The sequence below is a fragment of the Cyanobacterium sp. HL-69 genome (assembly GCA_002813895.1).
In the GTDB taxonomy this organism is placed as follows: domain Bacteria; phylum Cyanobacteriota; class Cyanobacteriia; order Cyanobacteriales; family Cyanobacteriaceae; genus Cyanobacterium.
Map to the genome: position 1 here is coordinate 403,701 of CP024912.1, position 57,671 is coordinate 461,371.

Sequence of the window (57,671 nt, forward strand, 5' to 3'; positions counted from 1 at the left end):
CTGAGTTCGGATTAAATTGATTGAGTGAGGAAAAAAAATTTTACAAAAAGAGTAGGCTTGTTGAACTCATGAGAGTGTGTATTCCGTCCACAAAGAATGTTGGGACAAAAATTAACTGATGAATGATAATAATAATATTCCCATGCACTTTTGCTCCTTAAATCTCAAGTAATCTAATTGCATAGAAGCTTCTAACAACAAAAACTTAGGTTAGTTAGTTATCAAAAGCTCATTAATAATGCCTCTTTTATTTCCTTTACTATTAATCATTCTGGTAGCAGGAATTCGGTAAATATTAAAACCTTGATAAAGTTCATCAAAAAAATTATCGTTAGGATTTTCATTTTTTGGATCAGAATTACTGAGCATTAAGTCAACAGAATAGTTATTATTTAATTGTTTATAAAAGTTAGCTAATCTTTTTTGTTCGTTATCATCAAACATCATTTTAGAATAAGAGTTAAAGTTAGAAGTCTCATTTAAAGGACGATAGGGTGGATCAAAATATATAAAAGAATTATTTTTAATATGCTGAATAATTTGCGAATAGTCAGCAATTTTAATATCTGTATTTTGTAGAATAATCGATACATTCAGAAGGTTATTTTTATCAACAATATTGGGATTTTTATATTTTCCATGGGGAACATTAAAACCTCCTTTTTTGTTAGTCCTAAATAACCCATTAAAACACGTTTTGTTTAAAAAGATTAATAATGCAGATCTTTTAATCCATGCTTCAGAAAAGTCTATATAATTAAAGTCTATTCTTTCTAAGTTATAAATATCTCTTTTTAGGTAGAAAAATTGTTTTCTTTGTTCTACATTTAATGATTTATATTCTTCAGATAATTCGGTTAATTGTTCTATTAATTGATCAACTGATTTTTGAATTGTTTTATAAACTATAACTATTTCTGGATTTATGTCTGATAAATGACTTTGTTTAATATTATAGTTTTGTACTAAATCAAAAAAAACTGCACCACCACCAATAAAGGGTTCTATATAATTAAACTGTTCACCTTTTAATAAGGATTTGGGGTAATATTGTCTAAAAGTTTCTAGGAGTTGACTTTTTCCCCCTGCCCATTTTAAAAAAGGTTTTGCTTTATTATTATCTTTTATTTTTATTAATTTCATTCAATATTAAGAGAGCTTTTTCAGAGTTTATTTTATACTAGAATTGGATAAAAAATGACAATACAAGTCACCCATAATTAGGGGATTTTGGGGCAAAAAACGACCTTTTTTGTTATTAACAAGGGGCTTAAGCCCCTTGCCTTTATGTTTTCAGTAAGCCCCTTGGCTTGGGCTTTTAATAGATCTCTTGCCTTGATGTTTCAATAAGAAGGGAATTTGATTACATATTTTGACAAATTATTTAACCTTATAATTGATTATAAGATGGATAAATTTGGATAAAATATATCAGTAATTTTGATTGTCATTGAGAAGACGTTGAATAAATATTCTGTGGATGAGTTTAGGAAGGTTGGTAATGCTATTATTCAAACGGCTAGTTTTCTTAATAGTAAAGGATGGACTCCTGCGACGAGTAGTAATTTTTCCCATGTGATGAGTAATAATTTGTGTGCCATTACGGTATCGGGAAAGCATAAGAGTAGATTAACCCTTGATGATATTATGGTGGTGGATTTTGATGGTGTACCTGTGGATGATAAAAAACCATCGGCAGAAACTTTGTTACACACTACTTTATATAAATGGGATGAAAAAATTACTTCTATACTTCATACTCATTCTGTAAATAGTACGATATTGAGTAGATTGATAGATAAACCTTACTGGGAAATAGAAGGCTATGAATTGCAAAAAGCTTTTACAGGAATTAACACCCATGAAAGTTGCATCACTATTCCCATTTTTGACAATAGCCAAGATATTCCTACCCTCGCCCAAGAAGTGATTGAGTATTTAGATAAGGGTAATCCCTGTTGGGCTTATCTCATTCGGGGACATGGGGTTTATACTTGGGGTAAGGATATGGACAGCGCCCTTAGACACTTAGAAGCGATAGAATATTTAATGGAGTGTGAATTGGAAATGATTAAGATAACAGGAAAAAGATGACTAGCTTAAAAATATTTGACGAAAATAACCCTACAGCGCCAATTTTTGATAGCCACGAAGTTACTAATCACAGGGAGAAAATAGATAAAATCGTTCACCATCTCAACCAAGTGGGGGTAAATTTTGAACAGTGGCAAACTGACGATAAGATTCAGTTAGGGGCTACCCAAGAGGAAGTTTTGAAAGCCTATGATAGCGATGTGCAAAGGTTGATAAATGAGGCTGGTTATCAGGCGGTAGATGTGGTTAGTTTAACCAGTGATAATCCTAATAAAAATGTTTTTAGGGAGAAATTTTTGAACGAGCATACCCACAGTGAGGATGAAGTGCGCTTTTTTGTGGCGGGGGAAGGTTTATTTAGTTTGCACCTTGATAATAAGGTATTTGAGGTTTTATGCACTAGGGGAGATTTGATTAGTGTACCAGCAAATACTCCCCATTGGTTTGACATGGGGCCAAATCCTAATTTTGTAGCTATTCGTCTGTTTAATAATCCTGAAGGGTGGGTGGCTAATTTTACAGGGGCAGATATTGCTTCAAAATTTTCTCGTCTTGAAAATTAACTGTTGATTTTTTATGATTAAAGCAATTTTAACTGATATTGAGGGAACTACAAGTTCTATTTCTTTTGTTAAAGATGTCTTGTTTCCCTATGCTTATCAAGAAATGGAAAATTTTCTTGTTCAACATTTTAATAATGATTTTGTTTATAAACAGGCTAAAATGGTTTGTGAATTGGAGGGGTTAAAAGATGGTTGTCAACCCCGTCAAATTGCTGAAATTTTGAGGGAATGGATTAAGTGCGATCGCAAATTAGCCCCATTAAAAGAATTACAAGGAATGATATGGGAAAAGGGCTATAAAAATGGTGATTACCAAGCCCATATCTATGAAGATGCTTATGAAAAATTAAAACACTGGCATCGACAAAATATCCCTATCTATATATATTCATCTGGCTCAGTGTATGCTCAAAAACTATTTTTTGGCTACTCAAATTATGGTAACTTACTAAACTTATTCTCTGGTTTTTTTGATACCAATGTAGGCTATAAACAAGAAGTAGATTCTTATAATTTAATAGCAGAAAAAATGGAGTTTAAGCCAGAAGAAATATTATTTTTGTCAGACATAGAAGACGAAATAATATCAGCAGATAAAGCAGGAATGAAAACGATTTGGATAATCAGAGATGAGCAACAATTACCAGAAAATAAACCCTACAAAATAGTTAGAAATTTTCATGAAATTAGTTTTTAGTGAAAAAATACAAGGTATCAAACCATGATTAGACAAATCTTGCCCCTTGCCCTAACCCTAACTACCCTCGTAGGTATTTCCGCCCAAGCCCAAATTCTACCATCCCCCATCAATCAAAATTCCCGTGTACCATGGTCAGAAGTAGTGGAAGATCCCTTTGATGGTAACATTGTCTATGACAAAGATTTTGGCTCTAATCATGCCACCGTCAGCAGTTGGGCAAAGGATTCTATTCGCCTCAGCTACTTTAGGCGAGAGCAAGAAATAACCTCCTATCGTAACGTCAGGCGCACTCGAAAAGTATGGCGAAAAGATAGATATATAGAAGAAGTATATTGGGAAACAGAACCTGTTTATCGTAGTTATTGGGTGAGTAATACTCCCAAACAAATTCTATTTTCCATTAATGGGGTAGTGTATAGATATGATGGACAGAGAGTTTCTGATGAGTTAGCCAGTGCGCTCGCCAATGCCCCAGAAGGTAATATGAGAATACGCCTAGTGTGGGAAGACCAACGTACCCAAGATGTTATGATTGGTGGAGGTACAGTCAGGGCATGGCAACAAATTTTTATGTAGCTTAGAGGAAAATAAATTTAATCGTCAATACTGCAATTAGGGCGATTATTAATAAATCTATCAGCAACTCCAAACCAATCCCCAACTATCTCCCTTTCCTCACTCGAATTAATAACCCTATCAATCAACTCCTTCCAATCAGGATCATTTTCTGGCAAAATTAAACCATACCTTTCGCAAGTAACAGGAGTTTCAGGTAATAAAATAAAATCTCTTGTTAAAGACATACTCAAAGAAGTAGCCGCCCCCAAAAGAAGAATACCATCATCAGCAAAAGCATCTATCCTGTCATTTTCTACTGCCCTAACCCCTAAAGCACTACCATTCGCCCCTCGATATAAACTAATTTGGGCTTGGGGGAATCTTTGTCTAACATATTCCTCCGTTGTCGTATCGCCTAAAACTCCAATTCTTATATCCTCAATGGCTGTATCATCAATTAATTGTCTCGCCTTATCCCTTGCTACCAAAAATTGAGTACCTGTCACAAAAAAAGGTTGAGAAAAGGACACCTGATAATTTTCTACTTCTCGGATAGTATTTGCACCACATTCCAAGTCAACAATGCCATCCTGTACAATTTGAAAACGATTACTTAAATTAGAGCTAAAAATATGAGTGGTAATAATATTACGATTTAAACTTTGCTTTAACTCCTTTTTAATTAGATTAACTAAATCTAAGCAAATCCCCTGCAACTCTCCATTATTATCCCTATAACTAAGGGGAATTTCATTGGGATTAATACCAATTCTTAACAAACCCTTTGATTCTATTCTTTCTAATACCGTATCCGCCCTCACAGAAGAATTAACAAACAAATTAATTCCTGAAAGAAGACTAATAGTTAAGACTTTGATCAGTTTTTTCCCTATCATTTATATCAGTAAAGCAAAGATTTCACTATAACTATAGTCCATCTTATTTGATTTTTAGTTCTGAACAACATAGCTTTATAAAGGCATTGCTAAATTTTGCCATAAAAAAATCCCCTCTCCCGTAGGAGAAGGGTTGATGATGAAAATTTTAAAAAGTTAACAACGAAACCTTTTATTAATCGTTAATCTTTAAATCCTGATTCATTGCCACTTTTTCCACTACATCAGGAGAATTGACAAACTTATTACCAAAACGAGGATTAGTAACGGCAACCTGCTGATAAGATTCCGTAACATGGGCATTTATTGCTACAGTTTTGACATCATATAACTGAGTCGCCAACTTAGGATATAAACCCACCCCAATGATGAGGATAAGGAAAGAAGCGGCAATAAAAATCTCTCTGGGTTTAGCATCTTCATATTTTGCATTCATGGGCAAAATACAATCATTACCAAAACAAACAGGCTCATCATTATCTTCGTCAGAGTTAATTATATTAGTAGGTACTCCTAAATTACACATCAAAGTTTGGTCTGAGCTATAAAATAGTTGTCTTAACATGGAGAGTAGGTAAATAGGAGTTAAAATTAAACCCACAGCACTTAGGAGGATGGTTACGGTGCGGAAAGTTGAGCCGTAAATATCACTATTGCTATAACCCACAAATACTGCTAATTCACTGACAAAACCACTCATCCCGGGTAGGGCAAGGGATGCCATGGCACCTGCGGTGAAGAGGGCAAAAACTTTGGGCATTACTTTTCCGATATTACCCATTTCGTCTAAGTACATGGTCTTAGTGCGATCGTATGTTACCCCAGCGAGGAAGAATAGTAAAGCGGCAATTAGTCCATGGGATAACATTTGTAACATTGCCCCACTAATACCTAAGTCAGTAAACGAGGCGATACCAATCAAGACAAATCCCATGTGAGATACGGAGGAGTAAGCTAGACGGCGTTTCATGTTGGTTTGTCCAAAGGAAGCGAAAGCACCATAGACAATGTTTACTACTCCTAGGATAACAAGGAGAGGAGCATAATAAACATGGGCTTCGGAAAGTAAACCGAGGTTTAGACGAATTAAGCCATAACCACCCATTTTTAATAGTACCCCTGCCAAAATCATTGATACGGGGGAAGATGCTTCTCCATGGGCATCTGGTAGCCATGTATGGAGGGGGAAAACGGCCAATTTTACGCCGAAGGCAACTAATAAACCACCGTAAAGAAGTAATTCTAGGCTGAGAGGATAGTCTTTAATGCCTAGTTGCACCATATCAAAGGTGATTTCTCCTCCACCGTATAATGCCATGCCCAATCCTGCGATGAGAATGAAGATGGATGCAAGGGCGGTATAGAGTAGAAATTTGGTAGCAGCGTAGCGACGTTTTTTACCACCCCAAATGGAGACGAGGAGATATACTGGAACTAATTCTAGTTCCCACATGATAAAGAGTAATAATATATCTTGGGCTACAAATACGCCGATTTGGGCGGAATAAAGTAATAATAATAAAAAATAAAATAGTTTTGGTTTACGATCTACTTGCCAAGCGGAAAAAATAGCTAGGGTGCTTACAAATCCTGCTAATAAGACTAGGGGCATGGATAAACCATCTACGGACACAGCCCAATTTAACCCGATATTGGGTATCCAGCTATAACTTTCGACTAATTGTAAGTTGGGGTTGTTGATGTAGTAGTGTTGCCAAAAAACGTAACACATTAAAACGAAGTCTGCTATGCCTACTCCTAACGCATACCATCGAAGGGCTTTGCTTTTCTTATCGGGAATGAGGGGTATGGGTAAGGCTGCGATTAGGGGCAGGGCTATAATTGCGGTGAGCCAAGGAAATTGATCCGCTATCATATACACTTTTTCTATATTTTCTTGAGTGGATAAACTATATCATAGTTTTGTTACGTTTTGTAAAATCTTGTAAAAAGTTTTTTTTCTTTTCTTTGAAGATGACTAATTATCAAGTTTTTTAGAGTTTTTGTTATCGGTTTTCCGTAAGTCGTAGAGAGATATTCTGAACTAAAATAGTAGTTATAGTAATAATATTTAGGTTCTAAAAACAAAATATATGGCTACAAGTAGTAATTTTCGTGGGGCTATTAAAAACGCCCAAAATAAAGCCTTAGTAGGCCCTAACGTCATCCCCAATGCGTTACCATACTTGGGTGGTGGCTTAGTTTTAACCGCTGTGGGTACTTATGGGGGTTTGGGTGTAATTCGCTCTAATCCTGGTATTTTTATGACCACTTTTTTTGTGGCTTTGGTGGCTGAATTGGTCTTATTTTTCGTGGTGAGAGGCATTGCGGAGAGGGCTAACAATTCTACTGCTTTACCTTTGTTGGCGGTGTACAGTCTTTTGTCTGGTTATACTCTCAGTGGTCTAGTTTTCGTTGCTTTGGGTACTGATGGGGTAGGAATTAATGGCGTTGCGATCGCAGCTTTGGGTTGTGGTGTAACGTTCATTGCAGCCCGAAATATTGGCTCTAACCTATCAGAAGAGGATGGTTTAGCCCTCACAAAAACTGTATCTATGGCCATGATTGGTTTGGTGGTGGTATTGGTAGGACAGTTAATTTTTAGCCTCTTTGGAGTATATACTCCTAGTTGGCTAGAGGTAGGAATTTCTGGTTTTGGAGTATTTCTTTTTGCGGGGGTTTCTGTGGTAGATTTTTACATTTTACCCCGTACTTACAGAGATGAGCAGTATCTTAGCGCTGCTTTATCGATGTATTTAACCTACATTAACTTGTTTATATTTATCCTTAGATTACTTATTGCCATCAACGGCCGTGACTAATCATTCATTCCTCTAAAGATTTTTTTTCATACTAATCATAAAACCCTTAAAGTCTTTATTTGAAGAGTTTGAGGGTTTTTTATTGCAGTAATTTATAGTTATTAATTTTCAGTATTATTTTTGATTTATTCTCTTAATAAATATCAAATTAAGATGAACATTAACCGAACATCCTTAGAGGGATTACCGTTCTATTAATATGTTTTTATTTTTAGAAAAGTATCGTAACATAGTAATAGCAATATTAAATATTATTTTTAATAATCGTCTTCCTAAAACAAGCGATTTAAATTATTCACTCAATCAAGGAGACATCTCAATACATGAACAACAATAATATTAGAGTGGGAAACTTATTTGGAATTCCCTTTTATATCAACCCCTCATGGTTTTTTATCTTAGGTTTAATGACTCTTACCTATGGGGGGCAATTGGCGTTTACCACACAACTTCCTGGGATAATTCCTTGGTTAGTAGGTTTATTCGCTTCCTTGTTACTTTTTGCCTCCGTATTAGCCCATGAATTAGGTCATAGTTTTGTGGCAATTTCTCAGGGTATTGAAGTCAAATCTATTACATTATTTATCTTTGGGGGTTTAGCATCCCTAGAAAGAGAATCTAAATCTCCAGGAGAAGCCTTTGCCGTTGCGATCGCAGGACCCCTTGTAAGTATAATATTATTTGCTATCTTTACCGTTATTCAAACAACTACTCCCCTGCCTCTAGCCCTATCCTTGGTAGTATCCTTACTAGCTTACATCAACCTCATCTTGGCATTATTCAACATGATTCCTGGCTTACCCCTCGATGGTGGTAACGTACTAAAAGCAATCGTGTGGAAAATTACAGGAAATCCCCAAAAAGGAGTTATCTTTGCTGGACGTTTTGGACAGTTTTTCGGTTGGACAGCGGTTATCATCGGTGCTTTAGGTACACTAAACGTTTTACCCTTTGGTAACTTTTGGACAGTTTTAATCGGTTGGTTTTTACTACAAAATGCAGGAAATGCAGCCCAGTCAGCCCAATTAGAAGATAAATTAAACCACTTCAGCGCCGCAGAAGCCGTCACCGAAGAAAGCCCTATAGTAAAACAAGATATAACCCTCAGAGAATTTGCTAATAACTATATTATCGGGAAACAACCTTGGCGCAAATTTCTTGTTACCGACGAAGAAAGTATCTTGGTAGGAGTGTTAGAAGTAGAAGACTTAAAAAGTATTTCCACCCATCTTTGGGGTGAAACCACAGTGAAAGAGTTAATGAAATCCTATGAAGACGTCAAAACCGTCAGCGATACAGAAACCCTTCTCGAAGTAGTTAAAATGCTCGAACTACAAAAAGAATCCGAATTAGCCGTCGTAAAAGAAGATGGTACCCTATTAGGATTAGTAGAGAAAAAAGGAATCACCCAACTGTTACAATCTCGGAGAGAACAACAAGTTTCTCAAAAACAACCACAAGCGGTGGAATCTTCTTTCCAAAAGTCTAGCAGTAGTGAGTAATCCCAAGGGAAAACAAAATTAATTAGTTTTCCCCATCCCCCTCCATAAGGAGGAGGGATTTTTTGTAGAAAAAAAAGCTAAAACTACTCCTCTTCATCCTCTTGTAATAGCTTTTCACACAAACTTTTTAGCCTCATTCGGGGAATATAAGGCCATCCGCCCATTTCTTCCATATGACGTACCAAAAGATAGAGACGATGGCGATTAGTAGGTAACGCAGGGGACAAAAAATTGTCATTAACGCCACGATGGGTTGCTTCTAACTCTCTTAAAACGTGTAATATTTTTAGGCAGTCTCCCTCACAGCTTTCTGCCAATTCTGTTATTTGCTTGTTAATTGATTCTATTTTGTCTTGTAGTTCGTGATGTTTTAGTTCTTGATTTTCCATTCCTGTTAATATGATTATCCCACTGTCAATGATAATCAGTTGAGCTTAGATTTATCTAGTTTTTTTGAAAATATTTGAGTAGAGTTAATTTTTAAAAGCCCAGATTTCGGTAAACACCCCACAAGTTCGTTACAAAACGTTATATTCTAAAGGAATAGAAATAATAATATCTTCAATCATAAAAAGTATAGTTAGGTATAAAAATGCGAGTAATTTTGATGACAGGGAAAGGTGGAGTTGGAAAAACCTCCGTTGCTGCCGCCACTGGTTTAAGGTGCGCTGAATTAGGACATAAAACGTTAGTACTAAGTACAGATCCAGCCCATTCCCTAGCAGACAGTTTTGATCTAGAATTAGGTCATGAACCCAAAAAAGTGAAAGAAAATCTTTGGGGTGCCGAATTAGATGCTCTCATGGAGTTAGAAGGTAATTGGGGTGCAGTCAAAAAATATATTACCGAAGTTTTACAGGCAAGAGGCTTGGATGGGGTACAGGCAGAAGAATTAGCTATCTTACCAGGGATGGATGAAATTTTTGGCTTGGTAAGGATGAAACGCCATTATGATGAAGGGGAATTTGATGTTTTAATCATTGATTCTGCACCCACTGGCACCGCCCTCAGACTCCTTAGTCTTCCTGAAGTGGGGGGATGGTACATGAGAAGGTTTTATAAACCTTTACAGAGTATGTCAGCCACTTTAAGACCTTTATTTGAGCCTTTCTTTAAGCCTATTACAGGTTTTTCTTTGCCCACCAATGAGGTAATGGATGCCCCCTATGAGTTTTATCAGCAAATAGAGGCGCTGGAAAAAGTATTGACGGATAATACTCAAACCTCTGTACGGTTAGTGACGAATCCTGAAAAAATGGTTATTAAGGAGTCTTTGAGAGCCCATGCTTATCTTAGTCTTTATGGTGTTTCTGTGGATTTAGTAATAGCTAATAGAATTATACCTGATCAAGTGGATGATCCTTTTTTCCAAAAATGGAAAGAAAATCAATCGGTTTATAAAGAGGAAATCCATGAAAATTTCCATCCTCTACCAGTGAAGGAGGTGCCTTTATTCTCTGAGGAGATGTGCGGTTTAGAGGCGTTAGAGCGTTTGAAGGATACTTTATATAAAGATGAGGATCCTAGTCAGGTGTATTATGAAGAAAATACGATTAGGGTGATTCAAGAGGATTCTAATTATAGTTTGGAGTTGTATTTACCTGGTATTCCCAAAGATCAAATTAAGCTCAATAAAACAGGGGATGAGTTGAATGTGAGAATTGGTAATCACCGTCGTAATTTGGTATTACCTCAAGCCTTGGCTGCTTTACAACCTTCGGGGGCAAAAATTGAGGATGATTATCTGAAAATTAAGTTTGCTAGTGCTTCTTAAGAGTTAAAGGTATCTGAGAATTGAGTTTTTGGTGGGTATTTATTGCCCACCTTATTTTTTTTTAATAGCGAATTCTAGGATCAATATAAGCATTGATGATGTCAATGGCTATACTGGCTATAACTACAATAATGCCGAAAAATACCATAATTCCTTGTACGGTGGGATAGTCTCTTTGGGATATGGCCTCATATAGTCTGTTGCCTAAACCAGGCCAAGAAAAGGTTACTTCTGTTAACACAGCCCCTCCGAGTAGGGCAGCAAAGGTTAAACCCATGACGGTGATAACGGGAATGAGGGCGTTTTTAAAGGCATGGGCAAAAAGAATACGACTTTTGGGAATACCTCTGGCCCTAGCGGCTTCTACATAGTCTGATTGAAGGGTTTTTTTGAGGTTTACTCTGACTATCCTTTCAAAAATGCCACTGATTAAGATGCCGAGGGTAAGGGAGGGCAGCGCTACGTAGTGGAGGGCTGTAAAAAATTGACCAACATTAAGGGTTAGAAGACTGTCTAAGACGTATAAGCCTGTTATTTTTGTGGGGGTTGTCATGCCTACGGGGAAGCGGGTGCCGAGGGGAAACCATTTTAGTTGTACGGAAAAGACAATTTGCATTACCATACCCATCCAAAACAAAGGCAAGGCGTAGGTGATGATGCCGAATAGTCTCCCCGCCACATCAAAAATAGTATTGGGTTTTGAGGCGGAAATTAGTCCTATTCCCACTCCAAGGGCTATCGCCACTACCATGGCAAACAAGGATAATTCAACGGTGGCAGGAAAATATTGACCAATAACTTCCTTTACTTCCAAGCCACGGCTGGTAATGGAAGAACCTAAATCAAAGCGCAATAACTGCCCTAAATAAGTAAGATATTGTACCCACAAAGGCTGATTTAAGCCCATTTGTTCTCTTAGTGCTTGTTTGGCTGATTCTGGCGCTCTACCACCCAAGATAGCATCGGCTGGGTCTCCGGGGGTAGCTCTTAGCAACAAAAAAACGATTGTTACAATAGTCCACAACATTAATGGAGCGAGTAAAATACGGGCAACTATATAATACTGTAAAGACTTGGAACGGGACATGGGTTAATATTTTATTGTCAAAACCTTTGAAATATATCTTACAGTATGCTTTGCTTAACAGATCTCTTCGAGAATATTAACTATTAAAACTTTTTTTCTGTTGGTAATATTTGATGAGGAAAGAAGCACCAATCCAAACTCCCACAATGAGTAAACCCAATAAACCAAACTTAGCGATTAATGATACTAATTCGGGTAAGGGAACAATTCTACCCACAAAGTAAGAAAGGGTAACAATCACTGATGCCCAAACCGTTGCCCCTGTAAAGTTGAAAAATAAAAATTTACCGTAATTCATCTCGGTAATTCCTGCAATGGGACCGGCAAAAATTCTTAATAAGGTAACAAAACGCCCGAAAAATATCGCTTTTCCAGCATTCTCATTAAATTTATGCTTGGCGATCGCCAATTGTGTCTCTTCAAGACGAAAAATTCTGGCAAACTTCACAAAAAGTGACCATCCCCCAATCCTGCCCAACCAATAACCACAGTTATCACCGATAACGGCACCGAGAATGGCACTAAATAAAACCCACCAATAATTTAACTCACCGCTACCTGCTAAAAATCCTCCGATTACGGTGATAGTTTCTCCAGGTAAAGGAATACCAGTATTTTCTAGGGCAATACCTACAAAAACTGCCCAGTAACCATATTCTTGAGCTAATTCCTGCATTTGCTCTAATGAGAAAAATTCCATAATGATAAGACTTTTTGATTACTTGACAGATACATAACTTAATTAATCTTAACTCAATGAGAGGGCTTTTAGGGCAAGAAAAACACCCTGATTACTTGATTTACCTTGAATCAGTGCCACGGGATAAGATAGTTATTTTTTCTCAGGAATCGATGTACACATAAAATCAATGATTTCACCATAACGATTTAAATCAGTGGATGAAGGTAAGTTAAAATAATTTAATTCACCACCGATTCTCGTTGCCATGGAGTGAATGGTATGAGTGGGGCGATATTTCATCACCTGTTGGGCAAAGTTAATAATTGCCTCGGCACACATTTTGGGTTGATGATTTTCTTCAAGGATTTTTTTACCTTCTATGCCCATTAGAGCAAATTTTTCGGGATTATTTAAAAAATCATTTAAATGGTGAGTTAAATCTTCTAATTCATGGTTTGGGCGTACAAAAGCCACGGCGTTGGAGTCTAAACTGCCATACCATTCTGTTTGGGATGCTATACTAGGCAAGCTATAACTCCAGAGGTGTAGTTGACTGGCAGAGGCTTCTCCCATGGAAGGATAACGCAGATTGATGGCAAGATTGGCATTATTTAAGGCGTGGTGTAATTCATCGTCACTGACAAAACCATGAAGAGTAATAATATTTTCGAGTCCTAATTCTTGAATTTGGCTAAAGATATAGTCTTCATCCCACATTTCACCGTAAATATGAAGGCGAAATTGCTCTCGACGGGGAAGCATGGCAAGGGCTTTAAATACGGAGTTTAAACAACGATTTTGCCCCATAAAGCCAAACATGATTATTTGATAGGGAGTTTGACTTTTTCGACGATTAATTTGCCCTAGGTTATCGGCAAGGTAAGGTAAGGGAGTGTATCCCGTCATCCAGTGATTTTCTTGGCTCAGTTGTTGATAGGATTCTCTATTATGGGTCATAAGGGCGATCGCACTTTCAAGGGCAAGGGGAGTCATGGGGTATTTATCTGCCATGGTTGCCATGGAAACAAAACCATCTAAAAATTTTTGGGCATTTTCTAATCCTTCTTCCCCATAAAGCTTAAAAACTTGATTAAGATAATTTTTTTTATCGTCTGATAACATATAGAAAAAATCTTGTAATTTGTAATCATGAAGAATTACTAAACCAGGAGATTTTTTACTAATTTGCCAAATATCGCCATGAAAAAGATGATTATTTCCTAACTGATAAATATTCAAATCTGCCTGATTAATTTCATACCAAGAAATATTATGGGGTTGATAATATCTAATGGACATATAATCATTTAACTCACTCTGCCAAGAATCTTGACTTGTCCAGACAGTAACTTTTACAAACTCTTGTAATAAAGGAACTATTTTACAGGTATATTTACCAATTTCTGTTTTGGCAGGGGGCAGGGGAGAAAACCAATTTATTTTCATAGTATTAAAAATGAGAATAATTAAATTATCTTTACTTTTAAATAGGGCATTTTATAGTTTAGATAATTTTTTTTAGAAAAACTTATTGTAGAAACACAATATATTAAAAAAACTAACAATTAGTTAATTTATTAACAACATTAGTCCAAGTAATATCTAATTCTTGATAATGTTTTCGTGCATTTTTGCCCAAGTGAGAAGCTAAACGATGATTTTCCCATAATTGATCCATTGCCCTAGCTAGAGCAAAAGAATCTGGTTTTGTAACAACCCCTGTTTCTTGATCTGTGATAAATTCTAAAGGGCCTCCAGAGTCGGTACAGGTGATAATAGGCTTAGATGATAACATCCCCTCTAAGGTTACATAACCATAGTCTTCATCGAGGGGAGGATAAATAACCCCCATAGATTCGGCATAGTATTTGATTTTTTCAGCTTCGGAAATTTGACCCACAAAAATCGCTCTATGGGTAATGTCTAATTTTTCGGCAATTTGTTTTAATTCATTTTCATATAGTCCGTTATCAGATGAACCTGCAAACACTACTTTGACAGGATTACGGGTTTTGGAGATCGCCTCTAGGACTAAATGTTGTCTTTTTACCAAATTTAAACGACTAGGGAAAAAGAAGTAACCTTGAGCCTCCTCACAGGTAAAAGTATCAGCATTTTTAGGAGGATGATAAAGGGGAATAGAATCAAGCCCATTAAACTTTTTCAATCGGTTTGCCACATTTTGGGAATTACTAAAAATTTGACGACATTCCCCCAAAGCCTTTGTATCCCCATTAATAATCGTTTCTCGAAACTGCACCGCATCGGAATTATGTACCAAACCACCAAATTTTTGTTCCCAAAGATCATATACATCCCTATGTTGATGCAATAACCAAGCTACCTGATTAGGATGACTGTTAAAATAAGCAGGAAACTTGAGAGGAATAATCAAATCAATATTTCTGCCCGAAAAAGTAGAAAAATCAAGAAGACGAAATATAAACATTAAATCTAACATTCGCTGGGGAGGATGAGCTTCAAAAGGAAGGGCAACTATTTCCGCACTATGTCCATGATTTCGTAAGGCTTGAACTAATGACTCGGCATGAATTTCCGCCCCTCCTCGGATAAAAGGTACTTGAACAGTGGTAACTAATATGTCCATCTAATCTGATTATTATTTATCTTGTCGGCTAAACTGAGCATCAATATTACCATTATCTTTGATTAAGGGGAGTTGTTAATTCTCTGACTCGGTAAAAAGTTTCTAAGCTATGGCGATCGCCCACAAAACGCCAGTGCCAAGGTTCATAACTGATACCCTGTAAGTTATCTCTGGGAAAAGAAAGCTCAAAACTGTAACGAGAAGCATTAGCCTCTAACCATCTATAAGCGGCAGTATTTTCAAAACTTTCTTGTAAATTGGTACTAGGGTTATTACCATCGCCAATATCCACCGCATAGCCCGTATGATGCTCACTATGGCCTGGAGGAGCGCTCACTTCTGCTCTTTTTCTTGCGTCCTGATTTCTTTGCTCTTTTAGTTCAAAAAATAAATATTCTTGGTCAGAAATGGATCTAAATCCTGAAATGGGGTTGAGAATAATTCCTTGGTTTCGAGCATCCCTAACCATGGCATTAAATCTCTCAGCGGCTGCTTGTCTCAATTGAATGCCACCATCAGTATTAATAGCTCTTAACTCTGATTGAGGGGCTTCTTCATAGGCTATATGCCCGAGGATATTTTCGGGAATGGTTACTTCTTCTATTTCTTCTTGTGGAGGTTGAATTTCTGTTTCTTGAACCACTACAGGCTCTGAACTAGGGTTATTTGTAATACCATTGATAAAGAAAGAAATTATGGTCACTAACAATATACCCCCCATAAACCAGATTATATATTTCTGGACTAAAGGGCGATCGCCCGAAAAAACTTTTTTATTACCCTTAGAATTAGAACTGGTATCTCTTAGGGCGGTAGGGATTTCATCCATAAACCTAATAACCTTTGATTTTCTTACCTATTGTATCGATTATTTGGCAAATCTTGATTACTAAACATAATGCTATACTCAAAAACAAGAAAACACACCTTTAAATCTTGATACTCATTTGTCTAATCCAAACTCAGATTCCCCCCTAGATATTGACGAGCAAAACTGGGTAGATGAAATAGATGACTCTACCGACAGTGCTTTTACCTATAGCCCCTATCAACCGCCCCAAAAAAACTACAACGTCAGTCCCAAAACCATCGCCTTAGTAGAAAGTGCCTTTTTAGCTAGTACCGCTAGTTTAATTTGGTTAATTGATTACTACTTCCGCCTAGGCCCATTTTTGAGGATGCTATACCCGTTACCCATCGCCCTTGTTTATATGAGAAGGGGCAGACGGGCATCAATCATGACAACCATCGTCTCAGGTTTATTACTAAGTATTTTAATGGGTCCCCCTCGCAGCATCGTTTATATAATTCCCTATGGTTTAATGGGTATTCAGCTAGGGGGAATGTGGCGAAATGGTTCTAATTGGCACCTCTCTTTACTTACAGGGTCAATTATCGGTAGTTTTGGCTTTTTCTTTCGTTTTTGGCTTTTTTCCATCCTACTAGGGGAAGATTTATGGATTTATGTTATTAATCAGATTACAGGGTTAGCCGATTGGATGTTCTTACAACTAGGTATTCTTTCTCAACCAAGCCCCCTCATAATTCAGTTACTTATTCTACTGGTGGTATTTGTTAACAATCTCATTTATTGTTTTACCGTCCATCTCGTCGCATTATTAATGTTGGATAGACTGAAAAACCCCATTCCTCGCCCTCCCCAGTGGCTCAAGGTTATTTTGGATTATGAATAAGGATTATATCTGGCAAAAATGCAAAGAAATATTGTTATGTAGGTTGAATTTTATGGATCAAAGCAACCTACTCTTTTTTCAAATCTTATCTAAAGACTGTAGCCATTATTTCTTAAAAAAGTTTCTAAATTAGTAATAAAATCATTACTAAAATAACCCGTGGCGGTATTATCAATTTCCATACGTCTTTGTATCAAGGATTTTGCGCTGTCATATTCCCCCAACAAACTTTTTACCCCTGCATAGGCCGCCATATAGCCAAAATATTCCACATTTTCCTCACCGCTACGCTCAATTACCGTATTCCATAAACTCTCGGCTTGTTGTCTCAGATGACTAGGATTTTGTTGGGTAACATCTTCTAATCCCGTAGGAGTAAAACTCATAATCCTTCTGGGTGCAGCGGAGGCGGCCCCTGAGCTAAATTGATAGCCAAATCTGCCATCAAAGGCAACGGCTTCGAGGATTCCATTGTTATTGATGTCTTCAAAGTTGAAACAAGCGTTAAAGCCGTGGGGGTTTTGTCTATCTACCTCGGAAACATTAAGGTTAGTGGCATTGATTCTAATGGCACCAGAGGGGATATTCTCATCGAAAACTACCATGTTGTTAACGGTACAGTTGTTAAAACCATTGCCGTAGGTGACGTAGTCAATTAGTAGGGAAGGTTTTTCTTGATTATAGAAGGGTAAAAGACTAACGGTAATGCTGGTAGAAATGCCAATAAATTCGTCAATGGCAACAGTGTGGTTTCTACCTTGGTTGTCCAATACTTCGATACGGGAGTTATTTTTATTATTTCCCACATCAAATTTTAGTTGATAAGTGCCAGAATCATGGGTAATTTCTTCTTCAAATTGACAACCATTCGCACCGCTAGGAAAAACACTAAAGAGTGATTTGTCATGGGTGTTGTCGGTTACGGTGCATTCTTCTATGTCACGATATTCTGGGGACTGTGCTAGGGTGGATTTCCCGAAAAGCAGAAGGGCAAGAAGGTTATAAAATAGTATTTGTGAGCATAAAGTTATAGATTTGTGCATGGTCAATGGTTTTTTATGGTTGGACAAAATCTCTTTTTTTACTTGTCATAATAATTTCGGGTAAGATTAGAAAGTAAATAAAATTATTATAGGAATTTTAATAGTTAGGAAAAAATTATGTCTAGTGTAAGTTATTTAATTGTTAATACGGTTGTTAATTTTATTCAATTATATTTGGTGCTAATTTTCGTCCGTATTTTATTAAGTTGGTTTCAAACTGCCGAATGGGCAGGGAAAGTTATTTCTTTTTTAGCACCAATTACAGATCCTTATCTTAATATTTTTCGTTCAGTGATACCCCCCTTGGGAGGCATTGATTTTTCAGCTATTTTGGCTATTTTTGTTTTACAGTTAATTCCTGGACTTTTAACTTCTTTGGTTCGCACTGGCGGTGGTTTTTAGTTTAGAAGGAAGGATAAACGCTACTGGAAAATCCTGTGGCTTTAAACTGTTTTAATTTAAGGGGAGTGGGTTGATTTGAGGGAACACTGATTCTAAGTTCAAAGTCGCTCACTCCAGGGGGTACTTCTGGTAATGCCCCTAAACGAGTTCTATTTTGTAAGGCTGGTTCGTTATTTGCGTCGTATATTCTCCCAAATACATCAGCATCATAGAGGGTTTTTCCTGATGTGTTGTTGGTTTTTCCTGTAACAAGATAACAGGTGGCTGGTAAGGCACTACCCCCACTGGTGACGCTTCCTTCTCCTACTCCTTCGGGACAGTCTTTGTAACCAATGTCGGTGATTTTTATTTGGATTAGGGCTTGGGCTGGCCTAGGGGCGATCGCACTTATGCCTAAACAAAAGATAGTAACAGTTAAGATAATAAAAAGTTTTTTGAACATAAAATATTTTTAAATGAAAATTAAGATCCATTTCATGATAACTCTAGTTAGGAAGTAGCGACATTTCGTTAAATTTTCAAATCTAATAAGCCATCTTCTTTTAATTTAGGGTTAAAACGCACTTCAAATTTTACACCCCGTTCATCCAATTGATTTTTAATAATTTCCTCATATCTACGGGCTACTTTTTTGAGCAGTTTAATTTTTCCCAATTCATCCAATGAATTATACTGCTGTTTATCGTCATCATTCATGGTTGTCTTTGTGTCAATGGGTTGAGTCCATAAACCTTCGTCTTCCCCATTACCTGACGGTGTCGAGCCATTTTCCTCTAGCCACTTTTGTTTAATTTCTTCGAGGATACTACGACTAGGACGCTCAATTACATGATATTTCAACCAATAACATTTATCAGGTTGTCTAATTAAATGTTGTTTGAGACTCAATAATAAATTACGAGAATAGCCAATATATTCTAGTTTTTTGTAATAATTGAAAATAGCATACAAGCCTATTTTTCCCGTTAATTTATCATTTATATCTCCATTATCATTCAAATAAGAAATATATGGTAAGTTACTTAATACAATTTGTTCTATGTTATTAATCATTTTAAAAGTTTAATAAAAAATCAGCTTTTAGTTTAATCAAATAAAAACCAAAAACTGATTTATGGTGACAAGAAATATTACTTATTTATTTGCGAAGCAATATCTTTAAAAAGTTTAAGACTACCGCCGGGGCGACGACGAGCTTGGGGAACATCATTACTGATATATTGCCCTGCAAAGTTGGTATTTTCTGCGGGGGTACTATTATCAGGATTAGGGGTACTATAATTTTTAATAGCTTTTACCCATTCAGGTTGATCGCTGTAGCTGTTTACAGAGGTTTTGGGGGCAGATGGTGCTGATTTTTTAGCTTGATCTTGGGTAGTTTCGGGAGCTTTTTCCGAAGACTCCACAACAGGGGTTTCGGGAGCTTGATCTTTTACTTCTACTTCTAAAAAGTATTTAGGTTGACCTTTTTTTTTGGACAAAATCTTTTTTAATACCATGATTGCGTGGGATATATTTTGTTAAAAATTGATGATTTATTCTCTATGTAAGGAGGTTTTTCCCTATACCTAAAAATATATCAGAATATGTCACACTCTACAATTTAATAATGATATTGATTCTTTACTTTCTTTGGAGTTGAGCTATTTTGGACTATGAGTAATTATACGCATATATTTTTAATAAAAGTTATGGTTGATTTAAGTTTGAGGGCAGAATCTAATTGACAATAAATCAGAGGTAATTGATAATAAACAGGGAGTATAAAAGGGGCAAATTAGGAGTTATCTTTAATGAGTTTTGGTGATGAGGTCAAAATTGTATTGGTTGAACCTGCCGGAGAGCGTAATATTGGTTCTATTGCACGGGTTATGAAAAATATGGGTTTAACTTATTTGGTGTTGGTAAATCCTCAGGGTGACCATTTGTCCGAAGATGCTCAGGTTATGGCGGTTCATGCTACGGATATTTTAGAGAAGGCTTTGGTGGTGGAATCTTTGCCCGATGCTCTCAAGGATTGCCAAAGGGCGATCGCCACTACTGCCCGTCCGAGGGGAATCCCTACCAAGTTAGAAACTCCGAGGGAAGCGTTGCCATGGTTAATGGAAAAAAATATATCCTCTGCTCTAATTTTTGGTCCTGAAGATAGAGGATTGAGTAACCAAGAATTGAGCCATGCCCAGCGTTTTATTTGTATTCCTAGTAACCCAGCATATCCCTCCCTCAACCTTGCCCAAGCCGTGGGTGTGTGTGCCTATGAACTGTATCAACACTACCATGAACAAGCTAACCCCCAAGAGGTGGAAGACACCCCAGAAATGGCTTCCCTGGAGGCGATCGAAGGATATTATCAACACCTAGAATCTGTTTTACTAAAAATCAACTATCTCTATCCCCACACAGCACCCACCAAAATGGAAAAATTTCGCCGCCTGATAAATCGAACCAAACTACAACCCCAAGAAGTAGCTATGCTTAGGGGAATATTACGCCAAGCCGAATGGGCTATCAAGGAGCGTCCCGAAAATTGAGGAAAAAAAAACCGACAGCGATGTCGGTAAAATCTTTGTTGTCATATAATCTTGAGGAAACCTTTGTAACGATTATCCAAGTCGTCTTTAGATTTCTTTACATTTAATTGTAACAAAAAGTACATATTTTGCCAATGTAGTTGTCATCGTTCCCTCAAAATTGTTCAGCATAAACAAAAAAATACTCATTAAAAAAGGGCTTTAGCCCTTATAAAATAAAACGATTACCCACACAAAATAGATTTTATCAGCCCAAAAACATTTAAAAGGTTAACCCATATTATTTTCTGGGTCTAAAGTTACGGGGGTAGGGGGAGTAGAAACTAGATTTTCTTTGGTTTTAACATTTCTAGATCTATTAACGGTCAAAGACTTATCGTCAGGGCTGACTATTCCTCCAGAAATTAGAACCTTAAAAGCATCTTCGATGGATATAGGAATAGTTTTAACCTCATCCTCTGGGGCGATGACATACCAGCCAGAAGTAGGATTAGGAGTAGTAGGTACAAATACACTAAGCATAGTTTTCGGAAAATTGCCCTGAATAACTGTACTTACTTTTCCTGTGACAAATCCCATGGTCCATAATCCTTTTCGGGGATATTCAACCAATACGACTCGGCGAAATTTCGTTTGGGAATCTTGAAATAAAGTTTCCAGAATTTGCTTCAAAGTTTTGTAAACTGAACCAGCTAAAGGAATAGCTTGAAGAATTCTCTCCCCTACGTCAAGTAACCATCGTCCCGCAATATTACGAGCCATCAAGCCGATAATCATGATAAACACTAGGGGGACGGTTAAACCGACGGCAAAATTGAGGAAGTTGGTTAAAAGGGGATTGAATCCGTCAAAAGGGTTAATTTGCTTCGGTATTCTGGTAAGAAATTTAATCGCCCAGTTAGCCATTAGATAGCTCAACCAGATGGTGGTGGCTAGGGGAATGACCACTAATAGACCAGCGATTAAATCATTTTTTAAGTCTTGTTTTATGCGTTCTAACACAAACTACCTACTTATTTTTTGAGGGTTATTTATAAATGATGGTATGAATCCATTATTGATCTTCCATTATCCACTTTTGCTTATTTAGTGTCAACTAGAGGGCTTTCTAGGACTTCCATACATAGAGTTTTTAATCCCTAGCCAACCGAGAACAATATAACCCACTGATAACATAAAACTGTTTATTCCTGTGCGTAGGGTTTGTCTGAGGGCTTGGGTTTGCGCTCTTTGTTTTTCTTGTCTTTGTAAGTCTCTTAGTTCGGTTTGTAAACGGGTTCTGGTTTCTTCTAGTCTAGCTTCTAAGTCGCTAGGGCTTTGGGATAATGTTAGTAATTCTTGGAGTTGATCTCTTTGGGAGGTGATGGCTTGTAATTCTTCTGGGTTTAGTTGTCTTCCTTGAATGTTGCCGCCGCTATCGATAACTTGGTTTCTTTGTTCAATTTCTGATTGGATTTGTTGGGGGTTACGGGCGATCGCATCTAACTGCTCAATAAAACCCTGAATTTCTTCTTCTTGGGCAGAAGCTCTTTGATCAATTTCTTGAATAAACTGGGCGCTAACATTACTAATATTGCTCAAATGAATAGGTACTAAAAGCAAGAAAAGTAAGCCCAAAAGACTAGAAATAATAAATACAGGTAATCTAACCGCCTTTGAAGGGGGAGCAGAATTAGGGGTATTATCAGTTATCCACCATCCGAGTACCAATAAACTAACCGCCAAGAGGGGTACAACCCCCCGATCAACAATGGTATTCGTAAAATCGATCTGCCAGTTCCTATTTGACAATTGAAGGGGGATAGCAAGAAATAAATAGTCAATCAAAGCAGAGACTAAGATAATAACCCCCACTAACTTCAGTGCCAAAGAGGTAAAAGTTGTAGTAATTTTCATAAAATTTTACGTAAGTATTTTTTAAATTAGCTAATATTATCATGGCAGAGCATGAACTGCCATGGCAGAAAAATTAAAGATATTCCCAGGAGAATATAGTTTTTGTGATTACATCAGTAACCTAACAGAAACTAATTTTAAAGTAAGGGATTTCGTCCAATTTGGAGTATTTCCTTAAAATATTGATGTGAAAGCCGTAAACTTCTCCATGGTAAAAAAATCATCAAAAAAAAGAATAATCTTTGATATATTTGCTAGTATTAGTAAGTTCAATTTTAATCGAGAATAGATGTATGTTAGCTCCTGATAGACCTTCTCCACGAAAACCATTGAGTTCTATTAAACAGAGGAATTATGTGAGTTCTCAATCGGTGACTTATTCTAGGGAAAATACAGTAAGCACGAAAAAGATTAAAAGTCGGAAAAGGTCAGATATTAAACCCGTTGTCATTACGCCGAAAAAAGTTGAAGTTCCTTTTTGGTTAAAGTGTTTTAACTTTGTGACCCATACATCCAGCGGGTTCTCGATTATCACCGTCATCGGTTGTTTTGTGGTTTATGGTTTAACAGTATCAGCCCCTAGTGAATGGACAAAAAAATATGGCAATTTACAAGAGTTGCAAAAAAGAGAAAGACAACTTATTTTTAATAATGAAGTTTTGAAAAATCAGTTAGCCGAAGAAGCGAATGAAGCAAATTCGGGGTTAGTCACTCCAGATTTAAGTCAATCTCCTGTTTTTTTACCTCAAACTGATGTCGAACCTTTGCCAAAAGAAGAGCCTGTGATTTCTTCTCCTAAAAAGATTGAACCTATTTTTCCCATCGCCTATTAATTTTTTTGTATGGTGTAATGAAGTTTTTGAAGCCTAATTTTTTAAATGCCCTTGATTCTCCTACTTTCAGAAAAAAAAACTCTCGCCGAGTTAAGTCTCACAAGGTCAAGAGAGGAAATTTCACTCTGAGAAAGTCATGGGGAAGCGTCGTCCGAATTATTTTGGTTTGGCTTGTGTTAATCATGGGCATGGTGGGCATTGGCTATCGGCTTTATCATTTGCAAATAGTTAAGGGTCAAGAATATTTTGATAGGGCAGAAGGTCAACAAAAGACCAATTTAAGACGTTATATTCCCAGACGTTCTATTATCGACTCTGATGGTCGTGTAATCGCCTCGGATCAACTGGTTTATGATGTGTATGCCCATCGATTATTGTTGGAGAAAGATATTAATAGTGTTGCCCGAGATTTAGCACAGATTATTCCTGAGTTAGATGTGAATGGTTTAGTGCAAAGAATTAATGCCCAAGAAACAGGGGTAATAGTTGCTCGTAATTTAACGGAAAATCAGGCTGATCGAGTCAGGGGTTTGGGTATAATCGGAGTTGATTTGGACCAACGTTATAGTCGTTTTTATCCTCAGGATGATTTATGGGCTGATGTGGTCGGTTATGTGGATATGGATCATAATGGTCAGGCGGGGATAGAGCATAGCCAAGGAGATTTATTGCAAAGGGATTTATCTTCTCCTGAGGTTCGGGGAATGCTTCAGGTTAGGAGGAATGCCCTAGGCTCAATTATCCCTGCCAGTTTACCAGATAAGGCGACTGAGTTGGACGATCTCAGTGTTAAGTTGACGGTGGATTCTCGTTTGCAAAGGGCTGTACGCGATCGCCTTCGGGTACAAATGGATCAATTTAAGGCAAAAAAAGGAGCGGTAATTGTTTTGGATGCTCAAACGGGGGGAATATTAGCCCTTGCCTGTGAGCCTACTTATAATCCGAATAATTATTCTGCTTATGATTTTGCTTTGTTTAAAAATTGGTCTGTTACGGATACCTATGAACCTGGTTCAACCTTTAAACCTATCAATGTGGCGATCGCCCTTGATGAGGAAGTTATTAACCCTGATTCCTATGTATCGGATCCCGCCCAAGTAATGGTGGATGGGTGGCCCATTGCCAATGCTTCACGGACAGGGCTAGGTAGGGTAACGATTACCAAAGCCTTGGATGTTTCGAGTAATACTGCCATGATTGATATTATGCGTCGCATTCCTCGCTCTCGTTATTTTGAGAGGTTGGAGGAGTTGGGTATCAATGAGCGCATGGGCTTAGATTTGCCTTTTGAGGGGGTCGGTTTTCTCAAATCAGAGGAAGTTTTTACCGCCCGAGATATTGAAATGGCAGTATCTTCTTTTGGTCAGGGTTTATCCCTCACACCGATGAAACTGGTACAAATACAAGGGGCGATCGCCAATGGTGGTAAATTGATCACTCCCCATGTAGTAGAAGGTTTAGTGGATTCTAACGGTCAAATTCAAGTTTATCCAGACATAGAAGAAACGCAAGTATTTAAAGAAAGTTCTGCCGATGCCGTGGTGAAAATGATGGAATCAGTGGTAAAAAATGGTACCGGTGCCGCTGCTCAAATAGAAGGTTACAATATTGGCGGAAAAACAGGAACCGCCCAAAAACACGATGGTAGAGGACGATATTCTACCACCGCGCGTATTACTAGCTTTGTCAGTATTTTACCCACCGACAACCCCCGTTATGTAGTCCTTGCCGTCATAGATGAGCCCCAAGGGGACAGTCTTTTTGGCTCTACTGTGGCAGCTCCCATCGTCAAAGATGTAATGAAATCCTTGATCCGCATTAAGGGAATACCTCCTAGTAACTAGGGTATTTTTTCCCTCTTAAAGGTTCATCCACTGGGTGATAACGGGAGGCACAGGTAAAAGAATAAAAACCAGTAGCAGTAAAGACACTAACCCCAAAAAGTCCCTAGTATTATCCAACTCCGTAACATCATTGAGGGCAGGTTGATCGGCGATGGGCATAAAAATCAAAATGATTGCCCACAACAAAAATTCAGGACGAATAAAAGCAAGGAGAATGACCAATAAACGGGCAAATTGCCCGATCGCCACGGCTTTTCCTTGCCCAAACATGGCATGGACGATATGCCCCCCGTCCAGTTGTCCCACAGGCATCAGATTCAGGGCAGTCACGATCAAACCAATATAACCAGCCACCGCCGCTGGATGTAACGCTACGGCATCTCCAGTCCCCAATTCAGAGCCAAAAATTATTTTACTAATTATGGCAAAAATCATCGAAAAGCGGGGGTCTAGGGCAGTAAAGTCGAGCATACTAGCATTTTCTGCCATGGGTACCACCCTAGAAAAAATCAAACCCCAAACTAACACGGGAATAGTCACTAGAAATCCGCCCACAGGGCCTGCTAAAGCGACATCAAATACAGCTTTACGGTTTGGCATGGGAGATTTAATGGAGATAAATGCCCCAAAAGTACCGAGGAAAAAGGGCAAGGGGATAAAGTACGGTAGAGTAGTTTTGATACGATGAAAAACGGCAAAAAGATAATGGCTTAATTCATGTACTCCCAAAATACCTAGTAAACAAAGACTGTAGGGTAGTCCTTGGAATACTAAACTAAAGTTATTTTCTAATTCTTCCACGGTAACGCCACTTATTTCTGCCCCAATGATGGTGGTAGTAACTAAGGTTAACAGTAAAAGGGCGATCGCAGTTAGGGGTTTAGTTAATTTTTCAGGGGCTTGTTTACTCTTGTTTTCCTCAGAATACGGATTCGGCACGAGGGCAAAAAAAGGTTTTCCCTGCATCGTTTCCTGAAAAACCACCAAAAATCGATCCTGAAATACCCTTTCTAAATTCTTCTTTACCGTAGGATAAGCCTTTTCTGGTTCAGTGCGCAACTTGCCCACACAGACGATAGCTTGGGGTAGATAGTCAATTTTTTGTAGATAATAAACCCCCCAAGGGAAACAATCTTTGAGGGCTTTTTCCTCCTCCGCATTAATAGGGCGTTTAACATTCTTTTTACTCAGAAAAGGTAAATTATCGGGATTAAAGTCTGGGGAATCTTGTTTAGTCATAAAATTGAGAGGTTGTGATAGCTGAGAATCCTTCTTTTCTTTTTCTTCTTTGTGCTTCGGCTTTCCTTTTTGAATTAACCAAATGTAGATAATGGGGGAAATAATCAGAGGTACATAAATTAATAAAGCAGGGGGGTTACTTTCTCCTGGGTTTAATAATTGCCATATCAACCAGATAAAACTAGGAATCATCAGGGCAAACCACAACAACAAAGGAGGGGTATTTGTTATCTTAGTTACGGTGCGATTGATGACAAAGTAAACAAAAATACTTAATAATAGAAAAAGAACGATTGATTCCATTTTTTACCTACAGTAACGAGTCTATCCTGATTGTTTAGGATACCTCTATATAACTACAATATGGGATTGACAATCACCACATCCAGAGGACTATTTAACCTATAAAGATGACCCCTATTCATAATTCTACAGAAAAAAACCAGCAAACGGAGAAAATCTCAACTCCCAAAGCACCCAAATTGATTTTAGAAAATATCTGGGCTTTTCCACCGAATCGAGATATTTTGGGGGGTACATCTTATTTGATAACTAGCACCACTGGAAATATTCTCATCGATTCCCCCCCTTGGCATCCCGAAACCATTGATTTTTGTAATCAACAAGGAGGAGTAAAATATTTATTTATCACCAACCGAGATGGTATTAGTAAGCATATTGGTAAAATAAAACAGGAGTTTGATTGTCAGCTAATTTCCCAAGAGCAAGAAGTTTATTTATTACCCCACTTAGATGCTCTTTCTTTTGGCGATGAATATGAGTTAAGCCCTGATTGTAAATTAATTTGGACATCGGGTTATTCTCCTGGTTCATCTTGTTTATACTATCAAGGTAATGAAGGGGTATTATTTACAGGAAGACATTTATTACCGACCAAAGATGGTAAGGTTGCCCCCCTGAAATTGAAAAAAACCTTCCATTGGCGCCGACAACAACTCAACGCAAAAACCATTATGGAAAAAGTGCAACCTTTAACCTACATCTGCCCGGGGGCTAGTACGGGTTATTTGAGAGGACGAGGTTATGTTATAGTCTAGGGGGAAAGTTAGATTAAGAAAATCACCCCTAATTAATTCTTGATGCCCCAGAAGAAGCGGTGAGATGGGCATAGCAGGTGGATCTTTCGTTAGTAAATTCTTACTGTGCGATCGCCTTTTCTGACTTAACTATCATCAACGCAGCGACAAGGGCGACAAAAAATGATGTAAATTTGAGCAGATTGGTTTTATGTTCTTCTTGGAAGTTTTCTGAGCATATTAAATAATAATCTAATTCTTGTGAAGGAAACTAAAATTGTTTATTTTCTCTTAACTATTACTTCTCCAATTAAGGTAAGATCAAGGGATAGTGCTTTTCAATAATTGATATTTAATAGAATAGATGCAACTTTTTGAGCAGAAAAAAGAGAATAATAAAGAGGAAGAGTCAAGCTCAATAAAAGACGAGAAAGGCTCTATGCAAACAGTTAGTAAACATGGCTTTATTAGTGTTTTAAAAAACAGCGATTTTTTAACCTTATGGCTAGGTCAAGTTTTTTCCCAATTAGCAGATAAAATATACCTAGTTTTAATGATTGCAATTATTAGTAATGATTTTCATCGAGACGGTGAAGCTATTAGTAGTTGGGTATCTGGCATTATGATTGCCTTTACTATTCCAGCAATTTTATTTGGTTCATTAGCAGGGGTATATGTAGATCGTTGGTCAAAAAAACTGGTTTTGGTTATATCTAATTTAGGTCGAGGATTATTAGTTTTTATAATTCCTTTTTTTGTTTATCAAGAAACTTTAGGAGTAGGTTGGTTTAATTTACCGTGGGAATTTTGGTTGCTATTATCCATCACCTTTCTTGTTTCTACTTTAACTCAGTTTTTTGCCCCCGCTGAACAATCTTCTATACCTTTAATTGTGAGAAGGGGTAATTTATTGGCTGCCAATTCTCTTTATACCACTACCATGATGGTAATGTTAATCATTGGTTTTGCCATCGGTAATCCTTTGTTAGAGTTGGTAACTACCTTATGTAATAATTTTTCTTTTAACTACGGAAGGGAGTTGTTAGTAGGGGGAGGATACACCATGGCGGGTTTAATACTTATAGTAGTCAATACGAAAGAAAGGGAACAGGATAAACAAACCCAAGAAAATCACATTTTTGAAGACATAAAAGATGGTTTAATTTATCTACAAAAAAATCATCGGGTGCGCAACGCTTTATTTCAATTGATAATTCTTTTTTCTATTTTCGCTGCCCTAGCAGTATTAGCAGTAAGTGTAGCGGAGGAAATTCCTGGCATTGAAGCCGAGGAGTTTGGTTATTTACTAGCCGCGGCAGGGGTTGGCATTGCCGTAGGGGCTGCTTTTGTTACTCAGCAGGGAAAATCTATCAGTCATGGAAGACTCAGTTTTTATGGCTCTATGGGAATGGCGATCGCCCTTATGGGGCTATCATTTTCTACAGGTAGTCTGGTCTGGGCTTTACTAATGATAGCTATTGTGGGAGGATTTGCTGCCCTTGTAGGAGTGCCAATGCAAACTACCATCCAAGCGGAAACCCCCCCAGATATGCGCGGAAAAGTATTTGGTTTACAAAATAATGCCGTTAATATTGCCCTTTCTTTACCCCTCGCCCTCGCGGGAATTGCTGAGACATTATTAGGTTTGCAAGGAGTTTTGATAATCTTAGCATTATCTTCCGTGGGAGGAGGGGTGTTAACATCTTTTCTCACCCTCAGAAAATAACTAAGCCAAAATCCCTAAACGGGGAACTAAAAATTAAACAAATCAATCATAATTAACAACTGGGACATTACCTTTTTTAGCATTAGCATAGTTAAAATCATGGGGCAACTTGTAATAAATTCATAAATCATGCCCCTTTGTATAGATGGGATTATTGTTTAAAATTATCCCTCGTAAAATTACCTTGTCACTATCAACCCTCTTGAAGCCAATAAAATAAATACTATTATTTTTTATCAATTATGATCAATAAAAAAATTAACAGTTTATCAAAAATTAAATTATCAACCAGTAAAATTGTTTTAATGGTAGGTTTAAGCACCTTCGGTATTCTTGCAGGATTAACCCCCGAATATAATACCCAGTCTAATACTATTAAAATCAGTAATCAAGCCCTAGCTCAAAACTTCTCCGATGCCGAATTAAGCCGATATGCCCAAGCCGCCGTAGATATTGAGAGATTGAGACGCTCTACCTTTGCTAATATTGAAAGCATCGTCGGACAACAAAGAAGTAGTCAATTAGCCTGTCATCAAAAAGATACTATTAATGATTTACCTAGCAATGCCCGTACATTGATGAATGATTTTTGTCAAAATTCCGAGGTGATTGTTAGACGTAATGGATTAAGTATGAATCAGTTTAACCAAATAACCCAACAGGTTAGACAAGATGATGAGTTGAGAAGTCGTTTAAGGGATATTACCCGTCAATTATAAATAGCATTGTTGAATTTAGATACCATTTTTTGTTGAGGTAGGGAATGGGCAACGGGGAATAGTAATCATCTTTTGAATATGAAATACTGATCATAATTCGATAGTATTTCATACCATAATTGAACAACACCAATTCAGAATTATTATCTCTTGCTTCTTGCTTACCCTCACGACTCCAATTTTTCATCAACCCCTATTTATCTTTTGGTTTAGGTAATTGACTATAGTAATTATCTTTAGGAGATGGTTTTTTCTTTTTAAATAAACCAGTAACCAAGTTCCAGCCTGTAAAGCCCAATTGACGACTGATGCGAGTTACTCCTGTGACTACTTCTGTATCTTGACTGACATTTAATTTTTCTTCTAATAATTCTTTTAGTTTAGTGCTGGTGAGGGGACGATTTAAAACTCCTTTTTCCCCCAGAGAAATTGAGCCTGTTTCTTCGGAAACTACCACACATACACAGTTTTCCACTAACTCCGTGATGCCCATAGCTGCCCGATGACGGGTACCTAATCTTTTGGATGCAGTTTTTTCTGATAGGGGTAGGATAACACTAGCGGCGACAATTTCTGAGCCTCGAATGAAAACGGCGCCATCATGCAAGAGGGTTTTGGTTTGGAAGATGGTTTGTAATAATTCCTTGGTAATTTCGGCGTTTAATGGTACCCCCGGGCTTAGGAATACCCTTTCTTCTACGGTATTAAAGGTTTCGATGATAATTAACGCCCCTGTACGATTTTGGGATAATTCTTTGACTGCGTCAACTATTTCGTCAATAATGGTATCTCCTTTTGGAATAATATTATCGGATTTCCACAGTGATTTTATTTCTCCTTTTCCTAGTTGTTCTAAAAAACGTCTAAAATCTGACTGGAAAACTACCCCCATAGATAGGGAACAGATTAAGATTAATTGTTCTAAAAAAAAGCTAATTATTGTTAGCTCTAAGAGGCGATCGCACAGTAAATAAAGTATAATTAAAAACAGTAAACCCCTTACCATTCTTTGCGCTCGACGTTCTTGGAGAAGGGTTATAATTAGATAGAAAAAAAGACTAACTAAACCGACATCGAGAAAAAATAGCAAAAAAATTTTTAAATTGTCAGGAAAAAAACCCGACCAAAACATTAAATTCTAACCCGTTTTATTATGTTGTTTACTCAAAGCTAATTACTATATTTTAATTCTAAATCAACAACCATCTAATATGTCATGAAATTATCTAACAACCACTGAGATGAAATTATTAAGTAGGTTGGCGAAATTAATTATAGCTCTTATTTTATTAAGACTCTTATGAACAAGGGGTTTAAACCCCTTGCCTAAATCGATTTAATTATGCCTACTTACTTATCACCATTCAGGGGAAGAAATAAAGAGAGTAAAAACATAGTGATTATTTCTCGAAAGATTACTCCTTATGGTTTTTAATAGTTAATCCCACTTTTTTTATGATAACAGGGGTATTTTAATCCCTTGCCTTGAACTATTTACTTGATAAATAGTGTGACTGAAATATGATTTATGTTAAAAGATAATATTTTCCGTGGGGGCGTAGTTTTCTACGCCCCGACAATAAAAACTATTTCACGGAAGTTCATCTTGGATACTATGGCAGAAAAAACAAATCCGAGTAATTAAAATTCAGTAATATTTACTAAATTTAAGCCTATGCCAAACGACTAGGTAATAAATCTTGTTTTACCAAATCATCATAGGTTTCACGACGAATAATCAAATTTGCTTCTCCTTCATTTACTAAAACAGCGGCAGGACGTGCTAGACGGTTGTAGTTAGAAGCCATACTATAGTTATAAGCCCCTGTTGCTAATACTACCAGAATATCTCCCTGTTTTGTCTCGGGAAGGGCAACATTTTTCACTAAAATATCTCCTGATTCACAATGCTTTCCTGCTACCGTCACGGTTTCGGTATTAGCGTTTGTCATTTTATTGGCGATGACGACTTCATAAAGGGATTGATAGGTAATAGGACGAGGATTATCGGACATTCCACCATCTACGGAAATATAAGTCCTCACATTGGGAATTTCTTTTCTTCCCCCCACGCTATAAGCGGTAACAGTGCTACTGCCTACCATGGAGCGGCCGGGTTCGGAAATCAATTTTGGTAGGGTAATATCACGCTCTTGACAGGCTTTGAGAACGGATTTACACACAGTCTCTACCCATTGGTCAATACTCGGGGGATCATCTGATTCGGTGTAACGAATCCCTAAACCACCACCGACGTTTAATTCTGCCATGGGTAAACCATAATCGAGGGCTTTTTTATACCAGTCAGCTAATACTCCCGCTAAGTCATGGTGAGGTTGTAGTTCAAAAATTTGTGAGCCAATATGGGCGTGTAAGCCAATACAGTTGATGAATTCTTGCTCTTTGGCAAAGGTGAATACGGCTTCTAGCTGGTTAGCATCAAAGCCAAATTTACTGTCGATGCTTCCTGTGCGGATATATTCGTGGGTATGGCATTCAATGCCAGGGGTAAGGCGCACGAGAATGGAAACGGGGGTTTGTTTTTGGGCGGATAGTTTGGCAAGGTTTTCTAATTCTAGCCAGTTATCTACCATGATTTTACATTGGCTATCGATGGCTAATTCTAATTCGGCGATGGACTTGTTATTGCCGTGGAGATAAATTTTATTTTGGATATATTCTTGACCTAAGTTGCTCATCTCAAGAGCTTTTGTGGTAGTATATAGTTCCCCTCCAGAAACTACATCAAAGCCTATTTCTTCACTGGCTAAGATAGATGCGATCGCCATACAACACCAAGCCTTTGAAGCATAGATAACTTGGGATTCCCCGGGGTAATATTTTCTAAAAGCATCTCTATATTGACGGGCGCTAGTGCGTAAAGTTTGCTCATCAACTATGTATAAAGAAGTACCAAATTTTTCAACTAAATCAATTACATCACAACCACCGATTTCTAAATGATTTTGGTTGTTTATTTTTGCACTGAGAGGTAAAAGTTGTTGATTTGGAGATAAATTAGGGTTGAATTCAGAAATAAACTTTTCGGCGCTATTTTTTTCAGTTACTAACATTTATATTTTACTAAGGTATAAGAATAAAAATAAGTGACATTATTATTTTAATAAATCACTTGTAAAATGACTTATTTTTCCCAAGATAAGTATCAGAAGCAATTATTTAAATTACCTGATTTTTTATCACAAAATTAAGAAAGAATATTTTCGGTGATGATAAAATTATAGGCTATTTGGATATAATTGATAATAGAGAATGGCAATTAAGCCATAGGTAATATCATATCAACTTGGGTTTGTCGTTGATAAATACTACTAATAACTAAACTACCACCATAGATTTCTAGCATTTTTTGAGCAATAGCAATACCTAAACCACTTCCTTGTTGCTCATATTTTCGCCGTTGAAACTGCATATATGCCCCTACCTTTTCCACTTCTTCCTTTGTCATACCCTTTCCCTCGTTGAAAATTGATACTTTTAACCATTGATGACTTTGCCTGTGACAGGTAATTTTAATAGAATTTTGAGGTTGAGAATACTTAAAAGCATTATCTATCAACTCACGGCATATCTTTTCTAAGTTATTTTCCGCAATTTTTACCATCACACTGTCAACCTGTAGAGATAAATCTGACTGACGATGATATTGAGTTGATATTTCTTGACTGACAGCAAGGATAATATTTTGAACATTGCATTCTGACTTATCCGACTCCCTGATACTTTTCACTTTGTCATTATCCTTGGTAATCAATTCTAACTCGGCATAGAGCAGAAAGTTTTGCATTAGATGGGTTAGTCTTTTGCTACTATCTAAAATTAAATCAGCAATTTCCTTTAATTCTTCTTCACTAAGATTATCAGAATAGTCCTTGAGAAGTTGGGCCGAACTATTGATACCATTAAGGGGAGTGTTAATCTCGTGGGGGAGGGCAAAACTGATATTTTGTCTTAATTCTGTTAGTTTTTCGGCTGACTGTTTTTTTAGTCGGGCGGTTTTCTCTAGGCGGGTATTAATAGCTTTGAGAAGGCTATGGATACTAAAGGGTTTGAATAAATAATCATCGGCACCCAATTCCATACCTCGTCTCATGTCACGGGTGTTAGAGTTAGCCGTTAAAAAAATAAAAGGTATGGAGGCAATATTTTCTTGTTTTTGGATTATTTCCAATAATTCGTAGCCCGACATGGTGGGCATGGCAACATCACAGATGATTGAATCTAATGAATTTTGTTTGATGAAATCAAACCCTTCTTTGCCATTTTTGGCGGTTATGACTTGAAAATCTAGGGTAGTTAAGATTTCTCGCATACTATCCCGAATATTTGCATCATCGTCTATTACCAATATTGTTGTCATAACTGAAAAAGGGGTTTAGGTCATAAAAATCCGACAAAAACTAATATTAATAGCAAATATCGCCCTCTGAATCTTAGCATTTTTACATACTTTCACTGACTCAACTTGCGGCAATTAGAGTCCACGTTATTGTCTGTGGAATGGGTTGAAAAATGCTAAGATTGCACAAAAGAAAAAAACTGACGGGAAGCAATTAATTATTCAATACCTAACACCCAAAACCTAACTTAAAGTTTTATGTTTTCTAACTTTTGTCTGGGATTATAGGTGCTAATTTCTTTTATTTTTTGATAGTATTCTTTTTCCTGATTACTAATATTAGCAGGAATTGCGATCGCAACGCGCCCAAACAAATCACCCCGACTACCTTTTGCACTACTCCAGCCTTTCCCTTTGAGTCGTAGAGACTGCCCATGACGAATACCAGCGGGAATTTTCACACTTACACCACCATCAGGGGTAGGCACAGAAATTTCAGTGCCTAACACCGCTTCTACAGGGGAAATAGGCACTTCACACACCAACTTATCATCCTCAAAAAAGAAGAAATCATGGGGTTTTAAATCCACTTTTAAATATAAATCTCCCCTTTGCTGAGTCATGGGGTTAACATTTCCCTTACCCCGCAGACGAATTTTAGTGCCAGATTTAGCCCCGGGGGGAATTCTTACGGAAATAGTCTCTGTGCCTAAATTAATTTTACTCTCGACTCCCTTAAAAGCCTGGGCAAAAGTGAGACTAATATTTTTTTCCACATCACTGGCTGTATTATTAGGGGTTTGTTGTCCGAAACCACCAAAATCGCCAAAACCCCCTCCACTAGGGCGACTACCTGCGGCCCCATAACCTCCAGATGATGTATTGGAAAAACGTCCTAATAATTGATCGATAAAGTCATCAAATCCGCTATATTGGCTAAAATCAAAACCATCAAAATTCACCCCCGCACTCGCACCAGCATTTCCCCAAGGAGATTGATTACTTTGCCCTGCCTGTTGCCAATATCGTCCAAATTGATCATATTTTTTTCTTTTATCGGCGTCTCCTAATACTTCGTAAGCCTCGCTGATTTCTTTAAACTTTTCTTCAGCTTCTTTATTGTCAGGGTTACGATCTGGATGATATTTTACTGCTAATTTACGAAAAGCCTTCTTAATCTCATCTGCCGTGGCACTTTTATTAATTCCTAAAACTGAATAATAATCTTTAAAATCTGTACTTGCCATAGGTCTTTTTTATGCTTTTACAATTAACAATAAAATTAATAAATGATAAGTTATAAATATACAGGTAAGTTTTAGATACTTTCAACCATGGTGAAGGTACTTTTATGATCAAGATCTAATGGTGAATTTTCAATTATCGGAGATTCAACCTTTCAAAATCTTAATTTACAGCTTATCCTATTTAATTCTAAGGTAGCAAAATTATATCCTGATTTAGGTTCGGTTACACCCCATTTTGTGTTCTGTAATTATTTTTTGTTGTCTATGTTGACCAAAAATGTTCAATAAAACTGAGGTAAGATAATAAAATCTTTATAAAAGTCATTCATAATATACGATATGTTTCCTTTCTATTTTTCTTTTGATATGGCAATAATTGCAGGTAGTTGTTTATGGTCATTGGCTTTATATTTAGCTTTTGCTTCTTTACGGGAAAAGATTATTAATGGTTTAGAAAGATGGTTTAATTTTGCGGAACAATATTTATATACTTCCCAAGAAGAATTTGAACGTACTCGCAAGGGAAGGGAGTCGCAAAATGCTTTTTTAGCTTCTTTAATGAGTATTATTCCTTTCTTTATTTTTGGTATTTTAACTAATTATTTAGTAGGATTAGGTTTTGGGAAAAATTGGGAAATCAGTATGGGTATTTTAGGGGCGATCGCCTGTGGAGTGTATGCTTTGGGTCGTCAAGATTCCCAAGGCAGTGAGGAGTAATGGATAATTTAAATATACTAAATGGGTTTATAAGTAAATATTAGCAATAAAAAATATACTAGGACATTAATTTAAGTATTAACAAATGAAATATTGGGACGAAACTTTGGCTGTTAGTCAGAGAATTTTAACAGAATTAATTAAGAGAAGAAGAAGTTTAATTTTTTGGTCAATTTTTCCTATTTCCATTCTATTTATTAATGGTTACATCTTAGGAGAAAGGGCAAATTTAGAGTTATCAGTAGCCCTAAAGATGGCAGCCCCTCCTAGCCTTGTGGGGGCCGCTCTATTTTTTAGTTGTTTGGGGGGTAGTGTCGCCACAGTGGTATCAGAAAGGGAGCAAAAGACCTTAAAGCGGTTGTTTATCTCTCCATTGAGCGGTTTTTCTTATTTTCTTGGTATTTTCCTCGCCCATGCTTTAATAGGTGTGGGGCAAACTTTTTTGGTTTATGGAGTAATTTTCTTGAGGGGAGAAACCATCGAGGGTTCTTTTTTCCTTGGACTTGCTATTCTATTTCTTAGTATTGCTGGTTATGTGGGAGTGGGATTTATTTTAGGTACTCAGTTGGCGAAACGCACAGAGGATGTAAATGCGATCGTGGCGACTTTTGGAGTACCATTGTTAATTATTGGGGGTACTTTTTTACCAACTTCTCTTTTCCCCGATGGTTTATTAAGAGTTGCACAATTTAACCCTATTTTTCACATGAATGAGGCTTTAATTGATGTGTGGGCCGGGGGTAGTAATTTTGAAGATGTGCAAAACCATTTTTGGTTTTTATTTATCTTTTCTGGGGTAATGGTTATTAGTGGTTGGTTTTCCTATTATCGAATGGTGCAATCAGAAAAAGCACTTTAAATAGGGGACCTGAATACATTTTAGGCAATAAGCAAGAGATAAGAGATAATAGTTAAAGTTAATTATCTTATATCCTCATGAACCTAATGCCTACTACCTAATACCCTATTTATCCTTTAATGTTTTCCACCCACTTTCTAGGCTCACTTTTACGGCGAATGTTGCGCCAAATTTGGGTAGCTGCCAGAGTGCCATCGGCGACGGCAATGGATACTTGGTTTAAACCTTTTTTCAAATCTCCTAGGGCAAAGATGCGATCGTGGGTAGTTTGTGCCATATCATTGGTGATAAGGTTTTCTCCATCCCATTGCAACTCTTCTATGCCTTTGAGGTAATCGTTATGGTAAATAGAACCCATATTGATTAATCCTGTGGTAGCTTCGATAAATGTACCATCTTCTAGCTCTACTCCTTGCATTTTATGGTTTTCTCCCACAAAACGGGCGATCGCACTTTCGTATAAGGGATAACCACGCTCTGCCAATTTCTGCTTCATCTCATCACTTACAGTAAATAAACCATGGGTTAATACCGTAATGTAAGGAGTAAACCAATCAAGCACAAAAGCAGCATTGATTTGGGATTCTTTTCCAGCAATTAAAACTGCCTTTTGATCCCACATATCAAACCCATCACATATCATACAAACATGGAGAGTATAACCAGCATAATCATAAACATTTTGCATATCCTCTAGTTGAGGTAAAACATCAATTACCCCAGAAGCCGCAATCAAATATTTACTACGAAAAATAGGATAAACACTATCTTTTTTACCCACCTTTACCTTTACTGCAAAAGTGTCTCCCTCATCCTTCACATCCTCTACATAAGCCCGAAGATAGTCCGCGCCCCAGTCAAGGGCTTGTTGGGTACCGTGTTTAATCAAATCCCTACCAGGGGCATCAGGGTCAATTCCTAGATAATTACGTAAATCCTGCATCCATACCGAGCGCCCCTTACCCTTTTCAATCACTAAACACTTTAGACCATATCTAGCCAGATAAATAGCCGCTGATAAGCCTCCCATACCTCCACCCACCACAATGGCATCATAAACCGTATCAAGGCGTGATTCATAATTTTTGCTAGATAATTTCATATTTATAACTCCAAGAACATCCTTTATTTATAGAGACAAAAATTCTTTATAATGATAAATTTTTATTTCTATAGAAATATTATATAACCTATATTTTAACACCCATAAATAGAGCCTAGTTTCGGTTTACCCTCAGCAAAAAAAATAAAAAATCATGAGATAATGACTAGTGTAAACTAACAGAAAAACATAACCTATGGCACGTACACCCTCCACAATGTTGGAATTAGGCACAAAAGCCCCTGATTTTAGTCTTCTTGATACCGTATCAGGCAAAATCATCTCGTTACAAGATTTCACCGACTCAAAAGGCTTACTTGTCATCTTCTTATCCTGTCATTGTCCCTTCGTAAAACACGTAAGAGCAGAATATGCAAGATTAAGTAAAGATTATATTCCCCAAGGTTTAAGCATCGTTGCCATCAGCCCCAACGATGTCAAAAATTATCCTGACGATGCCCCCGATAAATTAAAAGAAATGGCAGAAGAAGAAGGCTTCAACTTCCCCGTATGTTATGACGAAACCCAAGAAGTAGCCAAGGCTTATCGTGCGGCTTGTACTCCCGACTATTATCTTTTTGATAGTGATTTAAAATTAGTTTACCGTGGGCAACTAGACGATAGTCGCCCTAGCCTTGATATTCCTGTCAATGGGGTTGATATGCGCAACGCCATCGAAGCCCTATTATCAGGCAAAGAAATTGACGAAAATCAAAAACCTAGCCTCGGTTGCAACATAAAATGGATAAAAGGTAACGAACCCGATTACTTCGGTTAAAGTTCAAAATGGGGCGTTTTTCCCTTGCCCCATTATTTATCCCTTGACACAAATCAACTGCCTCAGAGTTGCCACAATTTCCACCAAGTCAGTTTGTTGATTCATTACCTCCTCAATGGGTTTATAGGCGCTGGGAATCTCATCAATAATTCCCTTATCCTTACGACATTCTATGCCCTCAGTTTGCTCAATTAAATCTTCAAGGGAATAACTTTTTTTCGCCATGGCACGAGACATCAAACGCCCAGCCCCATGACTGCAACTACAAAAACTCTCATGATTGCCCTTCCCTTTGACGATAAAAGACTTAGCCCCCATAGAGCCTGGAATGATACCATAATCACTTTGTGTTGCCCTTACAGCGCCCTTACGGGTAACATATACCTCCTCGTCAAAATGAGTTTCTTTTTCCGCATAGTTATGATGACAGTTAACCGTTAATAAAGGTTTAGTTGGTTTACCCCCTGCCAAATGTTTATCGACAATACTCTTAAAACGATTCATCATCACTTCTCGATTAAAACGAGCATATTCCTGCGCCCATTGTAAATCTCGCCAATAATCTTCAAATTCTTTTGTACCCTTGACAAAATAAGCTAAATCAGGATCTGGTAATTTATCATTGGCCATTTTCGCTAACTCTTTTCCTGTCCTAATATGACATTCTGCCAACTGATTTCCAATATGCCTCGATCCTGAGTGTAACATCAACCATACTTGATCTTCGGTATCTAAGCATAACTCAATAAAGTGATTTCCACCGCCTAATGAGCCTACTTGCTTAATGGCTTTGTCTTCTAGTCTTTGTACTCCATCATGAAGATGTCGAAAGTTTTTCCAACCCTGCCAATTACTTACCTGTTTCTCTATCTCTTTATTTTGATTAAAACCAACGGGAATACTAGCCTCAATGTCTCTACGAATTTTCTTTAATTTTCCTTCCAATTGTTCTGCCTTGAAAGATGTTTGTATGGCACACATACCACAACCAATATCTACTCCCACGGCGGCGGGAATAATGGCATCTTTTGTGGCAATTACTGAACCCACCAGCGCCCCTTTCCCTAAATGTACGTCAGGCATCAGGGCGACGTGTTTGTAAACAAAGGGTAGAGAGGCGACATTTTTTGCCATTTGGGTTTCTTTTGCTCCCAACTCATGACTCGCCCATGATAGGATGGGTTTTTTTGTGGTAAGTTCTAGTTTTTCGTAGGGCATAATTTACGCCACATTAAAATAATTGTAATTTTATGATAACAAATTGATAGTCGATAAATAGATAGTGTGGTATGAAGTCTGAGACTTTATGGAGTGTATTTTAATTAGAATCAAAACTGGGAGTGTCTTGAATTAGAGTCGCATCGACTTCTTGGGCGTAATCATTGTTATTTTCTTCGGGTAATAAATTACGGTTAGAGGTAATTTTTTCTAGGGCGTTAAGGGCAATTTCTCTGACTTCAGGATCGGGATCATGATAAGCTGTTTGAGTTATGATAGGCTGGATTTGCGTAATTAGTTCATAGACTTTGGTTATGTCTCTGAGGGCGTTTTTTCTGACGCTTCCATGGTCATTTTGTAGGGCTAATATTAAGGCTTGATTAATGGGTTTTATACTGTTGAAGGCTATTTGAGAGATGGCTTCTAAAATTAGGGTCTTTTCTTGAGAGTTACCTGTCATCATCATATCAAGAAGAGGGGCGATCGCCCTTGAGTCAGCTTCGGAAGCTAGACGCCAAATAACTTTATTTCTATTTTTTGGCTCCCCTTCTACTAATTCTTGAATTAATTCTCTGGTTTTATCTTCAGGTTTTTGAACTTCTGGGTTAATTCTTTTTGCTAACTGTCCTTTATTTAATAATTTGTTTTCTTCTAAGATATTATCATCATTCAGAGATATTTGCTCTAAGTTTTTTTCGTAACTTATTTTGGGATTTTTCTTGTTATTATTGAGTATTTTTACCCCTACAATAATTAAAGTTAAGCTAATAATCATTACTAAAATAATTAAAGAAAGAAGTAATATAAAGACAAGATTATCCATACTCCAAGTATTATTACTATTAGCCAACATCCTTTCAACATTATTGATAGCTCGTTGGGCATAGACATCATCAGGACGATAAGAAAGGGCTGTTTGAAAATAGTTTAAAGCCTCTTCATATTGATGGTTATTAGTGGCTTCATAGCCTTGTTGCATATTTTCATCGTACAAAACAGCCGAATTTTGATTATTTGTCGTCTCCGAGGCGATCGCCCTTAAAGCATTGTTTGTTGTATAATTTTTATGGAGGTATAAACTCGGAAATAAATTCAGAAAAACTATTGATAAACTTAATTTTAAGACCCATTTTTTGTATATCATAGACATTAGTTAGTATGTAGATTAAAAAGGATTAAAATAAACAAAGAAGAAAAAAGTAAGTAATCAATAGCAAAAGATAATAAAAAAACTTAATAAAATTCTTTAATTTACTAATAGATAATCATTTTTACTCATATCATAAGTCAAGATTTCATCCTCAACAACCATAGATAACGAATTACACTATAAAAAGGAATCATAAAAAATTAGGACTTATATCCAAATTTTTCTGTAAACCCCAAGAAAAACAAGGTAACTAGAATTTATTGTCAAGGTTATGATGGATAAAATTTTTCGCAAAAAAAACACTTCCCCCTATACTATCCGTTGGCATCAACAAATAGCAGAAATTCCCCAATCAGCATGGGATGAAATGGCGATGCCCTTGGCAACCCCCTTTTTAGAATGGGAGTGGTTACACAATTTAGAAACCTCTGGCAGTGTTAAGCCTCAAACAGGTTGGCAACCTTGCCACTTAACTGTATGGCATGACCAAAAATTGGTGGCAGGGGCGCCTCTATACATCAAAGGCCATAGTTATGGAGAGTTTGTTTTTGATCATCAATGGGCTGATTTAGCTTACCGATTAGGGATACAATATTATCCTAAACTCCTCGGCATGACTCCCTTTACCCCTGCGGTGGGTTATCGTTTTTTGGTTGCCCCCGATGAAAACGAAGAAGAAATCACCGAAATGATGGTAAGTGCGATCGATCATTTTTGTGTTAAAAATAAATTATCAGGATGTAACTTTCTTTTTGTTGATCCTCAATGGCAATCTACCATCGCAAAATTTGGCTTTTCTGCATGGATGCACCACGGATATGTATGGGGAAGTCTGGATTTTAACACCTTTGATGATTACCTAAAAATATTTAACTCCAATCAGCGCAAAAACATCAAACGAGAAAGAAAATTAGTCCAAAAAGCAGGGTTAATCACTAAAAACCTTGTGGGCGAAGAAATACCCCATTACCTCTACCCCTACATATATCAGTTTTACAATAGCACTTGTAGTAAATTTTATTGGGGTAGTAAATACCTAACTAAACAATTTTTTGAACAACTCTACCCATCCTATAGCCATCGTCTCATGGTAGTAGCTGCTTTTGAAGAAGGCAACGAACATCAACCCGTGGGAATGTCTTTTTGTATCCGTAAAGGAGAAAACCTTTATGGGCGCTATTGGGGTAGTCTGGATGAATATGATTGTTTACACTTCGAGACTTGTTATTATAAACCCATTGAATGGGCTATTAGTCAAGGGATAACAATGTATGACCCTGGCGCAGGGGGTAGCCATAAACGTCGTCGGGGTTTTCCTGCCAAGGCAAATTATAGTATGCACCGATTTTATAACCAACGTATGAGCAGTATTTTAAAACACTATATTGACGAAATTAATTTTGCTCAACAGGAAGAAATTGACGCTATCAATAATGATTTACCTTTTAATAAGAAGGAAATTAATTTTTCTGTGGATTAGTTTTTCTTTCATGTCGGTTGGGTTTGGAAAATGAAACCCAACCAAAAATGTTACAAACCAAATAAATACATAATATAAAAATATGACTACTGTAGTAAATAGTAAAAAAGATATTTTTACTCTATTACAACTACATCAAGAAACCATTAAAAGTTATGGTGTTAAAAGATGTGGTTTATTTGGTTCATTTAGTAGGGGAGAGGCTACGGAAAATAGTGATATTGATTTGTTAGTAGAATTTGAACCTGAGTTAAAAAAATTTAAAAACTTTATCAATTTAGCCTTTTTCTTGCAAGATTTATTTGGGCGTAAAGTAGATGTTTTAACTCCAGAGTCATTAAGTCCTATTTTTGGTCATAGAATATTAGCAGAGGTAGAGTATGTCATATTTTCCTGAAGATTATTTAGGTCATATTTTGCTTAAAACTTCTTTTATTCTTGATGCCTCAAAAGACATAGATAAGGAAACTTTTTTGCAAAATCCTGTTTTAACAAGAGCGATTATTCGCAGTTTGGAAATTATTGGAGAGGCTACAAAAAGATTATCTAATGATTTTAGGATAAAATATCCACAAATTTCATGGAAAGAAATGGCGGGGATGAGGGATATATTAATTCATGAATATTTCGGAGTAGATTATAATTTGGTTTGGGATGTGATTATGGACGATATTCCTACTCTTGAGAAGAAAATTCAAGCTATATTAAAAGATTTATAAGATAATTAACAATTAACCGTAAGAGATTAAAGCTAATCACCTTATTATCTTCTATTTTTGTTACTAAAAAACCAAATTCTTAACTCCTAATATTTATTCTATTTTTGTTGGGCTTAGGAAACAAAACCCAACCTATCAGTTAATTATATTTAAGTTTTTAAACAATGTTATTGAGGAACAAATCTTTTTTCGAGGGATTCTACCCTACGTTTTGCCACAGAGTTTTTAGCATCAATTTTTAATACTTCTTTATATACTTCTAATGCCTGGGCTGTTAGTTGTTTTTTCTCATATACGTTACCTAAATTATTAAGGGCGATCGCATATTCAGGGTACAATTTAATGGCTTCTTTATAGTTACGAATAGCAATGTCATATTGTTCTTGGGAAAAATGAGCAAAACCTAAAGCGTTGTAGATTAAGGCTTTATTTTCTCCTTCAATATCATCGGATGCTTTTAAGGCTCTTTGTAATAATTGTACTGCTTGAACATAGAGTTTTTTATCCAGATAAATACCAGCTAATTCATAGTATTCTTCGGGAGTTCCTCTTTCTTTTGTGAGTCTTTTTTGTAAGCTAGAAAATCTATTTTCTACTTTTCTTGTTTTGAGAATTTGCCTTAATAAAAGAACTGCAACAATGGTCAAAATTCCAAGTAAAATAGAAATATAAACTACTGGAAGATTCTCATTCATAGTAAAAGTTTGTTAATATATTCATTTTTATTACTTTGATATATTATCACATTCAGACCTTTTTATAATCCTGAGAATTAGGGTACAACTTTTGTTAATTTTAAGTAACAATATTAAGAAAAGTAAATTAAAAGTATATTAATTTAATGGTGAATAAAAAAATAAAAGTTGCAGTTATTGGAGATGTTCATGATCAATGGAATGAAATAGACCATCAAATTCTTACCTTTTTAGGGATTGATTTAGTGTTGTTTGTGGGGGATTTTGGTAATGAATCCCTTGAGGTTGTGGGGCAGGTGGCAAAGTTGGAAATTCCGAAGGCAGTAATTTTGGGTAATCACGATGCTTGGTATTCGGCGACGGAATGGGGCAGAAAAAAGTCTCCCTATGATCATAGCAAAGAGGATCGTGTACAGCAACAGTTAGATTTGTTGGGGAATGCCCATGTGGGTTATGGGGAGTTAGATTTTCCTGATTTAGGGTTGTCGGTGGTAGGAAGTCGTCCTTTTAGCTGGGGTGGCTCAAAGTGGAAGTGTAAGGAGTTTTATGCCCAACGGTATGGGGTATCTAGTTTTGAAGATTCTAGTCAAAAGATTTTTGCTCAATGTCAAAAAACGACCCAATCTAATGTTATCTTTATCGGGCATAATGGCCCTTTTGGCTTGGGGGCAAATCCAGAGGATACTTGCGGTAAGGATTGGAATCCCATTGGGGGTGATTTTGGAGATCCTGATTTTCAAAGTGCGATCACAAAGTGGCGCTGCGCGATCGCCCTTAGCCGTCCATTAGACAAACATATCAGCCTTGTTACCTTTGGACATATGCACCATCGCCTAAGACACACCAAAGAAAGACTGAGAACCATTGTTAACCGAGATCAACATAATACTATATATCTTAACGCCGCCTCCACCCCCCGCATCCAAGAAATAGGAGGTATTAAAACCCATAACTATTCTATCGTTACCTATGAACAAAATCAGATTACAGACATATCCCTTCTGTGGGTGAATCAAAACCTAGAAATAGTTTCTAGTACTCCCTTATTTACTCCCATCGGAATCCATTGACAATGGACAATGAACCATGAACAATGGATATAGCGTATAAAAACTTTATTATTCCACAACCTTTACATTACCTTTTTATAAATGAGCAGTATCTTTGGTGAATTATTTAGAATCTCCACCTTTGGGGAATCCCATGGGGGCGGAGTTGGTGTTGTCATTGATGGTTGCCCCCCTCGTATCGAGATTAGTGCCGAAGAAATTCAAGAGGATTTGAACCGTAGAAAGCCAGGGCAAAGTAAGATTACCACCCCCCGCAAAGAATCAGACTTATGCGAAATCGTATCAGGGGTTTTTGAAGGTAAAACCCTAGGCACTCCCATCGCCATCTTAGTCAGAAATAAAGATGCTAGATCTCAAGATTACGATGAAATGGCGGTAAAATATCGCCCTTCCCATGCTGATGCCACCTATGACGCAAAATATGGTATCCGTAACTGGCAGGGTGGGGGGCGCTCTTCTGCCCGTGAAACCATTGGTAGAGTAGCCGCAGGGGCGATCGCCAAGAAAATACTTAAACAAATAGCAGGGGTAGAAATCATCGCCTACGTCAAAAGCATCAAAGACATAGAAGCCAATAACATCAACCAAGATACCGTCACCCAAGAGCAAGTAGAAAGTAATATCGTCCGTTGCCCCGACAGCGTCACTGCTGAAAAAATGATCGACCTCATCGACGAAATTCGCAAAGAAAAAGACTCCCTCGGAGGTACCCTCGAATGTGTCGTCAGAAACGTCCCCAGAGGACTAGGAGAGCCAGTATTTGACAAGCTAGAAGCAGATTTGGCTAAAGCCATCATGTCCCTACCTGCCACCAAAGGCTTTGAAATTGGCTCAGGTTTTGCAGGTACCACCCTCACAGGAAGCCAACACAATGACGAATTTTACCTTGACGATGACGGCAACCCCCGCACCACCACCAATCGCTCAGGGGGCATTCAGGGGGGCATCAGCAACGGTGAAAACATCGTTATAAGAGCCGCCTTCAAACCCACTGCCACCATCGGCAAAGAGCAAAAAACCGTCAGTAAAGAAGGAGAAGAAACCACCCTCGCCGCCAAAGGAAGACATGATCCCTGTGTACTACCCAGAGCAGTACCAATGGTAGAAGCCATGGTTGCCCTTGTACTATGTGATCATCTTATGCGCCACCATGCACAATGTAATTTAGTAGATTAGGGAATGGGCAATGAGCATTGGTAAGAATATATTAACCAGACAATTTTTACTGTCATTCAGTCATCTTTAAATCATGATTAAACAATATTCAATTATTTTTCCCCCTTATTAAGGGGGGCTAGGGGGGATCAAAATGAATCAAAAAATAATCATCATTGGCGGAGGGGCAGCGGGATTTTTTGGGGCTATTAGTGCCGCCACCCATCAACCCCAAGCAGAAATAACCATCCTAGAAGCCAGCAAGCAACTACTAGACAAAGTAAAAATATCTGGGGGCGGTAGATGTAACGTTACTCACCACTGCTTTAACCCCAGTCAACTAATTACTAACTACCCCCGTGGAGGTAGAGAATTAAGGGGTCCATTTTCCCGTTTTCAACCCCAAGACACCGTTAAATGGTTTACCGATAAAGGAGTTAAATTAAAAACCGAAGCGGATGGGCGGATGTTTCCCATCACCGATGACTCACAAACTATTATTGATTGCCTTGTCAATACCGCCAAATCATTGGGTATAAAAATCAAAACCCAAACTTTTGTTAAAAGTATTAAAAAAGTCGAAAATCAGTTTATCATCACTCTCAAATCAGGGGCTGAATTTCAAGCAGATAAAGTTTTAATTGCCACAGGCAGTAATAAATTAGGTTATCAATGGGCTGAATTTTTAGGACATAGTATTAAAACTCCTACTCCGTCATTATTTACCTTCAAAATTAATGATCCAAGAATTAAAAACTTAGCTGGTATTAGTTCCGAAAATGTTCATATTCAGTTAAAACAAAAAAAAGGTAAAAAGTTAGAACAACAAGGCCCTTTGTTAATTACCCATTGGGGAGTAAGTGGACCTGCTGTGCTTAAGTTATCTGCTTGGGGAGCAAGGATATTGTATGAGAATAACTACAAAATGGAGTTAATTATTAACTGGCTACCCCAGAAGAATCCAGAGGTTATAAAAGCTGAATTAAATCAACTAAAAGTAAATCATCCTAAACAAAAAGTTACTAATTATAATGGTTATAATTTATCTAAAAGATTATGGCAAAGTTTAGTTGATTATAGTTTATTAAATAATGATAAAATTTGGGCAGAAATTACTAAAAAAGAACTAGAAAAGTTAGCCATGGAGTTAACAAGGGGAGCTTATAAAATAGAAGGGAGAGGAGTTTTTAAAGATGAGTTTGTAACCTGTGGCGGCGTTTCCCTCAAAGAAATTGATTTTAAAACTATGGAAAGTAAAAAATGTAAAGGGCTTTATTTTGCAGGGGAAGTGTTAGACATTGATGGGGTTACGGGAGGTTTTAACTTTCAAAATGCTTGGACAACGGGCTGGTTATTTGGGCAACATTTAATCTCATCAATATGATTAATGATAAATATCTAACGATACTATTCCCTGTTCTCTATTTCATTAAAAAAATTAAATAAGAGCTTTTCTGATAAAATCTTAATGAAAGTTTAAAATATGTAAAATAAATTAATAATTATAATGAAAATATTAGTAGTTGGAGCAACAGGCACACTGGGAAGACAAATTGTGCGCCATGCCCTCGACAATGATTATCAAGTACGTTGTTTGGTAAGAAATACTAGCAAAGCTAGTTTCTTGAAAGAGTGGGGCGCCGACTTAATTATCGGTGATATTTGCGATGCAGAAACTTTGCCACCAGCTTTGGAGGGAGTTGATGTGGTAATTGATGCGGCTACCACAAGGGCAACAAGCTCATTAAGTATTAAGCAGGTGGATTGGCAGGGTAAGGTTAATTTAATTCAAGCTACCCAAGAAGCTGACATTAAACGTTATATTTTCTTCAGTATTATTAATGCCAAGGAATTTGAGAATGTTCCTTTGATGAATATTAAATATTGTACTGAGTTATTTTTACAAGAATCTGGGTTAGACTATACTATTTTCCAATTAGCTGGATTTATGCAGGGTTTGATTCCTCAGTATGGTATTCCTATTTTGGATAATCAGCCTGTGTGGGTGAGTGGAGAAAATACTCCCATTGCTTATATGAATAGTCAGGATGTAGCAAAATTTGTAATCAAAGCCCTTGAGATTCCAAGCACTGAGAAGCAAACTTACCCTATTATGGGCGATCGCGCCTGGAGCGGAGAAGAAATAATATCATTATGTGAAAGACTATCAGGAAAAGAAGCCAAAGTATCCCGTATTCCTATTGGATTACTAAGATTTTTAAGGGGTTTGACTCGTTGTTTTGGCTGGACATTGAACGCTTCAGACCGTCTCGCTTTTGCTGAAGTAATAGCTGGTGGTAAACCCATGAATGCCCCCATGGACAACGTATATGAGACATTACAGGTTGATAGAGATGATATTACCAAACTAGAAGAATATTTACAAGAATACTTCACTCGTATTATGAAAAAAGTGAAAGAAATTGATTTTGAGCAAAGCAAGAAAAAAAAGAAAAAGAAAAGCAGTTTCTTCAAATAGAGTTGCCACAAAAGACCATGGAGTAGGGTGGGCCTGGCCCACCAAAGCACTAAGATAAAGGAACAGTACGTAAAAGGCGATCGATAATTACCTTGGGATTTCTTCCCCCCCTAGCAATCAAACGATGAGCCAACACATGGGGGGCTAAAAACTTCACATCATCAGGGGTTCCATATTCCCTACCCTCAATAAAAGCAAGGGCTTGGACGGCTTTTTGCATAGCCGACGTACCCCTAGGACTTACCCCCAAACTAATCTCATCATCATTCCTAGAGGTAGTTACCAAATCAACAATATATCTTTGTAACTCAGGGGCTACCTTAATTTTTTGGCAGGATTTTTGTAAATCGATGACATCCTCCAAGGAAAGGCAAGGGGTTAAATCATCCCCTATCCAACCCTTATCCAATTGTTTTTGTAACATCAAAAGTTCCTCTTCGGGGGAAGGATAACCCACACTCAGGGAGATAGTAAAACGATCCATTTGTGCTTCTGGTAGAGGAAATGTCCCCTGATATTCCACGGGGTTTTGGGTGGCGATGACAAAGAAAGGATTAGGCACATTACGAGCCTCACCATCTACAGTAATTTGTTTTTCTTCCATGACCTCTAGTAAAGATGATTGAGTTCGAGGGGTAGCACGGTTAATTTCATCGGCAAGAAGAATATTAGCAAAAGCAGGGCCTGGTAAAAATTCAAATTCCCTACTGCTAGGATTCCAAATATTCGTCCCCGTCACATCACTAGGCAATAAATCGGGGGTACATTGGACTCTTTGGAACCTGCCATTAATAGACTTGGCGAGGGATTTTGCCAATAAGGTTTTACCAACCCCCGGAACGTCTTCAAGCAGGGCATGACCACCACTGAGGAGGGCTACCATAACTAATTTTATCGGTTCTTCTTTACCCACGATCGCACGGGCTAAATTTTCTTGGAGGGCGGTAATTTTTTCTCTCATGGAGGCACTATGAATGGATTTTATCTCCTAATTATAGCAACGGTTCACCTTCTGCAAAGGATGGTTATAATAAGAAAAAATAGAGTGTATATTATTTTTGAATGACTAAATCTGATCTACAAATAGAGCATCAATCAAATCCACCCACCGACAATGTAAACAGACCTTTTGACAGTAAAGAATTAGCTTTTATTATTGCTGATGCCGCGGACGATCGCAAGGGTACGGACATCAAAATTTTAGATGTATCTGAATTATCATATCTGGCGGATTATTTTGTTATTATTACTGGTTTTTCTGTTCCCCAACTAAGGGCCATTTCCGTATCTATTGAAGGAAAAGTAAACGACCAAATGGGCATCGAACCTATGAGGGTAGAAGGAAAAGGCGAGGGTAATTGGATTTTACATGATTATGGTGATGTGATTGCCCACATTTTATTACCCGAAGCTCGTGAATATTATGGTTTAGAAGCATTTTGGGGCAGAGCTACAACCATCGACAACCACGAATGGATGAGCGATAATGAACAATGAAAAATGAACAATTATTCAATCTTACTACGGTAATATTTTTGCCACAAAAAATTTATAAGTAAAGCAGAAACGGGTAACGTAATAATAATTTACAATTGGTAATTGATGACTAATTTTTTCCGTTATTAATTATCCATTATCAATTATCCATTACTCATTATCATGTCATTTTGTCCTGTACCGGTTGAACAACAACCCGTTAACGAGTATCAAGAATTAGCTCAATCGTGGTTTTTTCAGTGGGTAACATTACCCAAAACTAAATTTTTTTCTAAATTATCAGGGGTTTGGAGTTTAAGTTTATTACTCACCGCCCCCATTTCTAGTGCTAGTTTTCCCCCCGATGAGCAAACTTTTCCTTTCCTTATTGCTAGCGCCCTAGGTTCGGGTTTATTCGTTGCTCTTGTTTTGGTAAGATTATACTTAGGTTGGAAGTATATAGGCGATCGCCTCAAGAAAACAAAAATAGTTTACGAAGAATCAAGCTGGTATGATGGACAAGTATGGGAAAAACCCCTAGAAATTTATAATAGAGACAGATTGATATTCAACTATCAAGTAGAACCAGTTTTAAAAAGATTAGAAAAAAGCGGTTTATTACTCATCGCCCTGATGGTGAGTGGTATCATCCTATTTTGGTTAATGTAAGCAAAAATCGACACACAAAATTAGACAAAATAATAAATGAGTAGATTAAAACGTAGTCCATTTCCCCCCCTAGAAGTACACCTCCTCCGAGAAGGTATCGTCGAATCTGTCCACCAAGTAGAAGTTACCGTTGCTGACGATAAAGGACGCACCCTGTGTGCAGCAGGAGATCCCGAAACCGTTGCTTTCACTCGCTCTGCCCTCAAACCCTTTCAAGCCCTAGCGGTATCTAGTACGGGAGTATTGGAAAGATTTGACCTCAACGATCAAGATTTGGCCATTATGTGTGCTTCTCACAAAGGTACCATAGAACAAGCTAGACAAGTATTTAATATTCTTTGGAAAGCAGATATTGATCCCAATGCCCTCAAATGCCCTATACCAGAGGGAAAAGATAGCCCTCTTCAGCATAATTGTTCGGGAAAACACGCTGGAATGTTAGCCGCCTGTCAGCAACGTAACTGGAGTTTAGAAAACTATTTTCATCGCTCAAATCCGATACAGAGTTTAGTATTAAAGAAAATTTCTGAACTGTTGGCAATGCCTTCTGATGAGTTGATGGCCGCTAGGGATGATTGCGGTGTACCCACCTATGCCCTACCCTTGTCCCAAATTGCTACCCTTTATGCCAAACTTGCCTGTGGTAGTAATATTGATTTAGAAAGGATTTTACGAGCTATGACCCACAATCCCCAAATGATAGCAGGGGAAGGGGCTTTTGATACAGAATTTATGACTCTTACCGAAGGTGCTTTGGTTAGTAAATCTGGGGCAGAAGGGTTACAGTGTATTGGTAATATTAGCCAAGATATGGGATTAGCCATCAAGGTATTAGATGGGGCGAGACGGGCAAAATATGCCGCCGCTATCCATGTATGTAAACAAATGGGCTGGATTTCCCCTGATGTGGCCGATAGATTAGGGGATAAATTCCTTAAAATTGACGAATATCGTCGTTTGGAAGTGGCTGGAGAATGTACTTTTGTTTAAGTTTTTTTATTTTTTCTTAATTAAATCTGCACAAACCCCCGCCTTCTTAAAATGATTTGTTGATACAAAAATGACAGGGGAGAGAAGTTAAAGCCTAAGTTAAAACCGTCTCCTCAGATGGCACAGACTCCTCCTCTGGTTCAGATTCTTGTTTAGAACCCACAAAAGAGAAATTAAGAGGCTCATGTAAGAGCATATATAAGCAAGGTATCAGGAATAAAGTTAACAAAGTTGCTAAGGATAAACCCCAAAAAACTACTATGCCAAGAGGCTGTAAAAATTCCCCTCCATCCCCTGCTCCTAAAGCCAGAGGATACATCCCCAATACCGTGGTAATGGTCGTCATCATAATAGGACGTAAACGCTGGGATGCCGCCTGAATCACACAATCACGACGACTGGGTTGAGAAATATTGGGATTTACTTTTTGCTCTTCGTATAGTTGATTTGCTAATTCCACCATGACAATAGCGTTATTAACCACAATTCCTACCAATAAGATAGCTCCTACAATCACCGTTGCACCCACAGGGGTTTCGGTGAAATATAATCCATAAATCCCCCCAGATAGGGCGAGGGGTAAGGTAAACATAATCACTAAAGGATCAATCAAAGAATTGTACTGTACTGCCATCACCACAAAGACAAGAAAACCAGCTAAACCTCCCAAAATGGGGAGAGAAGATTGTAACTCATCATTACTCTGTCTAGCATAACTAGGCAAAATTCTGATTCCTTGGGGTAAATCAATATTATCCATAATGGCATCAATTTCATCGAGGGCAGGACCTAGGTTTGCCCCTTCTGCCAAGTTGCCTGTAATAATATATACCTGTCTTTGGTTAATTCTTCGGATTTCAGAGGGGGCTTCCCCTGTTTCGATGGTTGCCACTTCCCCAAGGCGGATAAGGCGATTATCGTTGGTAAAAATAGGAATATCCCTTAAGTCATCAGCATTTCTAACTTGGTCTGAATCCAATTGTACATTTATATCTATCAACCGAGTACCCCTTTGTAGTTGGGTGGGTGTCACCCCACTCACGGAGGTGCGTAGGGAGTTGGTAAAGTCTTGGATTGTCAGATTAAAATCGGCTAACCGAGCGGGATTAGGACGAATAACTACTTCTGGTTGACGAGGATCACTGTCGGGAGTAAAGTCTGATAGGGTTGCTTCTTGATCTAAAGTACTAATAATTCTTGATCCTGCTTCTTCTAGGGTGTTTTGGTCGCTTCCTTGTAAAACAACATCTACATCTGCCCTAACGGGAGAGTTATTGAGGTTTAGCCCCCTAACGCTACCAGGAAAAGCACGAATCCTTATATCTACTAAATTCATCTGGGCAAATTCCCGATTTATTCTCCCTGCAAATTCCTCTACATTTGTACCAGGTTTGAGGGTAATATCACTAGAACCCCTTAACACGTTTTCTGAGGTATTTGCTCCAAATAGCCCCCCCCCTGCGGTGGTAAAAGCATATTCTGTTTCGGGTTGGGCTTGGATGATTTCATCTACTAAGGCCATTACTCTGCGGTTAGTGGCCAGGGTGGTTTCGGTGGGAAAACCGACTCTAACGTTAACTTGTCCTGTGTTGATTGATGGTAATATTTCTTGGGGTAATTGTTGGGCGAGGTTGAAGCTAACTCCCCCCAAACTTAAAAAGATGATGGTGACGAATATCCAACGGATGTTGACTAAAAAGCCAAGGGTTGATTTATATTGTCGGTTGAGTTTGTCAAAGGTTTTATTAAACCAATAAATGACAAAGAATCTATTAATGTTGCTACTCCATGGCACGGCAAGGAGTCGGGAGGTGAGCATGGGTACAATAGTTAAGGCGACCACAATGGACGCTGCGATCGCAAAGCTGATGGTTAACACTAATTCACTGAAGAGTAAAGAAAGTAAACCACCAATTAAAAGGAAAGGTAACACCGCTACCAAGTTGGTGCTAGTGGAGGCAATGAGGGCAGATTCTACTGTAGAAGCACTGGCGATGGACTTTTCAATGACTTGATTTTTCCAAAAACCAGACTTTTTAATTCTGCGATTGGCAGGAACTTTTGTCACCTCTTCTGTACCCCCCACAAGGGTTTCGAGCATCACAATGGAGTTATCTACCACAATACCCACTCCAAGGGCTAATCCTCCGAGGCTGAAAACGTTAAGAGAAAAACCAGAAAGGCGCATCATAATAATGGCGGCAAGGGTAGCGAGGGGAATAGATACTACGATAATGAAAGTTTGACGCAGAGAGCCTAAAAAAAGTAAAACGGCGATCGCCGCTAGTCCAGCACCCGTTAACCCCGCCATAATCACATTATCAATAGCATTCTCAATAAAAATCGACTCATCGAGGGTAGGTAAAAACTCAATGCCATTGGGCAAAATGGTACCCCTTTGTAACTCCTCAAGGCGTTGCTTGACACTCTCAATCACCTCGATAGTATTTGCATCAGGTTGCTTTTGTACACTTACTTTTACCGCAGGTACACCATTGAGAGTAACAAAAACCCGTTGGTCTTGGCTACCATCAACCACTTGGGCAAACTCCCGTAGATAAACCCTACGACCATTTTCCCCACTACTAAAAGAAAGATTATCTAAAACTTCTGCCGAAGAAAACTTACCAGCCACTCTGGTTAAAGGTTCGTTATTTTCCCCTAAAAGCCTTCCCCCTGTAATGTCTTGGTTAGCAGAATCAAGCTCATTTAAAACTGTGTTCAAGTTCACCCCAAGAGCCTGAAGACGGCTTAAATCAATCTCGATTGTTACTTCCTCATTGACACCTCCAGAAACATCCACCGAAGCAACCCCCGGCACAATAGTTAATTCTCTGGCAATTTCCTCTTCTGCCAAAATCCTTAAATCCAAAACACCCAGATTCTCCGATGTCATGGCAAACTCATATACAGGTAGTTGAGAAGGATCAAATTTGAATAGCCTAATATTATCCAGATTATCGGGTAATCTTCCCCTAGCACGGTTAAAAGAAGCCGTAGCATCATTAAGGGCTTGATCAATGTTGCCTCCTACCCTAAAAAATAAATCAAGGCTTACGCTATCTTCCCTTGTACGAGAGTAAATTTGTTCTAGTCCTTCCGTAGCTGATAATGCTTCTTCAAGAGGACGAGTAATCTCTTCTATGGCAACCTCTGGGGCGATACCGTTGGTACTTACCCTAACCCCGATGCGAGGATAGGTAATGGAAGGCAATAAGTCCACGGCGATGTTGTTTATGAAAAATAAACCTATTACCATTAGTGCTAATGTCAGCATGATTGTACCTATGTGACGGCGAATGGCAACACCGCTGATACTGAAGCCTTGACTGGGATTATTTGTGTTTGATTTCATTGTTTGAGGGGATAAAGTTTAAAAAACTTAACATTAACTTAACACATTGATTTTAAGAGCTATCAAAACTCTTGAGCCTTTAGACTGAAAGGATAAGAAAAAGGTTTATAAATAGGGTGCGCTGAATAGGCTGATGGTAGAGATAGATTAGTAACTAAAGGCATTTCCTTACTGAAAACACATTATATTCTGAAAAGTACTCTCCACTAATTGATAAAATAAACAGTCTGATTATCATTTCAATAAATAACCATGGCAAAATACATTTTATTCGGTAGTTATTGTGAAAATGCGTTGGAAAAAAGAACTCCCTATCGTCAGGCACACTTAGACGGTTTGGCAAAACAAAAAGAAGAAGGAATTTTGATCACCTTAGGCCCCACGAAGGATAACACTAAGGTATTTGGGATTTATGAAGCAGAAACTGAAGCTAATGTTAAAAACTTGATTGAATCTGATCCCTATTGGCAGAATGGTATTTGGACAGATTATGAAGTAAAAGAATGGATACAAGCATTTTAAATAATTAACAATGGACAATTAAACTTCATTCAATCAATTCTTTTTTGTTCAATATGTTGTTAATTTTGTTGGGTTTTATTTTTAAACCCAACTTACAATAATCTTAATCTGTGAATCTATGTAATAAATATGAGTCAGAAAAAAAGAATTGGAATTTTGACGAGTGGGGGAGATTGTCCTGGTTTAAATGCCATTATCCGTGCGGTGGTTAAGTATGCTACCCGAAAAAGTTGGGAGGTGTTTGGTATTCCTAGGGGTACAGATGGATTTGTGGACATTGTGGAAGGAAGCCTGAAAATTGAAGATTTACGATTAAAAGATCATGGCTATGATATACCAGGGGTATTGCAGGGGTTGGACGTTTTGCAATTTATGAGTGGTAGTGTTTTAGGCTCTATTAGTCGCGGTAATGTTAAAAATGAGAATGTGACGGAGTCTATTTTGGCGGGTTATCGTCAGTTGGGTTTAGATGCCCTCATAGCTATTGGGGGAGATGGCAGTTTAGATATTATTTATGATTTGGCGAAAAAGGGTGATTGGAATTTGGTGGTAATTCCTAAAACTATTGATAATGATGTGGCATTTACCGAACGTTCAGTAGGTTTTGATACTGCCCGAAATACTGTCACCCAAGCCCTCTATGATTTAACTTTCACTGCGGCTAGTCATGAGCGCATTATGGTGGTGCAGGTGATGGGGCGTGATGCTGGACATTTAGCACTTCATTCGGGCATTGCGGGGGGGGCTGATTGTATTTTAATTCCCGAATTGACTCCCCAGTTAACCGATAATATTATTGATGGTATGACTCAGTATATCGCTAAGTTAAGGTGCGATCGCCGCAAGTTCGCCTTGATAGTGATTTCTGAAGGAGTAAGGGGATTAAAAGGGGAAAAGGATTCTTATATTGCCGAAACCCTTGCCCACCTATTAAAAGAAGCTAGTCATCGCCTCTGTGCCACAGGAGATGAGCGTTACTGTGGTTTAGACCAAGTAGATACTAGAGCAACGATATTAGGGCATTTACAACGTTGTGGGGTGCCTAGCTCGTTCGATCGCATTTTAGCCACCCTTTTCGGCATCAAAGCCCTACATTTGATTGAGGAAGAAAGATATAATCGCCTTATTATTTGGCAAAATGGCACCGTAGAAAGTAAATCCCTAGAGCAGATTATGCCCTTAATTAAATGGTGTCACCAAGAAAAAACCTGCCCATCTCCTGTGGATCCTGAAGGTTTTATGGTGCGCACTGCCCTATCATTAGGTATATATTTGGGAGATTCTCATTTATCGGCTACTATGAGTTTTGAAGATAATAATTTTTCAGATGCTCCCAAGCCTGTTTCGGAAGGAAGTTGATTTTTCTCCCTAGTATCCTCA

At 37.7% G+C, this 57,671-nt stretch carries 57 protein-coding genes; 31 read left to right on the plus strand and 26 right to left on the minus strand.

What is annotated here, in order from left to right:
* Nucleotides 1-210: 210 nt before the first annotated feature.
* Nucleotides 211-1,143 (minus strand): DNA adenine methylase, encoded by a 933-nt coding sequence (locus AA637_RS01870; RefSeq protein WP_446683644.1) that lies wholly within the window; start codon nt 1,141-1,143, stop codon nt 211-213.
* A gap of 318 nt (nt 1,144-1,461) precedes the next feature.
* Between AA637_RS01870 and AA637_RS01875 the strand changes: the two genes are divergently transcribed.
* From AA637_RS01875 to AA637_RS01890, 4 genes are read left to right on the plus strand one after another with little or no spacing between them, the layout of a single operon-like run.
* Nucleotides 1,462-2,094: a methylthioribulose 1-phosphate dehydratase gene (locus AA637_RS01875; protein WP_446683645.1), complete on the plus strand. Its 633-nt coding sequence runs from the start codon at nt 1,462-1,464 to the stop codon at nt 2,092-2,094.
* On the plus strand, nt 2,091-2,657 hold the full coding sequence (locus AA637_RS01880) for a 1,2-dihydroxy-3-keto-5-methylthiopentene dioxygenase (protein ID WP_446683646.1): 567 nt from the start codon (nt 2,091-2,093) through the stop codon (nt 2,655-2,657). The genes AA637_RS01875 and AA637_RS01880 overlap by 4 nt, the downstream gene beginning before the upstream one ends.
* Before the next feature lie 13 nt (nt 2,658-2,670).
* Nucleotides 2,671-3,354, plus strand: coding sequence for an acireductone synthase (mtnC, locus tag AA637_RS01885; protein WP_446683647.1), 684 nt, complete (start codon nt 2,671-2,673; stop codon nt 3,352-3,354).
* Nucleotides 3,355-3,378: 24 nt separating this feature from the next.
* On the plus strand, nt 3,379-3,933 hold the full coding sequence (locus AA637_RS01890) for a hypothetical protein (protein WP_446683648.1): 555 nt from the start codon (nt 3,379-3,381) through the stop codon (nt 3,931-3,933).
* Between the two features lie 17 nt (nt 3,934-3,950).
* On the opposite strand, the gene AA637_RS01895 is transcribed toward AA637_RS01890, so the two are convergent.
* Both AA637_RS01895 and AA637_RS01900 read right to left on the minus strand, forming a co-directional pair.
* On the minus strand, nt 3,951-4,811 hold the full coding sequence (locus tag AA637_RS01895; RefSeq protein ID WP_446683649.1) for an amino acid ABC transporter substrate-binding protein: 861 nt from the start codon (nt 4,809-4,811) through the stop codon (nt 3,951-3,953).
* A 175-nt stretch (nt 4,812-4,986) separates the two neighbouring features.
* A complete protein-coding gene (locus AA637_RS01900) occupies nt 4,987-6,687 on the minus strand; it encodes an NAD(P)H-quinone oxidoreductase subunit 4 (protein WP_446683650.1) in 1,701 nt (566 codons plus the stop codon).
* A 217-nt stretch (nt 6,688-6,904) separates the two neighbouring features.
* On the opposite strand from AA637_RS01900, the gene AA637_RS01905 reads away from it, so the two are divergent.
* Both AA637_RS01905 and AA637_RS01910 read left to right on the plus strand, forming a co-directional pair.
* Nucleotides 6,905-7,633, plus strand: a complete 729-nt coding sequence (locus tag AA637_RS01905; protein ID WP_446683651.1) for a Bax inhibitor-1/YccA family protein — start codon at nt 6,905-6,907, stop codon at nt 7,631-7,633.
* A 323-nt stretch (nt 7,634-7,956) separates the two neighbouring features.
* On the plus strand, nt 7,957-9,135 hold the full coding sequence (locus AA637_RS01910; protein WP_446683652.1) for a site-2 protease family protein: 1,179 nt from the start codon (nt 7,957-7,959) through the stop codon (nt 9,133-9,135).
* Nucleotides 9,136-9,218: 83 nt separating this feature from the next.
* On the opposite strand, the gene AA637_RS01915 is transcribed toward AA637_RS01910, so the two are convergent.
* On the minus strand, nt 9,219-9,524 hold the full coding sequence (locus AA637_RS01915) for a hypothetical protein (RefSeq protein WP_446683653.1): 306 nt from the start codon (nt 9,522-9,524) through the stop codon (nt 9,219-9,221).
* Nucleotides 9,525-9,727: 203 nt separating this feature from the next.
* Here AA637_RS01915 and AA637_RS01920 point away from each other — a divergent pair, with 203 nt between their 5' ends.
* Nucleotides 9,728-10,909: a TRC40/GET3/ArsA family transport-energizing ATPase gene (locus AA637_RS01920; protein WP_069792005.1), complete on the plus strand. Its 1,182-nt coding sequence runs from the start codon at nt 9,728-9,730 to the stop codon at nt 10,907-10,909.
* A 61-nt stretch (nt 10,910-10,970) separates the two neighbouring features.
* Here AA637_RS01920 and AA637_RS01925 read toward each other — a convergent pair whose 3' ends face one another.
* From AA637_RS01925 to AA637_RS01945, 5 genes are all read right to left on the minus strand, one after another.
* Nucleotides 10,971-11,996 carry an ABC transporter permease gene (locus AA637_RS01925; RefSeq protein WP_446683654.1) on the minus strand — a complete coding sequence of 342 codons (1,026 nt, stop codon included), beginning with the start codon at nt 11,994-11,996 and terminating at the stop codon, nt 10,971-10,973.
* A gap of 76 nt (nt 11,997-12,072) precedes the next feature.
* Complete coding sequence (locus AA637_RS01930) at nt 12,073-12,702, minus strand: DedA family protein (RefSeq protein ID WP_446684513.1); 630 nt, start codon at nt 12,700-12,702, stop codon at nt 12,073-12,075.
* 126 nt (nt 12,703-12,828) lie between these two features.
* A complete protein-coding gene (locus tag AA637_RS01935; protein ID WP_446683655.1) occupies nt 12,829-14,124 on the minus strand; it encodes a glycosyltransferase in 1,296 nt (431 codons plus the stop codon).
* 112 nt (nt 14,125-14,236) lie between these two features.
* Nucleotides 14,237-15,286, minus strand: a complete 1,050-nt coding sequence (locus AA637_RS01940) for a glycosyltransferase family 4 protein (RefSeq protein ID WP_446683656.1) — start codon at nt 15,284-15,286, stop codon at nt 14,237-14,239.
* A 52-nt stretch (nt 15,287-15,338) separates the two neighbouring features.
* Nucleotides 15,339-16,115: a M15 family metallopeptidase gene (locus AA637_RS01945; RefSeq protein ID WP_446683657.1), complete on the minus strand. Its 777-nt coding sequence runs from the start codon at nt 16,113-16,115 to the stop codon at nt 15,339-15,341.
* A gap of 118 nt (nt 16,116-16,233) precedes the next feature.
* Here AA637_RS01945 and AA637_RS01950 point away from each other — a divergent pair, with 118 nt between their 5' ends.
* A complete protein-coding gene (locus AA637_RS01950; RefSeq protein ID WP_446683658.1) occupies nt 16,234-16,980 on the plus strand; it encodes a DUF2232 domain-containing protein in 747 nt (248 codons plus the stop codon).
* Between the two features lie 89 nt (nt 16,981-17,069).
* Here AA637_RS01950 and AA637_RS01955 read toward each other — a convergent pair whose 3' ends face one another.
* Nucleotides 17,070-18,023 carry a hypothetical protein gene (locus AA637_RS01955; RefSeq protein WP_446683659.1) on the minus strand — a complete coding sequence of 318 codons (954 nt, stop codon included), beginning with the start codon at nt 18,021-18,023 and terminating at the stop codon, nt 17,070-17,072.
* Nucleotides 18,024-18,140: 117 nt separating this feature from the next.
* Here AA637_RS01955 and AA637_RS01960 point away from each other — a divergent pair, with 117 nt between their 5' ends.
* Entirely contained in the window at nt 18,141-18,425 is a 285-nt protein-coding gene (locus AA637_RS01960; protein WP_083260506.1) for a YggT family protein, read from the plus strand.
* A gap of 1 nt (nt 18,426) precedes the next feature.
* Here the strand turns inward: AA637_RS01960 and AA637_RS01965 are convergent, their stop codons facing one another.
* The 3 genes from AA637_RS01965 to AA637_RS01975 form a co-directional block, all read right to left on the minus strand.
* The gene (locus AA637_RS01965) at nt 18,427-18,867 is read right to left on the minus strand and encodes a hypothetical protein (protein WP_446683660.1); all 441 of its coding nucleotides are present in this window, start codon (nt 18,865-18,867) and stop codon (nt 18,427-18,429) included.
* 68 nt (nt 18,868-18,935) lie between these two features.
* A complete protein-coding gene (locus AA637_RS01970) occupies nt 18,936-19,478 on the minus strand; it encodes a GIY-YIG nuclease family protein (RefSeq protein WP_446683661.1) in 543 nt (180 codons plus the stop codon).
* Nucleotides 19,479-19,555: 77 nt separating this feature from the next.
* A complete protein-coding gene (locus tag AA637_RS01975) occupies nt 19,556-19,906 on the minus strand; it encodes a hypothetical protein (RefSeq protein WP_446683662.1) in 351 nt (116 codons plus the stop codon).
* A 312-nt stretch (nt 19,907-20,218) separates the two neighbouring features.
* On the opposite strand from AA637_RS01975, the gene AA637_RS01980 reads away from it, so the two are divergent.
* Nucleotides 20,219-20,956 (plus strand): RNA methyltransferase, encoded by a 738-nt coding sequence (locus AA637_RS01980; RefSeq protein WP_446683663.1) that lies wholly within the window; start codon nt 20,219-20,221, stop codon nt 20,954-20,956.
* Nucleotides 20,957-21,226: 270 nt separating this feature from the next.
* Here the strand turns inward: AA637_RS01980 and AA637_RS01985 are convergent, their stop codons facing one another.
* Both AA637_RS01985 and AA637_RS01990 read right to left on the minus strand, forming a co-directional pair.
* Nucleotides 21,227-21,958: a DUF502 domain-containing protein gene (locus tag AA637_RS01985; protein WP_446683664.1), complete on the minus strand. Its 732-nt coding sequence runs from the start codon at nt 21,956-21,958 to the stop codon at nt 21,227-21,229.
* Between the two features lie 90 nt (nt 21,959-22,048).
* The gene (locus AA637_RS01990; protein ID WP_446683665.1) at nt 22,049-22,852 is read right to left on the minus strand and encodes an HpsJ family protein; all 804 of its coding nucleotides are present in this window, start codon (nt 22,850-22,852) and stop codon (nt 22,049-22,051) included.
* A gap of 293 nt (nt 22,853-23,145) precedes the next feature.
* Here AA637_RS01990 and AA637_RS01995 point away from each other — a divergent pair, with 293 nt between their 5' ends.
* Together AA637_RS01995 and AA637_RS02000 are read left to right on the plus strand one after the other, a co-directional pair.
* Nucleotides 23,146-23,685 carry a hypothetical protein gene (locus AA637_RS01995; RefSeq protein ID WP_446683666.1) on the plus strand — a complete coding sequence of 180 codons (540 nt, stop codon included), beginning with the start codon at nt 23,146-23,148 and terminating at the stop codon, nt 23,683-23,685.
* Between the two features lie 17 nt (nt 23,686-23,702).
* Nucleotides 23,703-25,529, plus strand: coding sequence for a peptidoglycan D,D-transpeptidase FtsI family protein (locus tag AA637_RS02000; protein WP_446683667.1), 1,827 nt, complete (start codon nt 23,703-23,705; stop codon nt 25,527-25,529).
* A gap of 15 nt (nt 25,530-25,544) precedes the next feature.
* On the opposite strand, the gene AA637_RS02005 is transcribed toward AA637_RS02000, so the two are convergent.
* A complete protein-coding gene (locus AA637_RS02005) occupies nt 25,545-27,071 on the minus strand; it encodes a site-2 protease family protein (RefSeq protein ID WP_446683668.1) in 1,527 nt (508 codons plus the stop codon).
* A 107-nt stretch (nt 27,072-27,178) separates the two neighbouring features.
* Here AA637_RS02005 and AA637_RS02010 point away from each other — a divergent pair, with 107 nt between their 5' ends.
* From AA637_RS02010 to AA637_RS02025, 4 genes are all read left to right on the plus strand, one after another.
* The gene (locus AA637_RS02010; protein ID WP_446683669.1) at nt 27,179-27,826 is read left to right on the plus strand and encodes an MBL fold metallo-hydrolase; all 648 of its coding nucleotides are present in this window, start codon (nt 27,179-27,181) and stop codon (nt 27,824-27,826) included.
* 77 nt (nt 27,827-27,903) lie between these two features.
* Nucleotides 27,904-28,053, plus strand: a complete 150-nt coding sequence (locus AA637_RS02015) for a hypothetical protein (RefSeq protein ID WP_446683670.1) — start codon at nt 27,904-27,906, stop codon at nt 28,051-28,053.
* 116 nt (nt 28,054-28,169) lie between these two features.
* A complete protein-coding gene (locus AA637_RS02020) occupies nt 28,170-29,531 on the plus strand; it encodes an MFS transporter (protein WP_446683671.1) in 1,362 nt (453 codons plus the stop codon).
* 242 nt (nt 29,532-29,773) lie between these two features.
* Entirely contained in the window at nt 29,774-30,250 is a 477-nt protein-coding gene (locus AA637_RS02025) for a DUF4168 domain-containing protein (protein ID WP_446683672.1), read from the plus strand.
* A gap of 193 nt (nt 30,251-30,443) precedes the next feature.
* On the opposite strand, the gene cdaA is transcribed toward AA637_RS02025, so the two are convergent.
* The 4 genes from cdaA to AA637_RS02045 form a co-directional block, all read right to left on the minus strand.
* Nucleotides 30,444-31,382 carry a diadenylate cyclase CdaA gene (gene cdaA / locus AA637_RS02030; protein WP_446683673.1) on the minus strand — a complete coding sequence of 313 codons (939 nt, stop codon included), beginning with the start codon at nt 31,380-31,382 and terminating at the stop codon, nt 30,444-30,446.
* 541 nt (nt 31,383-31,923) lie between these two features.
* Nucleotides 31,924-33,324 (minus strand): diaminopimelate decarboxylase, encoded by a 1,401-nt coding sequence (gene lysA / locus AA637_RS02035; RefSeq protein ID WP_446683674.1) that lies wholly within the window; start codon nt 33,322-33,324, stop codon nt 31,924-31,926.
* 206 nt (nt 33,325-33,530) lie between these two features.
* Nucleotides 33,531-34,631 (minus strand): ATP-binding response regulator, encoded by a 1,101-nt coding sequence (locus AA637_RS02040; protein ID WP_446683675.1) that lies wholly within the window; start codon nt 34,629-34,631, stop codon nt 33,531-33,533.
* Between the two features lie 227 nt (nt 34,632-34,858).
* Entirely contained in the window at nt 34,859-35,857 is a 999-nt protein-coding gene (locus tag AA637_RS02045; RefSeq protein WP_446683676.1) for a DnaJ C-terminal domain-containing protein, read from the minus strand.
* Nucleotides 35,858-36,196: 339 nt separating this feature from the next.
* Here AA637_RS02045 and AA637_RS02050 point away from each other — a divergent pair, with 339 nt between their 5' ends.
* On the plus strand, nt 36,197-36,574 hold the full coding sequence (locus AA637_RS02050; protein ID WP_201150112.1) for a hypothetical protein: 378 nt from the start codon (nt 36,197-36,199) through the stop codon (nt 36,572-36,574).
* An 85-nt stretch (nt 36,575-36,659) separates the two neighbouring features.
* Nucleotides 36,660-37,433: an ABC transporter permease gene (locus tag AA637_RS02055; protein WP_446683677.1), complete on the plus strand. Its 774-nt coding sequence runs from the start codon at nt 36,660-36,662 to the stop codon at nt 37,431-37,433.
* Nucleotides 37,434-37,542: 109 nt separating this feature from the next.
* On the opposite strand, the gene AA637_RS02060 is transcribed toward AA637_RS02055, so the two are convergent.
* Nucleotides 37,543-38,535 (minus strand): NAD(P)/FAD-dependent oxidoreductase, encoded by a 993-nt coding sequence (locus AA637_RS02060; RefSeq protein ID WP_446683678.1) that lies wholly within the window; start codon nt 38,533-38,535, stop codon nt 37,543-37,545.
* 196 nt (nt 38,536-38,731) lie between these two features.
* Between AA637_RS02060 and AA637_RS02065 the strand changes: the two genes are divergently transcribed.
* Nucleotides 38,732-39,313, plus strand: coding sequence for a thioredoxin family protein (locus AA637_RS02065; RefSeq protein WP_446683679.1), 582 nt, complete (start codon nt 38,732-38,734; stop codon nt 39,311-39,313).
* Between the two features lie 36 nt (nt 39,314-39,349).
* On the opposite strand, the gene AA637_RS02070 is transcribed toward AA637_RS02065, so the two are convergent.
* Both AA637_RS02070 and AA637_RS02075 read right to left on the minus strand, forming a co-directional pair.
* Nucleotides 39,350-40,531: an RtcB family protein gene (locus AA637_RS02070; RefSeq protein WP_446683680.1), complete on the minus strand. Its 1,182-nt coding sequence runs from the start codon at nt 40,529-40,531 to the stop codon at nt 39,350-39,352.
* 100 nt (nt 40,532-40,631) lie between these two features.
* Nucleotides 40,632-41,675: a HEAT repeat domain-containing protein gene (locus AA637_RS02075; RefSeq protein ID WP_446683681.1), complete on the minus strand. Its 1,044-nt coding sequence runs from the start codon at nt 41,673-41,675 to the stop codon at nt 40,632-40,634.
* A 277-nt stretch (nt 41,676-41,952) separates the two neighbouring features.
* Here AA637_RS02075 and AA637_RS02080 point away from each other — a divergent pair, with 277 nt between their 5' ends.
* The 3 genes from AA637_RS02080 to AA637_RS02090 all read left to right on the plus strand — a co-directional run bounded on the left by AA637_RS02080 (nt 41,953) and on the right by AA637_RS02090 (nt 43,880).
* Nucleotides 41,953-43,161 carry a GNAT family N-acetyltransferase gene (locus tag AA637_RS02080; protein ID WP_446683682.1) on the plus strand — a complete coding sequence of 403 codons (1,209 nt, stop codon included), beginning with the start codon at nt 41,953-41,955 and terminating at the stop codon, nt 43,159-43,161.
* Nucleotides 43,162-43,243: 82 nt separating this feature from the next.
* Nucleotides 43,244-43,558 carry a nucleotidyltransferase family protein gene (locus AA637_RS02085; protein ID WP_069791973.1) on the plus strand — a complete coding sequence of 105 codons (315 nt, stop codon included), beginning with the start codon at nt 43,244-43,246 and terminating at the stop codon, nt 43,556-43,558.
* The gene (locus tag AA637_RS02090; RefSeq protein ID WP_446683683.1) at nt 43,542-43,880 is read left to right on the plus strand and encodes a HepT-like ribonuclease domain-containing protein; all 339 of its coding nucleotides are present in this window, start codon (nt 43,542-43,544) and stop codon (nt 43,878-43,880) included. Before AA637_RS02085 ends, AA637_RS02090 begins: the two co-directional genes overlap by 17 nt.
* Nucleotides 43,881-44,047: 167 nt before the next feature.
* Here AA637_RS02090 and AA637_RS02095 read toward each other — a convergent pair whose 3' ends face one another.
* Nucleotides 44,048-44,575 (minus strand): tetratricopeptide repeat protein, encoded by a 528-nt coding sequence (locus AA637_RS02095; protein WP_446683684.1) that lies wholly within the window; start codon nt 44,573-44,575, stop codon nt 44,048-44,050.
* Nucleotides 44,576-44,721: 146 nt separating this feature from the next.
* On the opposite strand from AA637_RS02095, the gene AA637_RS02100 reads away from it, so the two are divergent.
* The 4 genes from AA637_RS02100 (at nt 44,722) to AA637_RS02115 (ending at nt 49,279) form a co-directional block, all read left to right on the plus strand.
* Nucleotides 44,722-45,645 carry a TIGR04168 family protein gene (locus AA637_RS02100; protein ID WP_446683685.1) on the plus strand — a complete coding sequence of 308 codons (924 nt, stop codon included), beginning with the start codon at nt 44,722-44,724 and terminating at the stop codon, nt 45,643-45,645.
* A gap of 81 nt (nt 45,646-45,726) precedes the next feature.
* On the plus strand, nt 45,727-46,821 hold the full coding sequence (gene aroC / locus AA637_RS02105; RefSeq protein WP_446683686.1) for a chorismate synthase: 1,095 nt from the start codon (nt 45,727-45,729) through the stop codon (nt 46,819-46,821).
* A gap of 133 nt (nt 46,822-46,954) precedes the next feature.
* On the plus strand, nt 46,955-48,184 hold the full coding sequence (locus AA637_RS02110; protein ID WP_446683687.1) for an NAD(P)/FAD-dependent oxidoreductase: 1,230 nt from the start codon (nt 46,955-46,957) through the stop codon (nt 48,182-48,184).
* A gap of 123 nt (nt 48,185-48,307) precedes the next feature.
* Nucleotides 48,308-49,279, plus strand: coding sequence for an NmrA family NAD(P)-binding protein (locus AA637_RS02115; protein WP_446683688.1), 972 nt, complete (start codon nt 48,308-48,310; stop codon nt 49,277-49,279).
* A gap of 49 nt (nt 49,280-49,328) precedes the next feature.
* Here AA637_RS02115 and AA637_RS02120 read toward each other — a convergent pair whose 3' ends face one another.
* Nucleotides 49,329-50,240 carry an AAA family ATPase gene (locus tag AA637_RS02120; RefSeq protein ID WP_446683689.1) on the minus strand — a complete coding sequence of 304 codons (912 nt, stop codon included), beginning with the start codon at nt 50,238-50,240 and terminating at the stop codon, nt 49,329-49,331.
* A gap of 101 nt (nt 50,241-50,341) precedes the next feature.
* On the opposite strand from AA637_RS02120, the gene rsfS reads away from it, so the two are divergent.
* From rsfS to AA637_RS02135, 3 genes are all read left to right on the plus strand, one after another.
* The gene (gene rsfS / locus AA637_RS02125; protein WP_446683690.1) at nt 50,342-50,776 is read left to right on the plus strand and encodes a ribosome silencing factor; all 435 of its coding nucleotides are present in this window, start codon (nt 50,342-50,344) and stop codon (nt 50,774-50,776) included.
* A gap of 162 nt (nt 50,777-50,938) precedes the next feature.
* Nucleotides 50,939-51,424, plus strand: a complete 486-nt coding sequence (locus AA637_RS02130; RefSeq protein ID WP_446683691.1) for a CGLD27 family protein — start codon at nt 50,939-50,941, stop codon at nt 51,422-51,424.
* Nucleotides 51,425-51,460: 36 nt separating this feature from the next.
* A complete protein-coding gene (locus AA637_RS02135; RefSeq protein WP_446683692.1) occupies nt 51,461-52,414 on the plus strand; it encodes an asparaginase in 954 nt (317 codons plus the stop codon).
* A 94-nt stretch (nt 52,415-52,508) separates the two neighbouring features.
* Here the strand turns inward: AA637_RS02135 and AA637_RS02140 are convergent, their stop codons facing one another.
* Nucleotides 52,509-55,769, minus strand: a complete 3,261-nt coding sequence (locus tag AA637_RS02140) for an efflux RND transporter permease subunit (protein ID WP_446683693.1) — start codon at nt 55,767-55,769, stop codon at nt 52,509-52,511.
* Between the two features lie 252 nt (nt 55,770-56,021).
* Between AA637_RS02140 and AA637_RS02145 the strand changes: the two genes are divergently transcribed.
* Nucleotides 56,022-56,291 carry a YciI family protein gene (locus tag AA637_RS02145; protein ID WP_069791961.1) on the plus strand — a complete coding sequence of 90 codons (270 nt, stop codon included), beginning with the start codon at nt 56,022-56,024 and terminating at the stop codon, nt 56,289-56,291.
* Between the two features lie 129 nt (nt 56,292-56,420).
* Complete coding sequence (locus AA637_RS02150; RefSeq protein ID WP_446683694.1) at nt 56,421-57,650, plus strand: ATP-dependent 6-phosphofructokinase; 1,230 nt, start codon at nt 56,421-56,423, stop codon at nt 57,648-57,650.
* Nucleotides 57,651-57,671 lie beyond the last annotated feature (21 nt).

What these genes read in the sequence shown, in the direction of transcription:
- AA637_RS01870 (WP_446683644.1), bottom strand. Translation starts at nt 1,143, where the DNA reads ATGAAATTAATAAAAATAAAAGATAATAATAAAGCAAAACCTTTTTTA.
- AA637_RS01880 (WP_446683646.1), top strand. Translation starts at nt 2,091, where the DNA reads ATGACTAGCTTAAAAATATTTGACGAAAATAACCCTACAGCGCCAATT.
- mtnC (WP_446683647.1), top strand. Translation starts at nt 2,671, where the DNA reads ATGATTAAAGCAATTTTAACTGATATTGAGGGAACTACAAGTTCTATT.
- AA637_RS01890 (WP_446683648.1), top strand. Translation starts at nt 3,379, where the DNA reads ATGATTAGACAAATCTTGCCCCTTGCCCTAACCCTAACTACCCTCGTA.
- AA637_RS01895 (WP_446683649.1), bottom strand. Translation starts at nt 4,811, where the DNA reads ATGATAGGGAAAAAACTGATCAAAGTCTTAACTATTAGTCTTCTTTCA.
- AA637_RS01900 (WP_446683650.1), bottom strand. Translation starts at nt 6,687, where the DNA reads ATGATAGCGGATCAATTTCCTTGGCTCACCGCAATTATAGCCCTGCCC.
- AA637_RS01905 (WP_446683651.1), top strand. Translation starts at nt 6,905, where the DNA reads ATGGCTACAAGTAGTAATTTTCGTGGGGCTATTAAAAACGCCCAAAAT.
- AA637_RS01910 (WP_446683652.1), top strand. Translation starts at nt 7,957, where the DNA reads ATGAACAACAATAATATTAGAGTGGGAAACTTATTTGGAATTCCCTTT.
- AA637_RS01915 (WP_446683653.1), bottom strand. Translation starts at nt 9,524, where the DNA reads ATGGAAAATCAAGAACTAAAACATCACGAACTACAAGACAAAATAGAA.
- AA637_RS01920 (WP_069792005.1), top strand. Translation starts at nt 9,728, where the DNA reads ATGCGAGTAATTTTGATGACAGGGAAAGGTGGAGTTGGAAAAACCTCC.
- AA637_RS01925 (WP_446683654.1), bottom strand. Translation starts at nt 11,996, where the DNA reads ATGTCCCGTTCCAAGTCTTTACAGTATTATATAGTTGCCCGTATTTTA.
- AA637_RS01935 (WP_446683655.1), bottom strand. Translation starts at nt 14,124, where the DNA reads ATGAAAATAAATTGGTTTTCTCCCCTGCCCCCTGCCAAAACAGAAATT.
- AA637_RS01940 (WP_446683656.1), bottom strand. Translation starts at nt 15,286, where the DNA reads ATGGACATATTAGTTACCACTGTTCAAGTACCTTTTATCCGAGGAGGG.
- AA637_RS01945 (WP_446683657.1), bottom strand. Translation starts at nt 16,115, where the DNA reads ATGGATGAAATCCCTACCGCCCTAAGAGATACCAGTTCTAATTCTAAG.
- AA637_RS01955 (WP_446683659.1), bottom strand. Translation starts at nt 18,023, where the DNA reads ATGCACAAATCTATAACTTTATGCTCACAAATACTATTTTATAACCTT.
- AA637_RS01960 (WP_083260506.1), top strand. Translation starts at nt 18,141, where the DNA reads ATGTCTAGTGTAAGTTATTTAATTGTTAATACGGTTGTTAATTTTATT.
- AA637_RS01965 (WP_446683660.1), bottom strand. Translation starts at nt 18,867, where the DNA reads ATGTTCAAAAAACTTTTTATTATCTTAACTGTTACTATCTTTTGTTTA.
- AA637_RS01970 (WP_446683661.1), bottom strand. Translation starts at nt 19,478, where the DNA reads ATGATTAATAACATAGAACAAATTGTATTAAGTAACTTACCATATATT.
- AA637_RS01980 (WP_446683663.1), top strand. Translation starts at nt 20,219, where the DNA reads ATGAGTTTTGGTGATGAGGTCAAAATTGTATTGGTTGAACCTGCCGGA.
- AA637_RS01990 (WP_446683665.1), bottom strand. Translation starts at nt 22,852, where the DNA reads ATGAAAATTACTACAACTTTTACCTCTTTGGCACTGAAGTTAGTGGGG.
- AA637_RS01995 (WP_446683666.1), top strand. Translation starts at nt 23,146, where the DNA reads ATGTTAGCTCCTGATAGACCTTCTCCACGAAAACCATTGAGTTCTATT.
- AA637_RS02000 (WP_446683667.1), top strand. Translation starts at nt 23,703, where the DNA reads ATGAAGTTTTTGAAGCCTAATTTTTTAAATGCCCTTGATTCTCCTACT.
- AA637_RS02005 (WP_446683668.1), bottom strand. Translation starts at nt 27,071, where the DNA reads ATGGAATCAATCGTTCTTTTTCTATTATTAAGTATTTTTGTTTACTTT.
- AA637_RS02010 (WP_446683669.1), top strand. Translation starts at nt 27,179, where the DNA reads ATGACCCCTATTCATAATTCTACAGAAAAAAACCAGCAAACGGAGAAA.
- AA637_RS02020 (WP_446683671.1), top strand. Translation starts at nt 28,170, where the DNA reads ATGCAACTTTTTGAGCAGAAAAAAGAGAATAATAAAGAGGAAGAGTCA.
- AA637_RS02025 (WP_446683672.1), top strand. Translation starts at nt 29,774, where the DNA reads ATGATCAATAAAAAAATTAACAGTTTATCAAAAATTAAATTATCAACC.
- cdaA (WP_446683673.1), bottom strand. Translation starts at nt 31,382, where the DNA reads ATGTTTTGGTCGGGTTTTTTTCCTGACAATTTAAAAATTTTTTTGCTA.
- lysA (WP_446683674.1), bottom strand. Translation starts at nt 33,324, where the DNA reads ATGTTAGTAACTGAAAAAAATAGCGCCGAAAAGTTTATTTCTGAATTC.
- AA637_RS02040 (WP_446683675.1), bottom strand. Translation starts at nt 34,631, where the DNA reads ATGACAACAATATTGGTAATAGACGATGATGCAAATATTCGGGATAGT.
- AA637_RS02045 (WP_446683676.1), bottom strand. Translation starts at nt 35,857, where the DNA reads ATGGCAAGTACAGATTTTAAAGATTATTATTCAGTTTTAGGAATTAAT.
- AA637_RS02050 (WP_201150112.1), top strand. Translation starts at nt 36,197, where the DNA reads ATGTTTCCTTTCTATTTTTCTTTTGATATGGCAATAATTGCAGGTAGT.
- AA637_RS02055 (WP_446683677.1), top strand. Translation starts at nt 36,660, where the DNA reads ATGAAATATTGGGACGAAACTTTGGCTGTTAGTCAGAGAATTTTAACA.
- AA637_RS02060 (WP_446683678.1), bottom strand. Translation starts at nt 38,535, where the DNA reads ATGAAATTATCTAGCAAAAATTATGAATCACGCCTTGATACGGTTTAT.
- AA637_RS02065 (WP_446683679.1), top strand. Translation starts at nt 38,732, where the DNA reads ATGGCACGTACACCCTCCACAATGTTGGAATTAGGCACAAAAGCCCCT.
- AA637_RS02070 (WP_446683680.1), bottom strand. Translation starts at nt 40,531, where the DNA reads ATGCCCTACGAAAAACTAGAACTTACCACAAAAAAACCCATCCTATCA.
- AA637_RS02075 (WP_446683681.1), bottom strand. Translation starts at nt 41,675, where the DNA reads ATGATATACAAAAAATGGGTCTTAAAATTAAGTTTATCAATAGTTTTT.
- AA637_RS02080 (WP_446683682.1), top strand. Translation starts at nt 41,953, where the DNA reads ATGATGGATAAAATTTTTCGCAAAAAAAACACTTCCCCCTATACTATC.
- AA637_RS02085 (WP_069791973.1), top strand. Translation starts at nt 43,244, where the DNA reads ATGACTACTGTAGTAAATAGTAAAAAAGATATTTTTACTCTATTACAA.
- AA637_RS02090 (WP_446683683.1), top strand. Translation starts at nt 43,542, where the DNA reads ATGTCATATTTTCCTGAAGATTATTTAGGTCATATTTTGCTTAAAACT.
- AA637_RS02095 (WP_446683684.1), bottom strand. Translation starts at nt 44,575, where the DNA reads ATGAATGAGAATCTTCCAGTAGTTTATATTTCTATTTTACTTGGAATT.
- AA637_RS02100 (WP_446683685.1), top strand. Translation starts at nt 44,722, where the DNA reads ATGGTGAATAAAAAAATAAAAGTTGCAGTTATTGGAGATGTTCATGAT.
- aroC (WP_446683686.1), top strand. Translation starts at nt 45,727, where the DNA reads ATGAGCAGTATCTTTGGTGAATTATTTAGAATCTCCACCTTTGGGGAA.
- AA637_RS02110 (WP_446683687.1), top strand. Translation starts at nt 46,955, where the DNA reads ATGAATCAAAAAATAATCATCATTGGCGGAGGGGCAGCGGGATTTTTT.
- AA637_RS02115 (WP_446683688.1), top strand. Translation starts at nt 48,308, where the DNA reads ATGAAAATATTAGTAGTTGGAGCAACAGGCACACTGGGAAGACAAATT.
- AA637_RS02120 (WP_446683689.1), bottom strand. Translation starts at nt 50,240, where the DNA reads ATGAGAGAAAAAATTACCGCCCTCCAAGAAAATTTAGCCCGTGCGATC.
- rsfS (WP_446683690.1), top strand. Translation starts at nt 50,342, where the DNA reads ATGACTAAATCTGATCTACAAATAGAGCATCAATCAAATCCACCCACC.
- AA637_RS02130 (WP_446683691.1), top strand. Translation starts at nt 50,939, where the DNA reads ATGTCATTTTGTCCTGTACCGGTTGAACAACAACCCGTTAACGAGTAT.
- AA637_RS02135 (WP_446683692.1), top strand. Translation starts at nt 51,461, where the DNA reads ATGAGTAGATTAAAACGTAGTCCATTTCCCCCCCTAGAAGTACACCTC.
- AA637_RS02140 (WP_446683693.1), bottom strand. Translation starts at nt 55,769, where the DNA reads ATGAAATCAAACACAAATAATCCCAGTCAAGGCTTCAGTATCAGCGGT.
- AA637_RS02145 (WP_069791961.1), top strand. Translation starts at nt 56,022, where the DNA reads ATGGCAAAATACATTTTATTCGGTAGTTATTGTGAAAATGCGTTGGAA.
- AA637_RS02150 (WP_446683694.1), top strand. Translation starts at nt 56,421, where the DNA reads ATGAGTCAGAAAAAAAGAATTGGAATTTTGACGAGTGGGGGAGATTGT.